We start from the raw sequence: 56,453 nt of genomic DNA on the forward strand, positions 1-56,453 counted from the left end.
ATGATGGCTAAATCGCTTTACGATCGTGGCCTGACCGCCGGCTCCTCCGGCAATATTTCGGCGCGGCTCAGCGACGGACGGCTGCTGGTGACGCCGACGGGCAGCTCCTTCGGTCGCCTCGACCCCGCCCGCCTCTCGCTTTTCAACAGCGAGGGGCGCCTGATCGGCGGGGACAAGCCGACGAAGGAGATGCCGCTGCATGCCGCCTTCTATGAGACACGACCGAAAAAGACAGGCGCCGTCGTCCATCTTCATTCCAGCCATTCGGTGGCGCTCTCGATCCTGCCCGGCGTCGATGCCGACAACATGCTGCCGCCGTTAACGGCCTATTCGATCATGAAGCTCGGCAAGGTGAAGCTATTGCCCTATTTCATGCCCGGAGATCCGGCGATGGGCGATGCCATCCGCGGCCTTGCCGGTAAGCGCAGCGCAGTGATGCTGGCGGCACATGGTCCCGTGGTCTCGGCGAAAGATTTGGAAGCGGCTGTCTATGCGATAGAAGAACTGGAAGAGACGGCAAAGCTTGCTATCTTGACGCGCGGGGCCAATCCCTCGCTGCTGACGGATGCGCAGATCGCCGATCTCGTCCGCATCTATGACGTGGAATGGAACTGAACATGACGCGCTTTTCGGCCAATCTGGGTTTCCTGTGGCAGGAGCTTTCCCTTCCCGATGCCATCCGCGCCGCCAAGGCCGCCGGCTTCGATGCCGTGGAATGCCACTATCCCTATGACACGCCCGCTGAAGCCGTGCGTCAGGCGTTGGAGGAGACCGGTCTTTCCATGCTCGGCCTCAATACTGCCCGCGGCAATGTCACGGCCGGCGACAACGGACTTGCCGCAATTCCGGGCCGTGAGGACGAAGCCCGTAGTCTCATCGATCAGGCGATCGATTATGCAGCCGCCATCGGGGCGGGAAACGTGCATGTGATGGCCGGCAAGGCCGCCGGCGATGACGCGCGGGCCACCTTCATTGCCAATCTGCGCTATGCCTGCGAACGCGCCAGCAAGATGAGAGCGACCATCCTGATCGAGCCGCTCAACTATCGCGATGCACCAGGCTACTTCCTCCAGACTGCCGATCAGGCGCTGGACATCATCGCTGAAGTGGGCGCTGATAATCTCAAACTGATGTTCGACTGCTATCACCTCCAGATCATGCAGGGCGACCTGACGCATAGGCTGCAAGCGCATATGGGAGCAATCGGCCATATCCAGATCGCTGCCGTTCCGGACAGGCGCGAACCGGATCACGGAGAGATCGATTATCGGCACATTCTGCAGGTCCTGAAAACGCTTGGTTATGACAGGCCGATCGGCGCGGAATATCGGCCGGCAACCACGACGGATGCAGGGCTCACCTGGCTGCAGGCATACAAATGAGAGAGCGGCCTCCAGAATGACTAACGGCCTTCAAAGAGATTCATTCGGGAAGTGTCCCGAATACTGATGTCAGCTTGGAGCAGTTCAGCTTTTCCTTGAATCCGTGAGCCGCTCCGTCTGTTTGTTTCTCGCAATTCCGGACGGAAAACCGCTATGCACTTTTCCTGGAATGGCTCTAGTGGGAGGAAAATCCGATATGCATGTTTTGATCCTGGGTGCCGCAGGCATGGTCGGCCGCAAGCTCGTCAACCGCATCGCCGCCGAGCCGAAAATTCTCGGGCAAGTCATCGATCGCCTGACGCTGGTCGATGCCTTCCAGCCGGCAGTGCCGGAAGCGCTTCAATCCGTATCAAAAGCCCTGACGATCGATCTTGCGACAGCTGGTGTTGCGGAAAAGCTCATCGAAGACCGTCCGGATATGATCTTCCATCTCGCCGCCATCGTCTCCGGCGAAGCCGAGGTTGATTTCGACAAAGGATACTCGGTCAATCTCGACGGTACCCGGGCGCTCTTCGAAGCTATCCGCCAGCAAGGCCTGAAATCCGCCTATGTACCGCGCGTTATCTTCGCCTCTTCCATTGCGGTGTTCGGCACCCCCTTCCCCGAGGTTATCGGCGATGAATTCCTGACCGCACCGCTGACGAGCTACGGTACGCAGAAGGCGATCGCGGAGCTCCTGCTTGCGGATTATTCACGCCGGGGCATTTTCGATGGCATCGGAATCCGGCTGCCGACCATCTGCGTTCGGCCCGGCGCTCCGAACAAGGCGGCCTCGGGCTTCTTTTCCAACATCCTGCGCGAGCCGCTGGTCGGCAAAGAGGCTGTCCTGCCCGTCAGCGATACGGTGCGCCACTGGTTTGCAAGCCCGCGAGCGGCGGTCGGTTTCTTCGTGCATGCCGCAACGCTCGATACGGCAAAGATCGGGCCGCGGCGCAATCTCACCATGCCCGGGCTTTCGGCGCTCGTTTCCGATGAGATCGATGCGCTGCGCCGAGTCGGCGGCGACAAGGCGGTTGCGCTTATCCGCCGCGAGCCTGATCCGGTGATCGAGCGCATCGTTTCCGGCTGGGCGACGCAGTTCGATGCCAAGCGGGCGAGTGATCTCGGCTTCAAGGCGGAACAGAGCTTCGACGAGATCCTGCGGGCGCATATTGAAGACGAACTGGACGGGAGGGTCGCATGACGGAGGCGTCATCGAACGCACAAAGTGCAATCGCGCTGGTGACCGGTGGTGGCACCGGCATCGGCCGAGCTATCGCCAAGGCGCTTGGCTCGGCAGGCTTCAGGGTCGTCATCTCAGGGCGTCGGGCTGATGTTCTCGAAAAAGCTGCTCGTGAGCTTTCGGAGGAGACCAGGGCGGAGTTTGTTGCGGTTGCAGCCGATGTCAGCGACCCCACATCGGTCCGCAGCCTCTTTGATGTGATCGCCGACCGCTATGGCCGCCTCGACCTTCTGGTCAACAATGCCGGCATGGGCCTGCCGGCCGTGCCGATGGAGGAACTGAGCTTCGAGCAATGGAATGCGATTGTCGGAGCCAATCTTACCGGCGCGTTCCTCTGCACGCAGCAGGCCTTCCGCCTGATGAAAGCCCAGGTGCCGCAAGGCGGCCGCATCATCAACAACGGTTCGATCTCGGCAACGACGCCGCGGCCGCATTCCGCACCCTATACGGCCACGAAACACGCCATTACAGGCCTGACGAAATCGACGGCGCTCGACGGCCGTCCCTTCGATATCGCCTGCGGCCAGATCGATATCGGCAATGCAGCCACCGACATGACGGCGAGGATGAGCGCCGGCGTGCTGCAGGCAAATGGCGAGACTGCGGCGGAGCCGACGATTTCGGCAGAGCATGTCGCCCGCGCCGTCGTGTACATGGCCACGCTGCCGCTCGACGCCAATGTTCTTTCCATGACCGTCATGGCAACGAAGATGCCGCTTGTCGGCAGAGGATAAAAGAGAACGGCAGCACCGCGAGTGCAATGCTGCCGTTTTTGTGGCTTGGGCTATTCGTTAGATTGCGGGTCGTGCGGAAGGCTTAACCTGCCTTCGCTCGATCAGGCCGGCAACGCTGAAGATCAGGACCTCGATCTCCATGCCGATCTTGTCGCCATCGAGCAACCGGACGACATCGTCTATGCCGGATACGGCCTGGCCATCGATGGCGAGCAGGTAGTCACCCTCCTGCAGTCCGCCCTTTTCGGCCGGGCTATCCTTCTCGACACGACGCAGCCGCACAGCGGTCGAATGCGTGACGCCAGCCTCCAGCGCGATGCGCCGATGCAGCTCGACCGTGTCGGCGGCAATGCCGATATAGGCGCGCCGGACATGGCCGAAACGCAGGATCTCTGACACCACATGCTTGGCCGTGTTCGAGGCGACCGAGAATGCGATGCTCTGCGCGCCCTGGATGACGGCGGTATTGACGCCGATGACTTCACCCGCCGACGAGACCAGCGGACCGCCGGAATTACCTGGGTTGAGGGCGGCATCGGTCTGGATGATGTCTTCCATCAGCCGACCGCTCGCCGCGCGCATGGAGCGGCCAAGCGCCGAGACGATGCCGGCCGTGACGGTCCATTCGAAGCCGAGGGGATTGCCGATGGCGATCGCGATATGACCGCGCTTCAGCGATTTGGAATCGCCAAGTCGTGCCCAGTTGCCCGGCCAGTCATTGGCGCGAATGAGAGCGAGGTCGGTATCCGGATCGCGCCCCAGCACCCTGCCCTCGACGGTCGCGCCTTCCGGGGTCTTGATGCGCACGGCTTTGGCGTCGTCGACGACATGATTGTTGGTGACGACCAAGCCGTCCGGTGAAATGGCGAAGCCGGAGCCATGTCCGGCGCGGCCGCCCAAACGCTCGATCCGGCTGACGGCCGGCCCGACGAAATCGACGGCACTCGATACCGATTGCGAATAGGCATCCAGCAGCCCGGCATCGGATGACGGCTGGATGTCACGATCAATGAAGCCCATGAAAACTCCTCCGACGCGGACGCGTCGCTACGAGGACCGGCAGCAACTGTTGGGAGGCAGGAGGCTGTCAGTTCGACAGATTGAAGTGGTGACTATTCAAATGAGATGTCACCCTATCGAGTTCAAGAGCCGACCGAACGCACTCTTCCAACCTACCTCACAGCGGCCGAAATGAGCTCTTGTCCTGCTGCAACAGCCGCTCCAGTTCCCGCTCCTGCATCTCGATGGCTTGCGTGACGAAGCGCAAGATCACCTGCTTTTCCGCCTTTGAAAACTGTTTGAGCATTTGCGAGCCGGCCTGCGCGATCGGGCCATAGGCTTCGCGTCCTAGCCTGATCGCCTTCTCGGACGGTGCCACCAGCACGCGACGCCGATCGTTGGGATCGGGAACGCGGTGGAGAAGATCGCGCCCCGAAAGACGATCGATCAAGGCCGTAACCGACGGAGGCGCAAGGCCGATAGCCTTGGCGACGGCGTTTGCCGGCTGAGGCGCACGCATGATCACGCTTAGACAGCGCCGCTCGGCGCTATTGAGCCCATGCAGCTTGCCGAAGGTTTCGTCGAAGCTCTCCGTCGCCTCTTGCCAGCGCATGCAGGCAAGGCTGATGGCTTCCACGAGGCGATGCTCATCTTCATTTGACTTTTGTTCGATCATCGAATAATTCATTTATCAAACTATTTGAAGGAAGAACCAATGTGCCCCATTGACGATCCTGCTGCAACCATGAATCGAGCGACAAACCCCGAGGTCACGATCGGCATATGCGGCGCCGGCATCGGCGGGCTTGTGCTTGCGCTCCGCCTCGCAAGGCTGGGCTTTCGTCCGATACTGTTCGAAGCCCGCTCAAGAGAGGCCGCCTTGTCCGAAGGAGAGTTTCTGACGCTCGCTTCCAACGGCATGAACGGGCTGCGCACGGTGGACTGCTACGAAGAAGTATTGCGCCAGGGATTGGAGACCCGCGCCATCGAACTCTGCAACGCGCGCGGTAAAAGGCTCGCACTCATCGACCAGAGCGACCATTTGGCGACATTCGGCACGCCCGCCGTCACTATCAGGCGCGGCGTTCTCACAGGCATCCTGATCGAAAAATGCCATGCCGAAGGCATCATCATGCAATTTGGCCGGCGCGTGACCAAGGTCGACAATCTCCCGCATGCCGTAACGCTCCACTTTTCCGAAGGTGCGGGTCTTGCCGTCGACCTGCTCGTCGCCGCCGATGGACTGCGATCCTTCGTCCGCACGCAAATATTTCCGGATTATCCCCTGCCGCAATTTACCGGCCTGATCGGCACAGGCGGCATCATCGATGCCGACATACCGGATACGGATGGTGTGATGCGCATGACCTTCGGAGAGAAGGCCTTCTTCGGCTACATCAAGACGGCACCCCATCCCGTCTACTGGTTCGATTCCTTCCCCGCCGACACACCCGACGCTGTACGCACACTGGAACCGACAGCACTGGCCGCTCATGTTCGCCAGATGCATGCCGACGATCCCGAACCCAACAGATCGATCCTCCAGGCGGTCGGTCAGATCGAACGCAGCTATCCCATCTTCGACATGCCGCAGCTTCCGGTCTGGTCGAGCGGGCGTGTCGTCTTGCTCGGCGACGCCGCGCATGCCATCGGCCCGCATGCCGGCCAGGGTGCCTCGATGGCCATAGAGGACGCGGTGGTTTTGTCATCTTGCCTGGCAGCGACGCTCGATTACGGCGCTGCCTTTGCCTGTTACGAAACCCTACGGCGCCCACGTATTGCCCGCGTCGTGAAGCTCACCCGGCAAAATGCCTCCAGGAAGCGGAAAAACAGTCGGCTCAGCCTGTTTCTGCGCGATCTGCTTCTGCCCTTGCTTATTCCGTTAAGTGTCAGAGCCGGCCGCAGATTGTTTGCATATCGAGTCGATCTCGATCCGCTCGAGGCAAATCCTTTCACCGGAAGCGCTCACAAGGATGCCGCCTGACATTCGGTCGGCCTGCTGAGGCCAATCTAGGGATCGGAATAGCCGGCGCAATTCCTTATGCCTGCCGGCATGGAGGAGCTATTCGCGCGGCCAAGCCAGCCTGCTCCAATTTGCAATATAGATTACAAATGCGATGAACATTCCCGATCCAATTAGGTCCAGCCGATGGCGGCCGAAAAGGAAGAGGCCGAGAAGCGCCAAGCCGATCGATGAGGCGATCAGGAAGAGCGAGGGAATTATGCTCGTGATGGGCACCCCCGCCTCGCCCTCGGCTTCGACGCCATCGCCGGTCACGTGACCACTGGAGCCCGGTGATCGGTTACCGAGCCTGACCGTCACCTTGCCGCGCCTGGTTCGGACCCTGCCCCGCACCTTCTTTTTCGAGGTCAGAAGCACGAGCGCCATCGATATCAGCATGCTGCCGAAGCCCCAGGAGAAAACCGTGCATGCTGCCATGGCGGTCGCATTTGCATAGGTCCGATAAAGATGAAGTGCCAAAGCTCCCATCGCTATGGTAATGGCAAGAAACAGGGAACCGACAATCAGGAATGTGACCCTGCCGGATAATTGCGTTTCGCCTACCACGTGACCTCCCCATCGACGTCCATCTGCTCAATGCAAATTAGGAGGATGCCGACGATCTTCAAATGCCGGCGCGATATTCGGCCCAGTTCAGCTGCACGCCGGCATGATCTTTACGAAGCAGCGAGCGGCCATAATTAGCTGACGTATCGGGTGATGGAGGTACTCATGAAGATACGAAGATCCCTTTCGGCGATGATCATCATCGGCCTTTCTGCCATTCCTGTCGAAGCTGCGGGGATCGATTGCTCAAAGCCGGGCTCGCCAAGCGATGATATGATCTGTCAGGACAAATCGCTGCTTGCCCGCGATGCGATGGCGAGGGATCTTTATGCCGCCGCCCTGAAACGCGATGATGCGGACAAGATCCGAGAACGGCAGCGCCGCTGGATCACCAAAGTGCAATCCTGCGGCGATGCATCATGCGCCCGGCAGGCCTATGACGACCAGATTGCGTCTCTCTTGAGGACCAAGGGCGGACAAAGCGCTTCGGCGGATTTCCAGTCGAGCAGCGCCGACGGCAACGAGGGTCATCTTGTCATCTTCGGACCGGTCGGTGGTCTCCTCGCAGTTTCGCTCTCCTCGACCTTCGTCGGCCCGGGCGGAGCAGATGCCGGCGACGTCAACGCCGACGGCCTCGATGGCGTCGTACCGCTGGCGAAGGGACACGCTGAACTCTCCAGAGACGCCTGCAAGATCGATCTCGATCGCCTTAACGCCAAGAGCTGGCGTGTGTCGCAGGCTGGCGTGTGCGATTTCGCCGCCGGAGTGACCTTGCAGGGTACCTATCGCAAACAGTGACATGGCCTAAGCCCGGTTGACTGCCAGGCGAGGAATATCTCGCAATATGGCAACGTTAACGTGCACCAGACCGTCATCGATAATCAGGAATTTTTGTGATCCAGCCGCCACCGGCGGCCGGGGTGATTTGAGAAAGACTGAAATCCGGCCATCAGTTGCCGACTGCGTCGGAGGTGCACTTCTTGACGAAACTCGTCTTGGCGGCACCGGCAAGCTTCTTCGCTGCGGCCTGAGTATCGCAGGCGCTTGCGGCATCCTTCTCGCATTTCTTGGTAAAACTCGTCAAAGCGGCGCCTGCGAGCTTCTTGTCGGCGGCTTGGGCCTTGCATGTCGCATCCGCTGCCATCGCACCGCCGGCGATGCAGGTCGAGACAATGGCTATTGCGAACAGTCTGATCATCGATTCCCCCGTGCTATCCCGGCAAAGACCGGGTTAGCGGAGTCTAACGGAATGCCTGCCGGAGTAAAGATATCCGCCACTCATCCACGCAAAAGAAAAAGCCTTCTGTATTATCCCCCAAACGGCACGGACCTGGGCCGACCCCGTCTTGAATCGATCGACAAAAGAATAGAAACTGCCCACATAGGGGCAAGCAATGTCATGCGGTCACCCTCACCTCACGCACTGGCGAAGCGCGACAAGCAGCAACACGAACTGAGTGCTCCACTATCCTCTCATGAAGACTATTTCAGGCACGAATCTCGAACAGGCCAAATCTCACAACCGGCGCGTCGTGATCGAAGCCATTCGCACCAATGGCCCGATGTCGAGGGCCGCCATTGCCCGTATGACGGCGCTAACCACACAGACCGTTTCGAATATCGTGGAGGAACTCGCGCGCTCGCATCTCCTGATTGCGATGGAGGCGCAGAAGATCGCCCGCGGTCAACCGATTACGCCCTATATGATCAATCCGGCTGGCGCCTACTCCATCGGTTTGGAACTCGGGCGCCAGCGTGCGGCCGGCGTGCTCACCGATCTGTCCGGCACGGTCTGCGCCCGCGTCGAGTGCCATGTCGACAGACCGGGACCGACCGAGGCAATGCCGGTCCTTGCAGAGATCGTCAGGGATCTGCAGGAAGCCTTCTCCTTTGACCGCGACCGGCTGCTCGGCGTCGGTATCGCCTTGCCCGGACGCTATGCCGATGGCGGCGTAACCTCGCTCAGTCCGCTCAACCTGCCGGGTTGGCAGGATTTTCCCGTTGCCAGTGAGCTGGAACGCCTGATCGGCCTGCCCGTACTTGTCGAAAACGACGCTACCGCGGCGGCGATCGGCGAGCGGCTCTATGGCGTTGCCCGCGGCCTTGGCAGCTTCGTCTATCTCTTTCTTGCCGGTGATGGCGGCATTGGCGCCGGAATGTTCCTCGACGGTCATCTCTACAAGGGTAGCCGCGCCAATGCCGGCGAAATCGGCCACATCATCGTCGAGCCGCATGGCAGGCTCTGCACTTGCGGCAAGCGCGGCTGCCTCGATCGCTATGTCTCGCCATCCGTCGCTTACGAATGTCTGGGCATCGAGAATGCACAGGAGCTGGACCCCGACGATCTGGATGCGCTGATCGCGGCAAACGGCCATGGCCTGAAGGCATGGCTGGAACAGGCGGTACAGCCGCTGCGCCAGACGATCGACTTTCTCGAGCTGGCCTTCGATCCGCAGACGATCGTGCTTGGCGGCAGTGCGCCAACATCCTTGATGACGGGGCTGGCCGAAAGCGTCGAACCTCTCCACACCCCGGTCAACCCAACCGAAGAGCGCAGCATTCCGCGGTTGATGATCGGCGCCAGCGGCAAGGATACCGCCATTTTAGGTGCGGCCGCTCTGCCTATCTTTTCCGAAACTAACCCGCAGTTCGATGTCCTGCAGAAGCCGTTGACGCATCGTGCCGTTACTCAGCCTTGAAGGGCCAGCATAGCGCCAGCCTTGCATTATTGATTTAACTCAGGCGCGACCCAATGCGGGTCGCGCCTGAAGGCTACGCATCAGGCTGTCACAATTGATGCAGGCCGTATAGCAGCGGCATGGTGCCGGCCAATGCCTTGAAACGTTCCCAGGATTTGGCCGACGGCTTCGTCCAGCCCGTCTCGGCAAGTGCCGAGAGGCGCGGAAAGACCAACCGGTCGAAGATGGCTCGATCGGTCATCGATTCCGACCAGATGCAGGCCTGAATGCCACGAAGCTTTTCCTTCTGGGCGTCCGTCCAACCACCGATGGGGTCGAAGGCGTAGAGTTTCTCCGGATCCGAATGGCCCGCCCAGCTTGCGCCCGGCTCGTCCCAATCCGGGCGCATCGCCATGTCGAGATAATAGACCTGCCCCGGGCAAACGACGATCTCGTATCCGCGACCGGCAAGCTCCGCCGCCACCTCGACGCTACGCCAGCTGCAGAGATAGCTCTTGTCCTTGTCGATCCTGTCGCCATGGGCCGCTTCTTCCCATCCGCCGGTCACGCAACCCTTTGAGGCGAGAAATGCCTGGATGCGCTCCAGGAATTCCGCCTGCAGGAAGGCCGCGCCCGAGCCATGAATATCGTCGGCTCCATGCGTATTGGTGATGACGTTCAATCGCTGGGCATGCGCTTGCGCAACGTCATCACCGGCAATCTCGCGCAAGCGTGCCAGCGCCTCCGGCGAGCCGGACCAGGCGCCGAGGGGAACCTCGTCGGCACCGATATGGATCGTCTTGAACGGGAAAAGCTCGATCAGCTCCGAGAGGATCGTCTCGATCACTTCATAGGTCTTTTCACGCGCCGGGTTGATGCAATTATCTGGGAAACCCTGAACAGAATAATAGCTGCCGGCTTCGCTTGGATCGCGCAGCTCCGGAATCGCCTGAAGCATGGCATAGCAATGGCCGGGTATATCGACCTCCGGCAGAACCTCAATGCCAAGACCCTTGGCGTAGGAGACGATGTCGCGCACAACGGCCTTGGTGTAGTAACCACCGGTGCGGGCCGGGCTGGAGCCGAGAAGCGGCGGTATCGGCAGGCCATGGCCGCGCCACGCGCCGATCTCGGTCAGAGCCGGATAGGCATCGATCTCGACACGCCAGGCTTCATCATCCGACAAATGCCAATGGAAGCGGTTCAGCTTATTCCAGGCAAGCACTGCCATCAGCTTCTTGATTTCAGCCGAACCGTAGAATTGCCGTGCGACATCGAGGTGCAGGCCGCGCCAACTCATCGCGGGCTCGTCGACGATCTCGCCGGTCGCAGGGAAATGGAAAGCCTGCGGGTGCAGGCGCGCGCCGCGCCAGATCTGGCCGATGGTGACGAGACCATAGACGAAGCCGGTCTGCGCGCTCGCTTCGACGGTTATGGTTTCGGGCGAAAAGACGATTTTATAGGCCTCGGCGCCTAAACCCTCGACCTCTCGCAATTCCACTGGTACGGCACCCTCCGCTTCCGAGCGGATCAGTCCTTCGGCGGAAAAGAGGTGCTCGACGAGAGCCGTAAAGCTTTCGGCGGCAGCCTGCGCCTCCGGCGCCTTGGCCTTCAAGGCAAAGCCTGCGGGAAGCGGGCGACGGAAGGAGACGGCGACGCGGTTCGGCCAGGGAATGATCGCCAATGGCACCGGCGGATTGGCCGGCACCGGATAGACCTCCGCGCCGCGCTTCAACGGCGCATTGCTCGACGACGTGCGCGTCGGCTCCGTGCCAAGTGAAACCGTAGTGCCATCGGCAAATGCGAGATAGGCGCTGTTGGCACCATCGTTCCAATGTCGGAACTGCCAGCTCAGCGCGCGAACGGTGATCGTCCACGTCCCGCCACCAGCCAGCACGAAGCCTTCCGGCGGCTGGAATTCGGTAAAGTTGGACAGCCTCTTGGTAACCGTCGCGCTTTCGACGATGCCGGCGGGGTCGACGCGGCCGGGGCCACTGACACAAAGCGTAAAGTCCGAAAGCGGCTCCGATGACAGGTTCTTCAGCCGCAGGACATAGGAAAATTCCTTGCCATCAGCAGGAGGGTTCCAAGTGGTTTCAAGCCGCAGAGCCGGGGATCGCGGTGTGGACATGAGCATTCTCTCTTCCTGAAGGATCGTTCAAAGCTTGAGCATGCCGGCATAGATACCGGGTGCGGAATTGGGGATCTGGATCGCGCCGACCGTCTTCTCGTAGAATTCCGAAGGCCCGACATCGCCGATGACCGTATAGGCATAGCCCATGGCCTTTGCGTCATTGAGGCAGGCAAAGAGAAGCGCGCGACCGATGCCAAGACCGCGCACGCTCTCGTCGACGCCGGTCGGGCCGAAGAAGCCGCGCGCCGTCGCTTCGTGGCAGGCAAAGCCGACAAGCTCGCGATTACGCGTGGCGATGAAGCAGGTCGGCGGCTGGCGGGTCATCGCGACCGTCGTCTCGCTTGCCCAGCCCTCGCTGAAATGTTTAGCCACCCAGCCGGTTATCAGTCGCAGTTCCGGCGGCAACCCGCGGCGGATGGTGACATCAGCCTTCGCCATGCGCTCCGGCGATTGCGTGTCGATCGGCAGGGTCGATAGATTGACCAGGTAATCCAACGGGAATTCCTCCTAATTCGATGCGACCAGCGCACGCATGAAATGGTTGGGGCCGACCTCCTCGACCACCGTCGAGATCGGACGGCTGAGCGCGCGGATCCTCTCCGCCTGCTCCAAGAAGCGGGCACTGCCACCGGTCACGAACCTGCGGCCGCCGTCCGGCACAGCCGAAAGCAGAAGCTGCGTATAGGGATGCTTCGGATCGGCAAGGACGGCATTGGTTTCGCCCCACTCGACCATCTGGCCGGCAAACATCACCACGATCTCCTCCGCAACATGGGCAGCCGTCGCGATATCATGGGTGATGTAGAGCATGGCGAGATCGTTTCCGCGCTTTACACGCGCCAGCAGATCGAGAATGTCCTTGCGGATCGAGACATCAAGCATCGAGGTCGGTTCGTCCGCCACCAACACGCTCGGAGAGACCGCCAGTGCACGGGCGATATTGACGCGCTGACGCTGGCCGCCGGAGAGTTCGTGCGGGAACTTCTGACGCGTCACCGAAGGATCGAGCCCGACGCTCTCGAGCAGCTTCGCTATATCCTCGTCCCGCTCGGCCTTCGGTTTGTCCTGACCGTGCAATTGCAGCGGCCTTGCGATGTGATGATTGATGGTAAAGGCCGGGTTGAGCGAAGAGAACGGATCCTGGAAGACCATCTGGACGTCCTTACGATACATCCGCTCTTCCCTGCCCGAGCCTCTAGTCGTCCGATCCTGCCCACGAAACAGCAGTCTGCCGGCCGTCGGCTTGTCGAGCCGGGCGATGATGCGGGCGCAGGTGGTCTTGCCGCAGCCGGATTCGCCGACCAATGCCAGCGCCTTTCCCGCAAATAGCGAAAAGGAAACGCTATTCAATGCGTGTACCGGGCCGAAATGGCGCTGGATATTATCGAGCCGGATAACGGGTTCTGCAGTTACGGCCTGCATCTGCGGATTCATGCGAAAACTCCGGGAGAATGGGCGCTGGCCGGAAGCTGCGGGATGGCATTCCAGAGCTTGCGCGTGTACTCGTGAACGGGCGACTGGCTGACCTGGGCAACATCGCCGACCTCGACCAATTCGCCTTTCAGCATGACACCGATGCGATGGCAAAGCTGGGCCATGAGATGCAGGTCATGAGTGATGAAGAGCACCGAGAAACCATAGGTCTGCTGCAGATCGAGAACCTGCTCCAGAATCTCACGCTGCACGACGACATCGAGCGCCGTCGTCGGTTCATCCATGATGATGAGTTCAGGACGCAGCGCCAGGCAGATGGCGATGACGATGCGCTGACGCATGCCGCCGGAAAACTGGTGCGGATAATCGCCGACGCGATGCGGGGAGATGCCGACCAGCTTGAACATCTCCTCGGCCCGCGCAAGCGATTCCTGGCGTGAGCAGCCGGTATGGCGATGCAGGACGTCGTGGAACTGCGCCTCTACCCGCATCAGCGGATTGAGCGAATTCATGGCGCTCTGGAACACCATGCCGATGCGCTTCCAGCGGATCTTCTGCAACTCGCCTTCCGGCATCTTCAGCAGGTCCTGTCCGTCGAGCCGGATGCTTCCGCCACTGACCCAGGCCGGCGCCTTCGATAGCCGCGTGATCGCATAGGCGATCGTGCTCTTGCCGCAGCCGGATTCGCCGGCAAGACCGAAGATCTCACCACGGCCGATATTGAAGGAGACATCCTTCACCGCCCGGAAATCGCCCTTGTCGAGCAGATAGTCGATATTGAGATGTTCTATCTCAAGCAGATTGTCGCTCATTGCTCGGCCCTCATCATGCGGTTGCGGGCGCGCGTCAGGCGGAACCAGCGGGTCAAGGCCGGGCCGGAACGCAATTGCGGATTGGCGATTTCGTCGAAGGTGAAATTGATCAGCGCGAGACCAAACCCCGTCAGCGCGATACCGAAGGCCGGCACGCCGATATCCCACCAGGCGCCGACCATGATGGCCGAGGCATTCTGGGCGTTATAAAGCATGGTACCCCAAGTGACCTTTAGCGGATCGCCGAAGCCGAGATATTCAAGCGTGGTCTGGGCGACGATCGCATAGATGATGCTGCCGACCAGGTTGATGCCGATGAGCGGCGTCAGATTCGGCAGGATTTCGACAAAGATGATGCGCCAGGCCGGTTCGCCGATCATCTTGGCCGCAGTAACGAAATCACGGTTGCGCAGCGCCATCGTTTGCGAACGCGTCATACGCGCGCCCCATGGCCAGGACGTTAGCGCAATGATGGTCATGATCGTTATCGGGCCGACAGTACCCGCAAAGGAAGCGAGCAGGATGAGGAGCGGCATGTTCGGGATAACAAGCACGGCATTGGTGGCAAGGTCGAGTGCCGCATCCGTCTTGCCGCCGGTATAGCCGGCGATGAGGCCAATGGCGGTGCCGAGTACGGTAATCGCGATGCCGGTGGCAAAGCCGACGGAAAGCGAGCTTCTGGCGCCCCAGACAAATTGCTTATAGACATCGCGACCCATCTTTGTCGTGCCGAAGACATGTTCGACGGATGGCGGTTGATGAGAGCGCCCCACACGGGCACCGGGCTCGCCCGGCGCGATGATCGGTGCGCAGATCGCCATCAGGCATAGCGCCGCGACGATGATGAAGCCGACAAGCGCCTTCTTCTGGCTGAAGATGGATCGGAACGAGAAGCTCATCGGCCGCCCTCCCTTAATCGCGGATCGACAAGGCCGTAGATGATGTCGACGAGGAAGTTTGCGCCGAGGGTTGCGAGCGTCATCAGCAGCAATTGCCCCTGGATGACGGGGTAGTCGCGCGCCACGCTGGCGGTAAACAGCGTCAGGCCGAGGCCTGGATAGTTGAAGACGATCTCGGTGACGATCGAGCCGCCGAAAACGGCGCCGAGCATCAGCGCGAGGTTGGTGAGCACAGGCAGAAGCGCATTGCGCGCGCCATAGCCGAACATGACGGCGAGATTGCTCAGCCCCTTGGCCCGCCCCATCGTCACGTAATCCTCTCCCAGCACGACGATCATCGACGAGCGCATCGTCGTCTGAAACTCGCCGATGAGGAAAGGCGACAGCGTCAGAACCGGCAGGATTGCGTGCATAAACACGCTGCCCATGAAGGTGAAATTAAAGCCCGGATCGAGATTGGGATCGTAGGCATACCCCACAGGAAACCAGCGCAACGATACGGCAAAGACGAACAAGGTCGTCAGCGCAACGATGACGGGCGGTATCGAGAACAGGATGACGGCAAAGGGCGATACGACCGTATCGAACCGCCCGCCGCGTCTCCAGGCCGCGATGGCGCCGAGCACGACGCCGACGCACAGCGAAAATATGATCGCCGTGACCACCAGGAAGATGGTCCATAGCGTCGCCCGGCTCAGCACCTGGACCACCGTCTGAGGGTAATATTTGACCGAAACGCCAAGATCGAAGGTGGCAAGGCCTTTGAGATAGTCGAGGAACTGCATCATGATCGGCTGATCGATCTCGCCGAAACGGGCCTTGATCGCCTCCACCGCCGCAGGTGTGGCCCGCGGCCCGAGTTGGGCGACCATGGCATCGACGGGACTCCCCGGCATAAGCCGGGGAAGAACGAAGTTCACGACGATCGCGAAGGCCAAGGCCACCGCATAGACGCCAAGGCGCCGGCTTGAAACACGCATGTCTGCTTCCTTCGCTGTGGCCTTATTGGACCGGCTTCAGACGCAGCAGATGCATGAGACGCATGCGGTTGTTGTCGTGGTTTTCCGGGTTCATCACCGGATCCTTGTCCGTGACCCAACCGGTGAAACGCTTGCTCGAATATTGGTACCAGGTCGGGCCGTTGAAGACGGGAACGACCGGGAAGTCATCGGCGATCAGAACCTGAATGTCGTTGAAGATCTTCTTATGATCCTCATCGGAAGACGACTTCAGATATTGATCGAAGAGCGCATCGAGCTTCGGGTTGGAGTAGCGCGCCGCGGCGACGGTGAGCTTGCCGGCATAGGCCGTCGACAGGCTCTGATAATAGCCCTGGAACGGGGTTGCACTGTCGGCACGCGAGTTCATGACGACATCGAAGCTGCCATCGAGAAGCTGCTTGCGCCACTGCTCGTATTCCGGCGTGGCAACCGAGGCGTTGATGCCTGCGGCGCGCAGCCCTTCGACGGCGATCTGCACTGCGTCGATCCAGTCGGTCCAGCCGTTCGGTACGATGACCGCGAAGGTGATCGGCTTGCCGCTCGGCGTGGTGCGGAAACCATCGGCACCCTTCTTGTAGCCGGCGTCGTCGAGGATCTTGTTCGCCTTTTCGGTGTCGAAGCCCATGAAGGCGTCCTTATCGCCTTCCGCTGACTTATTGCGCCAGCTCTCGAAGCGCGGCGGCAGGCCGCTGGCATGCAGGTTGACGACCGGATAGCCGAAGCCGGCAATATCGACCATCGACTTGCGGTCCATCGCCAGGCTGAAGGCATGACGGAAGTTGAGGTCCTTGAAAGCTTCGAGATTGCCGGCGTTCGTGGATTTGAAATTCATCTCGAAGGCAACGGTTTCCGCCGGCGGCTGCCAGTACCCGTTATGCTGCGGGTCGAGGGCGACGAAGGTCTTGTCGATCTGCGGCAGGAACGAGCCGATCCAGTCGACGGTGCCTTCCGGCAGCAGCGCCAGCATCTGGTCATTACCCGAAATCTGCGGCAGACGCAGGCAGTCGACATGCAGCGACGCAGCGTCCCAGTAATTCGGGTTGCGGCACTGCTCGTAGACTTGCGGCGTAAAGCGGCGAACCTCGGTCATCGGGCCGGAACCGACGGGCTTCTCGTTCTTAAAGGCGACCGGATCGGCAACGTCTTTCCAGATATGCTCGGGTACGACGGCGAGATCGGCGAGCGATTCAGGGAATTCGGAATTCACAGCCTTGAGCTTGATCGTCACCTGCGTCGGCGAAGGCGCTTCGACGGAGGCGACCGTCTGACCGACACCGACGGTATCGACGGCCGGGTTCTTCAGCATCAGGTCGATCGTGTACTTGACGTCCGCGGAGGTCAGCCGCTGGCCATCCGACCACTTCACGCCCGGGCGCAGCTCATAGGTGATCGACATCAGATCGTCGGAAAACTTGTAGCTGGTCGCAAGCCGCCAGACCGGCTTGCCGCCATCATTGGCGTTGAAGATGACCAACGGCTCGTAGATGAAATCCATCGTGCTCTGGCGACGACCGGCCAGATCGAACGGATTGAAGTTACTGACCCAGCTGGTCTGCTCCTCGATATGCATCGTCAGTACGGATTCAGCCGCGGAGGCGATACCCGCACTAAATGCCAGGGAAGCGCTGAGCGCCGCCGCTGCCAATGATGTCCGTTGAAATAGATTGCGTAATGACTTTTTCCTCATTCTCATTTCCAGCCCCTCTTGCTGTTTTGGAGTAGTCAATCAAATTGATTTAATCGTGAGTTTTGAGACTCGTCAATCGCTGATTGGAAATCGACAGCCATTGATTTGAAGGTCTGGAGGGTTGCCGCGGATGTCGGCATCCACACCGCCGCTACCGGAAATGCATGGAAATATCGGGAGCTACGGCGCAGTGGCACGTTTGCAGTTGCGATCATACGGAGCCGCAAGCGCGAAAAAGGGTGCGCTGATCCGCAATACCGAAACATGCACCCTGCCGGCTTGTGCATTTAAGAGCAAATATTGGGGAGATTGATTATCTGGACGCGCCATCGCACATGGACGCGGGATTGATTGCGATGCAGCCTGGCCGCAGCGCAATCGAAGCGAAATCAGCGTTTGCTCAGTCGAGCGGCTTGTAGGCGACGACATCCATTTCGACTTTGACATCCACCATCATGGGCGACTGAACGGTCGAGCGGGCTGGCGGATGATCGATAAAATGCTTTTCGAAGACGGCGTTGAAGCTCGAGAAATCGCGAGCATCATCCAGCCACACATTCACTTTCACCACATGCTCGAGCGTGCAATCGGCAAGGGCAAGGACATCCTTGATATTGGCGATGACCTGCTCGGTCTGAGTGACGATATTGCCGGCAACGATTTCACCGTTGATGGTCGGAACCTGGCCCGAGACGTAGACGAAATCGCCTGCCCTGACGGCCTTGGCGAACGGGCGGCGCTGGCCACCGGCCTGATTGTCAGCGACGTCGAAACGGATCAGCTTGTTCTTGCTCATGATATCCTCAGTCTTTCCCTGTTGCTGAAAGCCGCGGTCGCCGTCGTTTCATCGGAACAGGCGCACGCGTTCGACTCTCCTGGTAGCTTCCTTATCCGTCGCAGCGGCGCCACGCCAGATCGTTTTGTCCGTTTGCGAGATGAGTGTGGAGCAATGCTTCTACGACTTCGATCGAAAGCTTAACTTCAAATGCAAGAAAAACGCATTTATTTTCCGCAGATTACGGACGCTTCCTCAACAAAATCTCTTCTCGTCCTTTTGTCGCGCTTGGCATGATTGCCTTCCTGCCCCGGAGCCTGATAAGACAAAGGCATATTTCGTCGTATGATTGGTTCACGTTCAGGAGGAGTCGTCATGGCAGAACTCGCGCAATCGCTTGCGTCTATTCGCATTCCCGATCTTGCCGGAAAAAGGGTGCTGATAACGGGCGCTTCGACCGGCATTGGCGCTGCCGTCGCGCGCGCCTTTGCCGCCCAGGGCATGAAGATCGGTCTGCACTTCAATGCAAGCCGCGAACCGGCGGAAAAACTGGCCGATGAAATCAAGGCTGGCGGCGGCACGGTCCATCTTATTCAAGGTGACGTCTCGCAAGACGGAGAGACCGAACGTGTGGTCAAGGATGCCGTAGACGCTTTGGGGGGCCTCGATGGCCTGATCAACAATGCCGGCGGTATGCTCGGGCGGCTTCCGACCGCCGAAATGACGGATGAGCATTATGAGCGGGTGATGAACCTCAATGCACGCTCCGTGCTTGCGGCGACCCGCGCCGCTCATCCTCACCTAAAAAAACAGGGCGGCTTCGTCATCAACACGACCTCGATCGCCGCGCGCAATGGCGGCGGCAACGGCGCGATCCTCTATGCGGCTTCCAAAGGGTTCGTCTCGACCATTACCCATGGCCACGCCAAGGAATTCGTCAACGACAAGATCCGCGTCAACGCGGTAGCACCCGGCGTCATCGCAACACCGTTCCATGAGCGCTATACCAATGATGAGCAGATGGAACTGCAGCGCAGGACAATCCCCATGGGATTCGTGGGCACGCCGGAAGATTGCGTTGGCGCCTACCTCTTTCTCGCCTCTCCCACTCTTTCTGGCTACATCACCGGCCAGATCATCGAGGTCAATGGCGGCCAGCTCATGCCGTGAGAAGTGGCCAGCGGTCGCTTTGTGTGGCGGGCAATGCTAGTCTTGCCCGGCACGGCGCCTTCGCGTCGAGGAAGATGGAGCGCACGCGGATGGCAAAGACGCCCATTCATGACGGCATTGAAACGTCGGTGGAATTGACCCATCCGGATCGAGTTTATTGGCCCGAGGATAATATTACCAAACACGATCTTCTCGAATATTATGCTCTGGCGTGGCAACGCATGTCGCCATTCGTCATCAACCGCCCCCTTGCCCTGTTGCGCTGCCCGGATGGCATCGATGGACCGCGCTTCTTCCAGAAACACGCATGGAAAGGCATCAATCATCACATCACGGAAATCGCCGATCCCGAAGACAAAGACGCCGCCAAGCTTCTGAAGATCGAGAATTTTGATGGGCTGGCAGCGCTCGTCCAATCCGCAGCCCTGGAGATCCATCCGTGGGGAACCACAATCGATCACTGGGAAAAGCCCGACATGATCATCATGGATCTCGACCCCGGGGAAGATGTCGTCTGGAACAAGGTCGTGGCCGCGGCAAAAGAGATCAGGCAGCGCTTTTCCACGCTGGGGCTAAACTCCTTCGTCAAGACTTCCGGCGGCAAGGGATTGCATGTGGTCGCATCCATCAAGCCGCGGGCGACCTGGCCGCAGGTCAAGGATGCCGCCGAGGCAATCGCCCATGCCATGAGCGCCGATAGTCCGGAGACGTATTTGTCGGTCGCCAGCAAGGCAAAGCGGGCGGGCCATATCTTCATCGATTACCTGCGCAACGGCCGGGGCAATACTGCCGTGGCGGCCTATTCGACACGCGCCAGAAAGGGCGCTGCCGTTTCGATGCCGGTCAGCTGGGAAGAATTGGACGGCAAGATCGGGCCGGCTTCCTTTACCATCAAGAATGCAGCATCGCGCCTCGGCCAATCGAGCGCCGATCCTTGGGCCGATTTCTTCAAAACGGCATCACCGCTCAAAGTCTGACGCTATACTAGAAACGGGACGAGTGCCGGGGTGCTCGCCTTATAGTCAGCGTAGGCCGGGCCGAAGGTCTCGCTCATCCAGCTTTCCTCGATCCGCATACGGCGCAGCACGGCGTAGAGAACCGCGACGATGGCAAGGGCCGCCGCGATGTCACCGCGCGCAATTGCCGAGCCGATAATGGCCAGCATCAGACCGGAATAGATCGGATGCCGGACAAGGGCATAGGGACCGGAGCGTATGAGCGCGTGGTCCTCCTTGAGGGTAATCACGCCGCTCCAGTTTCTGCCGATGTGATAGCGCGCCCAGACGGCGAAGAGCAGACCAATGAAGGTTAGAGCGGCACCGATAGTATAAGAGGTGAGGTCTTGCGGAATGATGCGGTATCGCAACGGGCCGAACCAGGATGGATCGATTGAAAGTAGGAAGGCGCCGATCCAGATCGGCGCGGTATTGCCGAGCCGCGACAGGGGATCCTCCTGCCGCACACTCTTCTTCACGCCGAACGAGGCGAAAAGCCAGATCAGCAGCCAGACGATCCAGCACGCAGGAATGAATTGATAAAGCAGCATCGCTCAGGCCACATCTTTGTCCAGTTCCGGATAGTGCCGGAAAATGCCGTTCTCATTGAAGGGAATGCGGCGATCGGACTGAAGATAGCGAGCAATATTGGGCCGTTTCATGACAGCTCCGTGCAGCGCGGTCAGATGCGGATATCGGCGATCCAGGTGCGCCGTCGCGCGGGGGAAGGCATAACGCAGCCCCTCATAGACCTGAAACAGCGAAAGATCGACATAGGTCAATTCTCCGCCGAAGATATGGCTCGGCCCTTCGGGGTTCTGCTGAAGCACTTTCTCGAAATAGCCGAGGAACTTGGGAATGCGGTTTTCGATGAATTCTGCAGCCCGCGCCTTGGCCTCTTGCTTCTGATCCTCGTAATATTTCGACGTCGCGATGGGGTGGTGCGTGTCGTGTACCTCGGCGACGAGATCGGTGATCGTCAACTGCAGGCCGTTCAACACGTGGCGCTTTCCTTCGTCCCTCGGCGCCAGACCCAGCTTCGGCCCGAGATGCATCAGGATATTCGCCACATGCGGAATAATGAGATCACCGTCCTTCAGAAACGGTGGGGCAAATGGGAGACCGAGTTCAGATTTACCCTCCATGATGGCGAACATGGCGGGCATACCCTGCCCCATGCCTGCAGGAGCACGACAAACATCGACATAGTCTGCACCGGCTTCCTCCAGCGCCAGCCGAACGAATTCGCCGCGCCCCTGAATGCCATCCCAATAGTAGAGTTCATAAGCCATTCGGTTTCATCTCCCCGATATTGAGAGCTATCCGCTGCAATGATCGCCGCAAGACTGCAATTTAGCGTCGACATCGCGAAAGATAAGAGGCAATCGACGATTACAGGGGAAGACATATGCACCGGAAACCTTATGAACTTCATAGCGACGGCCGAATGGATCTCGACCATCGCATCCAGTTCTCACCGATGGCCTAGGAATGTGCGTTGTGCTCGTGGCGTTTACGCGTCGCAGCCGCCTTCTTTGCAGAGGCGGAGCGCTCCGCAGAGGGTCGCCTTGCAGCGGCGCGTCCGCCGATCCTGCCGCCCTTTTCGGACGATTCGTGGCTTTCGGAATGGCCGCGACCGGAACCTGACTTCTTGCCGCCGCCGCTTTCCTTGTTTACAGTCGCCCAGGCACGCCGCTCCGCCTCTGCATGCGAAACGCCGCGGTCTTCATAACCTTCCTCGATATGTTCGGCCTTGCGCTTCTGCTTGTCGGTATAGGCGGATTTATCTCCTCGGGGCATGATCTTTCTCCTTGCTGGGAAGGAAGAGCAACCCGTCGTCAGGAAAAAGGTTCCGAGATTTGGCCGGAAGAATTGCGATTGCCGGATAGCAGATTGCTCGGGAGCATCCAGAAGCGCCGACCATACCGCACAGCAACACGCTGCTTGGCAGAGACAGGGAAAAAGACGCCGACCGAGCGATCGATGATCAGAATGAGGACCAAGGTCGTCAGAAGATACAGCGCAGCGAGCACGAGGAGTGATGTCATCCCATCAGTTCCAATCTAGCGGCAAGCCACAAAGGCCGGTGCGCTGCGACAATCGCCGCGGCCGTCATTTCCACATCATCGATATAGCTGCCACACATTGCTGAACTCCCTTCACAATCTGTAGCATTGATGTGTGACAACTATTTCGCGGATGAGAGCCAAACCACCGAAATTATTGCGAATATTCCGCCAGCTACCATCTCGAAAAGAGAGACGGCCCGATGTTGCCATCGAGCCGCCCTCATCTCCGCCACACTCCTAAAGCTGACGCGTCCTATACCTTCGCGGCTACACCCTTCTTCGATATCTTCTTTGCTGGCTTAGCCAATTTTTCTTCGGCAACAGCCGCCGCGGCGACCGCCGTCTTGCGCTTGGCCTTGGGCTTGATGTCGATCGCGCCGCCGTCTGCTGCCGTTTTCTCAAGCGCGATGCGCTCATTGCTCGCCTGCGCCCAGTGCTCGACGTCGCGACCGGAAGGATGGCCTTCCTCTTCCCATATGGCGTATGCGCGCTTCTTGATCCATTCGTCCCGAGATTTCAACATCTGCTGTTCTCCGTTCGCATCATTGAACAAGGTTTTGATGAATGATGCCCGTTCTTGAAACGCGGGCTTTGACGCCTCCCCCGAGCAGCCAAGACACTATAGCTAGCGTTCTTCGATCTCGACTGTCGAACCGCAGTGGCGCTTCGAACCAAAAACAAAAGTTACCGTGGGGGACGGTAGCGAAGCAGCCGAAGCAATCTAAGTATGATGCTGGTCAGAACAGGGTTCAATTAAAATTATCTAATAAGATGAAGTTTCGCACCGCTATTGATGGCAGCTTGACGATCGCCTGCCCACTCATTGCAGCTTTTGCGGGCAAGGATATACTTGCATCATGATCGACCTCGTGGCTGCCCATTGGGGCCAAATTCTCGCCGTGCTTTCCATCGTGATGGGGGCGGCCGCTGCAATCCATGCAGCCATGACTAAAGAAGATGTCCGCGCCGCGATCGGCTGGGTCGGCGTCATCATCCTGTCGCCCATCATCGGTGCCGTCCTCTATGCAGTCGCCGGCATCAATCGCATCCGCCGGGCCTCCCTCAGCTCGCAGCGCGACGCGCTCTTTCGCAAGGATGCAAATGGCGAGCTCTCCAGCTTCGACGCCGATGGCGGCGAGGTGCGCCGGCGGTTCGGCGATCGTTTCGGTTCTATGAAAACGCTCGGCGACCGCGTCGTTCGCTATATGATGAGCACCGGCAACACCATCGAGATGCTGACGAACGGCGACGTTGCCTATGCCGCGATGAAGGCTGCAATCGACGGCGCCGAGCGCAGCATCCTGATGGAAACCTACATCTTCGATCGCGACCCGATCGGCCTCCGCATCGCCGATTCCCTGATTGCTGCGACCAAACGCGGTGTCAGCGTGCGTGTACTAATCGATGCTGTCGGCGCCCGTTATTCCGTGCCGAGCATTATGGGTTATCTGCGCGAAGGCGGCGTGCAGGTCGACGTCTTCAATGGCAACGTCATCATCGGTCTCCGGTTGCCCTATGCCAACCTGCGTACCCACCGAAAGATCCTCAGCATAGACGGGCGAATTGCCTTTACCGGCGGCATGAATATCCGTCAGGGCTTCACGCGCGAATTCGCGCACGAGCACAGCGCTCGCGACATGCATTTCTGCGTGACGGGACCTGCAGTCGCCGATCTCTTCAATACGGCAGCCGAGGATTGGCGCTTCACCACAGGCGAGGTCCTGAATGGCGAGGAATGGCGGATTGCCGCGCCCTCCAACGAGCCTGGAGCGCCCGTTTTCATGCGGGTCGTTGCCTCCGGCCCGGATCGCAGCGTCGAGACCAATCACAAGATGCTCATCGGCGCGCTGTCGGTGGCGCACAAATCCATCCGAATCATGTCGCCCTATTTCCTGCCGGATCGCGAGTTGATCAGTGCGCTGGTGACGGCGGCCCGGCGTGGCGTCGAGGTCGATATCGTCGTGCCGACAGCCAACAATCTGGTACTCGTCGACCGGGCCATGACGGCGCAATTCGACCAGATGCTGAAGAACTATTGCCGCATCTGGCGCGCCGAAGGCGCCTTCAACCATTCCAAGCTTTTGTCCATCGACGGTATCTGGGCCTATGTCGGCTCATCCAATCTCGATCCGCGCTCCCTGCGGCTCAATTTCGAGGTGGATCTCGAGGTACTCGATCGCGGCTTTGCCAGCACGATCGACGACCATATCGGCGCGATCCTGGAAACGGCACATCCGGTAGATCTCGAAAAGCTCAGGGCGCGGCCATTTGTCGTACGGCTTATCGAAAAGGTGCTCTGGCTTGGCTCACCCTATCTCTGACGACTGCAACGAAAGACTATCTGCCTTTGTCGCAGCCTTTTTACATGACAAGGCCAACAATCGCTTCTTATACTCGGTCTCACGTGCCCGACATGATCTGATCAAGGAACGGTCGACGGATAGATGCGAAAAAAGAAAGAAAGTCTTCGTGCGAGCATTCTGGAAAGCCTGAAGAACCGAAAGAAATCGCGCCCCAAACCGGCCGGCAGCAAGCCGGATCGCCCGGACGGCACGTTGATCGCTTCCTACAATGTCCACAAATGCGTCGGCGCCGACCGCCGCTTCGATCCGGAAAGAACGAGTCGCGTCATTCATGAAATCGATGCCGACATCATCGGCCTGCAGGAAGCCGATACGCGTTTTGGAGAACGCACGGGCATTCTCGATCTGCGCCGGCTCGAACGCGAGACGGGCCTCATCCCGGTGCCGATTTCCGGCGTCACCAAGGCGCATGGCTGGCACGGCAATGTGGTTCTTTTCAAACAGGGCACGGTTCGCGACGTGCACCAGATCAATTTGCCAGGGCTTGAGCCGCGCGGTGCCTTGATCGCCGAATTGGAATTGGCCCGTGGCGGAAGCCTCAGGATCATCGCGGCGCATCTTGGCCTGCTGCATCGCTCGCGCGCGCAGCAGACGCGTCTGATCGTCGACCTCATGAACGACGGCAGCGAGACGCCGACCATCCTGCTGGGCGATCTCAACGAATGGCGCCTTGGCGACCGCTCATCTCTCAATACCATCCAGAATGCGTTCGGACCGCTACCGCCCGCCGTACCGAGCTTTCCCTCGACACTGCCGCTTCTGGCGCTCGACCGCATCATGGCAAACCGCCGCGGCATGATCTCCGCAGTCGAAGTGCATGACTCGCCGCTGGCACGCGTGGCTTCCGATCACCTGCCCATCAAGGCCGTGGTCAGCCTCGAAGTGCTCGACATCGACGCTCGGACGCATTCGCAGACTGCCTAGACGTTATCGACATGCTTCATGTTGATCCCACCGATATATGTGATGACGGGCGGAGGACCATCTTATAGGCTCCCCGCCGAAATGACCGATCCGGGAGACAATCATGCTGAAAACTCTGTTGCTGACCGGCGCCGCCGGCGGTGTTGGCCAGGCAATCCGGCCTCTTCTGTCGCAGATCGCCGAGAACGTCCTTTTGTCAGACCTCGCGCCGATAAGCGACCTGCGCCCGAACGAGCGTTTCGCCACCTGCGATCTCGCCGACCGCAGCGGCGTCGATGCGATAGTGAAAGGCGTTGATGGTATCATCCATCTCGGGGGGATATCGGTGGAAAAGCCCTTCGATCTGATCCTGCAAGGCAATATCCTCGGCCTCTACAATCTCTATGAGGCCGCGCGCGCCGCCGGCAAGCCGCGTATCGTCTTTGCGAGCTCCAATCACACGATCGGCTTCTACCGGCGGGATGAGCGGATCGACAACAAGGTGCCGACCCGGCCTGATTCGCTCTATGGCGTCTCAAAGGTGTTCGGTGAGGCCGTCGCGAGCCTCTACTTCGACAAGTTCGGCCAGGAAACGCTTTCAGTGCGCATCGGCTCGTGCTTTCCCGAGCCGCGCAATACGCGCATGCTCGCCACGTGGTTCAGCATCGGGGACTTCGTTTCGCTTTGCGATTGCGCCTTCAACGCCCCGCGCCTCGGCCATACGATCGTCTACGGCGTCTCGGACAATGACGAACAATGGTGGGACAACAGCAACGCCGCCTTTCTTGGCTGGAAGCCGCGCGATAGCGCGGCTCCTTGGCGCGCCGAAATTCTGTCGAAAACACCCGCCGAGGATCCGAATGATCCCGCAATCGTCTATCAGGGCGGCGGCTTTGCTTCTGCCGCTCACCCAGAGGACTGATCGTCAGACACCGTTGCGAAAGAGCTTCCAGCGTGTCGGCCTGAAGGCGATGCGGTTGCGATCCAATGCATCCGCCTTGTTCGGCGGTAGTTCGATCTCGATAGGATCGTGCTCGGCACCGATGTTGATTTCAAGATGGCGAGTGCCTGCCACGCGCCTGCTGGCAACGAGCAGACCCGCGATCGCGCCGCCATCGCCGTCACGGATTTCGATATCGTGGGGTCGGAAATAGAGATAGGCTTCGCCATCGGGCTCATGTGGCGTGCTGAGTCCCAGCGGTTTGTCATCGAACCAGATCTCGCCGCTGGTGATGCGCACCTTGAGACGATTGGATTGGCCGATGAAGCCATAGACGAAGGGAGAATTCGGCGAATCGTAGATCTCGTCCGGCGTTCCGACCTGTTCGATCGCGCCCTTGTTGAGCACGACTACGCGGTCGGCGAGCTCCAGCGCCTCTTCCTGGTCATGGGTCACGAAGACGGTGGTATGGCCGGTCCGGTCGTGGATTTCCCGCAGCCACTTGCGCAGGTCCTTGCGGACCTGAGCATCGAGAGCGCCGAAGGGCTCGTCCAGAAGCAGCACGTTCGGCTCGACCGCCATGGCGCGCGCCAATGCCACGCGCTGCCGCTGGCCGCCGGAAAGCTGGGCCGGATAGCGCTTCTCCAGGCCGTTCAACTGCACCAGTTCCAACAGCTCCAGGGCACGCCGGCGAATTTCATCACGTGGCGGACGACGCGATGCCGAGCGGACTTTCAGGCCGAAAGAGATATTGTCGATCACCGTCATGTGCCGAAACAGCGCGTAGTGCTGAAACACGAAGCCGATATTGCGCTGCTGCACCGTCTTTCGCGACGCATCCTCTTCGCCGAAGAAGATCTGTCCCTCTGTCGGGGTTTCGAGACCGGCAATCAGGCGCAGCAGCGTCGTCTTGCCGGAGCCCGATGGACCAAGAAGCGCAATCAATTCGCTCGAGCGGATATCCAGCGACACGTCGTGCAATGCGGGAAAGCGACCGAATTCCTTACGCAGGTTTTGAACGCGAACTTCCATCAAGAATTCCTTCAGTGACGCCGGCTGGCTGCGATCTCTTCGCTATAGCGCATTTCCAGCAGCGTCTTCAGTATCAATGTGACAAGGGCGAGCAGGGCCAGGAGCGTGGCAACCGCGAATGCCCCCGAAAAATTATATTCGTTATAAAGAATTTCGACCTGCAGGGGCATGGTATTGGTTTCGCCGCGGATATGACCCGAAACGACCGAAACGGCTCCGAACTCACCCATGGCGCGGGCGTTGCAGAGCAGCACGCCGTAAAGCAGGCCCCATTTGATGTTCGGCAGCGTGACATGCCAGAAGGTCTGCCAGCCATTGGCCCCGAGCGAGAGCGCCGCCTCTTCGTCTGCGCTGCCCTGTTCCTGCATTAGCGGGATCAATTCGCGCGCGACGAAGGGAAAGGTGACGAACATCGTCGCCAGCACCAGCCCAGGAACCGCAAACAGGATCTGGATGCCATGGCTTTGCAGCCAAGGGCCGAGCATGCTGTTCGAATTGAACAACAGCACGAAGACCAGGCCCGATATAACCGGCGACACCGAAAAGGGCAGATCGATCAGCGTCGTCAGTAAGGCCTTGCCCTTGAATTCGAATTTGGCGATCGCCCAGGCGGCTGCAATGCCGCAGACGAGGTTCAGCGGCACGCTGATGCCGGCAACGATCAATGTCAGCCGGATCGCCGCGAAGGTTTCCTCGTCAACCAAGGCTTCGAAGAAGGTCTCCATCCCCTTGCGGAAAGCTTCGACAAAAACGGCGGCGAGAGGCAGAAGCACCATCAGCGTCAGGAACGCAAGCGAGATCAATATGAAAACGATGCGCGCAAGCCGGCTTTCGGTGATGACCGAATGACCGGTTTCGACTGATGCAGAAAGATCATGCACCATAGCCATATCTCCTTCTGCTCCACGACTGGATGAGATTGATGATCAAAAGCATGGTGAAGGAAATGAACAGCATCACCGTCGCGATCGCCGTCGCTGCGGAATAATTATATTCCTCCAGGCGAATGACGATGAGCAGCGGCGCGATTTCCGAAACATAGGGCTTGTTGCCGGCGATGAAAATGACCGATCCGTATTCGCCGGCCGCACGTGCGAATGCCAGCGCAAAGCCCGTCAGAGCGGCAGGTGCAAGGCCCGGCAGCAGCACACGGGTTATCGTCTGGAAACGTGAGGCACCAAGGGTCGCCGCCGCCTCCTCGACTTCGCGGTCGATCTCCTCCATGACCGGCTGTGCCGTGCGCACCACGAACGGCAGACCGACGAAAATCAATGCGATGACGATGCCGACCGGCGTGAAGGCGATCTTGATGCCGAGCGGCGTCAGAAACTGACCGATCCAGCCATTCGGCGCGTATAGCGTCGTCAAGGCAATGCCGGCAACCGCCGTCGGCAAGGCGAACGGCAGATCGACCATCGCATCGAGAATGCGCTTGCCCGGAAAGCGATAGCGCACCAGCACCCAGGCAAGGATGAGCCCGAGCACGGCATTGACGAGCGCGGCGATGAAGGCGCCGCCGAAGCTCATGCGCAGCGCATAGAGCGTGCGCACGTCAAGCGCGAGGGCCCAGAAATTCTGCCAGCCGAGGGCACTGCTTTTCCAGAGAAGCCCCGATAGCGGAATGAGTACTATGAAGATGAGCCAAGCCAAGGTAACGCCGAGCGCCAATCCGAATCCCGGAATGACACTCGGCTGCCGTAACCGCCACCGTTTGCGGGTTATAGAATGCATTCAGTCTTATTGCCCCGGCTTGTAGATCTGATCGAAGACGCCCCCGTCAGCGAAGAATTTCGGCTGAGCTTGAGACCATCCGCCGAAATCGTCAATGGTTGCCAGCTTCAAGGCGGGGAAACGGGCGATATCCTTGGGATCGGCCGCTTCCGGCTTGATCGGCCGGTAATAATGCTTGGCCGCGATTTTCTGACCTTCATCCGAGTACAGATAGTTCAGATAGGCTTCCGCTACCTTGCGCGTGCCCTTGGTGTCGACATTGCCATCGACGACGGCAACCGGCGGATCGGCACGGATCGAGACGGACGGGGTCACGATCTCGAATTGGTCGGGGCCCAGCTCGTCGAGCGAGAGATAGGCTTCGTTTTCCCAGGCGAGCAGGACGTCACCAAGACCGCGCTGGACGAAGGTCGTCGTCGCACCGCGCGCGCCGGTGTCCAGAACTGGAACATGCTTCAGAAGCTGCGCGACATATTCCTGTGCCTTGGCATCGTCGCCGCCATTGGCCTGCTTCGCCCATGCCCATGCCGCCAGGATATTCCAGCGGGCACCGCCCGATGTCTTCGGGTTCGGCGTGATGACTTCGACGCCGTCCTTGACCAGATCCGGCCAGTCCTTGATGCCCTTGGGATTGCCCTTGCGCACGAGGAACACGATGGTTGACGTATAGGGAACCGAATTGTTCGGGAACTTGGTCTTCCAGTCGGCCGGGATCTTGTGCGTCGCTTTGGCGATCGCGTCGATATCGCCTTCGAGGGCGAGCGTCACGACGTCGGCATCGAGACCGTCGATCACCGAGCGAGCCTGCGCGCCGGAACCGCCATGCGAAGCCTTGATGTTGATGGTTTCGCCCGTATCCTTCTTCCACTTGGCAGCAAAGGCCGTGTTGAAGTCCTTATAGAGTTCACGGGTCGGATCGTAGGAAACATTGAGAAGCGTCTTGTCCGCCGCCCAGCTCGGCGCGACGGCCGCGATTGAGAAACTGCCGATCAGAACTGCTGTGGCGAGAAGCCGAGAAAGCTTAATCGTCTGCATGGATGCACCCCCTTCGTTTGTCCTTAAACCCTATCAACTTGGTCGTATAAAGTAACGAAGGCAGTTTCCGTTTTCGGTAACTGCGGAGAACAGCATCCCATAGAATCCGCAAAAGTGAAATCACATTCCTGAATGACGCCAGACGTGCAACGGGTGCGTCGTCAGCCAATGGTGTCGGACATAAAAACGGAATAGAGTTCGTCGGCGCTCTTTGTCTGCCGCATCGCCGTCAGAACGCCTTCCGTGCGCAAACGCCTCGCGATCGCGGCAAGCACGTTCAGATAGTCGCCTCGGCCGCCCTCTCCGAACAACAGCACAAAGGCCCACTCGGTCGGTATGTCGTCGATGGCTTCGAAATCGACTGGATGTGCAAAATGCACCATCAGTCCCCGAGGCCTCGCCATGCCAGCGATGGCGGCATGCGGAACCGCAACGCCATTGCCGATCCCCGTCGTGCCCAATTTTTCGCGCGTCTCCAGCGCCCGCAGGACCACTGCCTCGTCCAGGCCAAAGCAATGGGCTGCCTTCGACGACAGCATCTGCAATGCCCGCCATTTCGTCGGAGCGGAGACGCCGACAAAGACGTGTTCGGGAAGAATGATCGTGGAAAGGTCCATGGTCGCACTCAAGGTCCGGCAATAAATTCTGAATGGCATTCATCGCCACAAGTCCGAGGCCAGATCGCCTCGATCATGGGCTCGAAATCTCCGCCGCCTCAATCAGGCTCGCGCAGCCGGTAGCCAACGCCTGTCTCGGTGGTGATATAGTGCGGCTGATCGGGAATCTCTTCGATTTTCTGCCGAAGCTGACGAACATAAACGCGCAGATACTGCACATCGGCCGCCGGCCCCCAGATCTGCTTCAGCAGGAATTGGTGCGTCAGCACCTTACCGGCATGCTGGGCGAGCACGCGCAGGATGTCGTATTCCTTCGGCGACAGCTTGATCTCCTTGCCATCGACCTTGACGATACGCTTGACGAGATCGATGGAAAGGCCGCCGGTCTGGAAAATCGCCTTCTCGCCCTGCTGCTGCAGGCGATGGCGCAGCGCCACACGGATGCGGGCAGCAAGCTCGTTGACGCCGAAAGGCTTGGTCACATAATCATCGGCACCACTCTCGAGCGCCTTGACGATGCCGGCTTCATCGGTGCGGCTTGACAGGATGACCACCGGGATCTGCACCCCATCCTCGCGCCAACCGAGCAACAGATCCTGGCCTGATTTATCCGGCAGGCCGAGATCGAGCACGATCAGATCGGGCTGGTCTTCATCGATGGACGCCTGGGCTGATGCGGCGCTCTGCGCCTCATTGACGACATAGCCCTGGGCACCGAGGCCCACGCGCAGCAATTTGCGGATAGGCGGCTCGTCATCGACAACGAGAATCTTGACGGCAGTGGTGTTCATTTCAGTTCATCCAGCTTCGGGACATCTGTTGGTTTCGGCAGGCGGATGGTGAAAACTGCCCCCTGCCGATCCGTTCTGTTGCCAGCGGCGATCGTGCCGCCCATCGCCTCGATGAAACCGCGGCAGATGGACAAGCCAAGCCCGGTTCCGGCGCGCACCTGATCGCCCTTGCGTACCCGATAGAAGGTATCAAAGACGCGTTCGAGGTCGGCAGGCGGAATGCCCGGTCCCTCGTCCATCACGCGGAAGACGATATTGTCTATATCGGCCCAGGCCTGCAGGCGGATGGCCGACCCTTCCGGCGCATATTTGGCGGCATTGTCGAGCAGGTTGAACAGCACCTGTTCGAACAAGACCGGATCGACCTTCACCATAGGCAGATCAACGGGCATCCGCACGTCGACGCGATGATGTGCCAGGATTTTTTCCGCCCGCCGCAGCGCACTGCCGACGATATCGCCGCCATAATGCAGAGCATAATTCGGCTCCATTGCACCGGACTCGATCTTGGTCATGTCAAGCAGATTGGCGATGAAGCGGTTGAGGCGTTCGGATTCGTCGATGACGGTCGACAGGAGATCGACGCGATCTTCGTGTGGCAGGGTTTCCAGATAGTCGCGCAAGGTGCCTGCCGCCCCAAGGATGGCAGCAAGCGGCGTCTTCAAATCATGCGAAATCGAGGTCAACAGAGCCGACCGCAGCCGGTCGGCCTCCACCGCCAGCTTCGCGCGGTCGACATCGGCTACCAGCTGCACGCGCTCGATGGCAAGAGCCGCCTGATCCGCCAACGCATCGAGCAACCGCTGCTGCTCCGGCGTCAGAAGCGGGCCATCGCGGCGGTCGCTATCGAGGCCGATGACGCCGACGGCGGTGCGGCCCGTGCGGAGCGGAACGTAGAGGCGCTTGGCGCCCGGTAGCGTGTCGGCGCCGCGGCCGGCGGCATGATTGTGCTCCCAGGCCCAGCGCGCCGCCGCGATATCGGCATCGTCGAGCGTATCGTCAGGCGGATAGCCCGCCTTGACGGCGATCGTGCCATGCTCCGGCAGAAGCAGCACGACCCGCAGTTTCAGCATCGACGCCAGCTGGAAGGCCGTTGCCCACAGCACATCGTCGAGCGTACCCGTGCCGGCAAGCTTCTTGGAAAAGAGATAGAGATCTTCCGTCGTTCGCGCCCGTTGCCGCGCCGCCGCCGCCTGGCGCTGCACCGTCGCCGTCAGGTTACTCGCAATGACCGCGACACCAAGGAAGAAGAAAAAGGCAAGCACGCTTTCGGGATCGCTGATCGTCAGCGTATAGCGCGGCGGCAGAAAGAAGAAATTGAAGGCGAGCGCGCCGAGAATGCAGGAATAAAGCGCCGGTCGCAGGCCCTGCGTCACCGCGCTGGCCAAGACTGCCATCAGAAAGACGAGCGCCAGGTTGCGCACGTCCAGCACCTGATCGAGGATGACGCAGAAGCCGAGCGCGATGGCAACATAGAGCGTTGCCAAAATATAGCCGCGAAGCTGAAAAGGAGGCGATGAGGGCGCCACTTTGACACCACGCCCTGCAGCCTCGCCATCCGCTTCGCTACCGGAAATGACATGGACGCTAATGTCTCCGGCTTTGCGGATGAGATCGTAGGATACGGAACGCCGCGACCAATCGCGCCAGGAACCGATTTTCGGCGAACCGATGACGATGTGGGTCACGTTGTTGCTCGCCGAATGGCGAAGCAGCTCCTCCGCCACCTCCCTGCCCGGAAGGGTAATAGCCTCGCCGCCAAGCTGCTCCGCCAGCCGAAGCGTCGCAGCAATCGTATCGCGCTGCGCCTCGCTCAAACTGATCGACCGGTTGGTCTCGACATAGACGGCTGCCCAGGGAGCCCGCAGGCGTGCGGCCATGCGCGCGGCATAGCGGACAAGCGCGGCCGAGCGTGGGTGGTGATCGATGGAAACGAGCACGCGCTCGCCAGCGGCCCAAGGTCCCTGGATCGCATGCGCCTGCATATGGGTCAGGAGCTGGTCGTCGACGCGCTGGGCGGTGCGTCGCAGCGCCAGCTCCCGCAACGCCGTCAGGTTGCCGGGCGTGAAATAATTGGTCAGCGCCCGCTCGGCCGTCTTCGATACGTAGACCTTGCCGTCGTGCAGCCGCTTGATGAGATCATCAGGGGTCAGATCGATGATCTCGACATCATCGGCCATGTCGATGATCGAATCCGGCACCGTCTCGCGCACGCGGATGCGGGTGATCTGCGAGACGACGTCGTTCAGGCTTTCGACATGCTGGATATTCAACGTCGTGTAGACATCGATCCCACGTTCCAGAAGTTCCTTGACATCCAGGTAGCGTTTGGGATGCCGACTGCCATGGGCATTGGTATGAGCAAGTTCATCGACCAGCACCAGGTCGGGGCGGCGTTTCAGGATGGCATCGAGATCCATCTCCTCGAGCGCCCTGCCCTTATAGTCGACATTGACGCGCGGAACGATCTCGAACCCTTCGAGCAGAGCCTGTGTCTCCCGACGGCCATGGGTCTCGACGACTCCGACGATGACGTCGACGCCATCGGCAATCTTCGCCCTGCCCGACATCAGCATCTCATAGGTCTTGCCGACGCCCGGTGCAGCTCCCAGGAATATCTTCAACCGACCGCGCGTCTCGGCCCGCGCCTTTTCGAGAAGCGCATCGGGAGAAGGTCTGCCCAACATATCGCGGCTGTCGTCTGCCATTCGCTGGTCGTCTTTCCTGATAAGGTTGAGACGGCAGGAACCGTCTCAACCTCTTCAATTTATTGATTCATAGAAGTATCGAGCCCCCGGTTCAATGCCAGCACATTGACCACAGGTTCCCCGAGAACGCCGAGCTCTCGCGGCTCTATGGCTGCCTCGACGAGCGACTTGACCTTGGCCTCATCCATGCCGCGAGCCTTGGCGACACGCGGCACCTGAAAATAGGCATCCTCTGGCGAGATGTGCGGATCGAGACCGCTGCCCGATGTCGTCACCATGTCGATCGGAACCGGCATGTTCGGATTCTGCGCCTGCAAGGTGGCGGCATCACCCTTGATGCGGGTAATCAGGCTTGAATTGGTCGGGCCAAGATTGGAACCGCCGGAATTGGCCGCATTGTAGGGTGCGGAAACGGATTTGGTCGGGTCGTTCGGATCGGTGCCGGTCGTGGCCGATGGACGACCGTGGAAATACTTATCCGCCGTAAAATTCTGGCCGATGAGGCTTGAGCCGATCACCTTGCCGTCCTTCTCCACCAAGCTGCCATTGGCCTGGTGGGGAAAGAGCGTCTGGGCGACACCGGTCATAGCAAGCGGATAGGCAAGGCCGGTCAGGACGGTCGTGGCAACGATCATGACGATCGCTGGTCTGATTTGTTTCAACATGAGAGAAACTCCTTAGGCGAGGCCGATGGCGGTGATCGCCATATCGATGGCCTTGATGCCAATGAAGGGAACGATGATGCCGCCGAGGCCGTAGATCAGCAGGTTGCGGCTAAGCAGCGCGCCGGCGCCGATCGGGCGATAGCGGACACCCTTCAGCGATAGCGGGATCAGCGCGACGATGATGAGTGCGTTGAAGATGATGGCCGAGAGAATGGCGCTTTGCGGCGTTGCCAGCCCCATGACGTTCAGCATCTTCAGCTGCGGATAGAAGGCGATGAACATGGCCGGGATGATGGCGAAATACTTGGCGATGTCGTTAGCGATGGAGAAGGTCGTCAGCGCACCGCGCGTCATCAGCAGCTGTTTGCCGATCTCGACGATCTCGATCAGCTTCGTCGGGTCGCTGTCGAGGTCGACCATATTGCCGGCTTCGCGGGCGGCGACCGTGCCGGTGTTCATGGCAACGCCGACATCGGCCTGGGCGAGTGCCGGCGCATCGTTCGTGCCGTCGCCGCACATGGCGACCAGTTTGCCCTGTGCCTGCTCCTGACGCATCAGTGCCAGCTTCATCTCAGGCGTTGCCTGGGCGAGGAAGTCGTCCACGCCGGCTTCGGCGGCAATGGCGGCAGCCGTCAGCGGATTGTCCCCCGTGATCATCACGGTGCGGATGCCCATGCGGCGCAGCTCCGCAAAACGCTCACGGATGCCACCCTTGACGATATCCTTGAGATGGATGACGCCGAGCAGACGGCCGTCACGAGCAACGGCAAGCGGCGTACCGCCGGCCTTGGCGATCTCGTCGGCGATCACCTGCAACTCACGCAGCGTTTCACTCGTCGTGCGCGATATTACGGCAGTGCCTTCGTGGCTGCCATTGGCAGCACCTTCGACATAGGCGACGACGGCGTCGACCGCACCCTTGCGGATCGAGGAGCCATCGAGATCGACGCCGCTCATGCGGGTCTGGGCGGTAAAGGGAACGAAGGTCGCCTTCAGGCTCGTCATGTCGCGGCCGCGGATTGCATATTTCTCCTTGGCAAGCACCACGATCGAGCGTCCCTCCGGCGTCTCGTCGGCTAGAGAGGCAAGCTGCGCGGCGTCGGCGAGGTCTTGCTCGCTGACACCACGAACGGGACGGAAGGCGGTCGCCTGACGGTTGCCAAGCGTGATCGTACCGGTCTTGTCAAGAAGCAGCGTATCTACGTCGCCGGCGGCTTCGACGGCGCGACCGGACATGGCAAGCACGTTGAAGCGCACCAGACGGTCCATGCCGGCAATGCCGATCGCCGAAAGCAATGCGCCGATCGTGGTCGGGATCAGCGTCACGAAGAGAGCAACGAGCACGACGGTCTGGATCGAACCGCCAGCATAGGCGGCGAAGCTCGGGATGGTGACGGTCGCGAGCACGAAGATCAGGGTCATGCCGGCCAGCAGGATGTTGAGCGCGATTTCGTTCGGCGTCTTCTGCCGTTCGGCACCTTCGACCAGCGCGATCATGCGATCGATGAAGGTCGACCCGGCTGCCGCCGTGATACGGACGCGAATCTCGTCCGACAGGACCTGCGTACCGCCCGTGACAGCCGAGCGGTCGCCGCCCGATTCACGGATGACAGGCGCGGATTCACCGGTAATCGCAGCTTCGTTGACCGAGGCAACGCCTTCGATGACTTCGCCATCAGACGGAATGATGTCGCCGGCTTCGACGAGAACGATATCGCCGACCTTGAGGCTGGTGCCGGGCACCATCTTGTAATCGGTGCGGCTGTTGCCGACGAGCAGTTTCGCCTGGGTTTCGGTGCGCGACTTGCGCAGCGAATCCGCCTGCGCCTTGCCGCGGCCTTCGGCGACGGCTTCGGCGAAATTGGCGAACAGCACCGTGAACCACAGCCAAATATTGATCTGCAGGGAGAAGCCGAGATTGCCGCCGCCGGTAACGAGGTCGCGCAGGAAGAGGACGGTCGTCAACACCGAAACGACGGCGACCACGAACATGACGGGGTTCTTGGCGAGGGTGCGCGGGTTCAGTTTCTTGAACGAAGCGCCGATCGCCGGAACGAGGATGCGAGAATCCAGAATACTCGCTGATTTTAACTGGCTCATAAGAGGCTCCAGCGTGAAGAGGAAAACGTCAGATCGGAACGCCGCCGATCAGCCGATTAAAAATCCGAAGACGACAAGGCCGAGGAACAGGGCAACCATCGCCAGCAAGATGGCGTCGGACGCGCAGGTTATCCCGGCTGGGCCACGCCCCCTGTCGAAGGGGCGTGGATCGATGACTTTTCTAAGCTTTCCCAGAAGCGGTTGGCTCATGACCGTCATTCCTTAGAAGGTCTGGCCTGCAATCATCGACAGATGTTCGACGATCGGACCGAGCGCCAGCGCCGGAAAGAAGGTCAGGCCGCCGACGATCAGGATCGTACCAACAAGCAGGCCGACGAAGAGCGGACCATCCGTCGGGAAGGTGCCGGCCGAGGCAGGAACCGTCTTCTTGCTGATCAGGGAACCGGCAATCGCAAGGGCCGGAACGATGACCAGGAAGCGGCCGATCAGCATGACGATACCGAGCGTAATATTGTACCAGGAAGTATTGCCCGTCAGGCCGCCGAAGGCCGAGCCGTTGTTTGCCGCGGCCGAGCTGTAGGCATAGAGGATTTCCGAGAAGCCATGCGGACCGGCATTGGCGATAGAGGCAACAGCGGAAGGCAATACAACGGAGATCGCCGTGAAGATCAGCATGCCGGCGGGCAGGCAAAGCACGGCAAGCATTGCCATCTTCACTTCCTTGGCCTCGATCTTCTTGCCGAGATATTCCGGTGTGCGCCCAACCATCAGGCCTGCAACGAAGATGGCGATGACGACGAACATCAGGATGCCGTAGAAACCGGCGCCGACGCCGCCGACGATGACTTCGCCGAGCTGCAGATTGATGAGCGGGATCAAGCCGCCGATCGCGGTGAAGCTGTCAAGCATGCCGTTGACCGCGCCGCAGGATGCCGCCGTGGTAATGACGGCGAAGAGCGAGGAGGCAGCAATGCCGAAGCGGACTTCCTTGCCTTCCATATTGCCGCCCTGGAGCCCCAGCGCATGCACAAGCGGATTGCCCGCAGCCTCAGCCCAGTAGGTGACGATCACGCCGGCGATGAACAGTGTGCCCATCGCGGCCAGGATCGCCCAGCCCTGACGCTGGCTGCCGACCATGCGGCCGAAGACGTTGGTCAGCGCCGCGCCGATGGCAAAAATCGACAGCATCTGGATGAGATTGGAGATTGCGTCCGGATTTTCGAAAGGATGCGCCGAGTTGACATTGAAGAAGCCGCCGCCATTCGTGCCGAGCATCTTGATGGCAAGCTGCGAGGCAACGGGGCCGACGGCAATCGTCTGCTGCGCGCCTTCGAGCGTCGTGGCGTTGACATAGGGTCCGAGCGTCTGCGGCACGCCGAGATAAACGTATACCAATGTCAGCACGATGCAGATCGGCAGCAGGACATAGAGCGTCGCGCGGGTCATATCGACCCAGAAATTGCCGATCGCCTTGCCCGAGGCGCGCGCGAAAGCACGGATCAGCGCAATGGCAATCGCAATGCCGGTTGCCGCTGACACGAAATTCTGCACCGTCAGGCCCGCCATCTGCACGAGGTACGACATCGTGCTTTCGCCACCGTAATTCTGCCAATTGGTATTGGTGACGAAGCTCGCTGCCGTGTTGAAGGACAGTTCCGGGCCGACTGCGGTCATGTCGGCGGGATTATATGGCAGACTGCCTTGCAGTCGCTGCAGGGCGTAAAGAACGAGGAAGCCCGCGAGGCTGAACAACAACATGGAGACGGAATAGGTCGTCCAATGCTGCTCTTCGCGCTCATCCGTGCCGGCCAAACGATAAAGCCCCCGTTCCACAGGACGGAGGACGAAGGAGAGGAAGGTGCGCTCGCCGGTAAAGACACGTGTCATGTAACCGCCGAGCGGTTTGACGAGCAGGAGAAGGATCCCGATATAAATGAGGATCTGAAGCCATCCGTTGAAGGTCATGGAGGTAACTTTCCCTATCCAGCGCTGTCAGAAGCGCTCGGGGCGAATGAGAGCATAGACCAGGTAGACGGTGAGAAAAATCGTCACGCCGCCGCCAAGAATGTAATCGAGAAGCATTGCCGTCTCTCCGACTAGAGGCTGTCGCAGGCCTTGGTATAGGCGACGCAGAGGAGGAAGAATAAAACGCCGATCCCGACAAGAAGAATGTCCATCATCGATCGCGAGTCCTTGATTGTTATTGTTGAATGCAGAAATGATGGAGAGCGCCCTTGCTCAGAGCGCCTCTTTTTCCTGCCGACCTGGAAGATCACTTGGGGAGCATCTTCCAGACGCAATATGCGACCGAACCGCATTAAGGTTCGAGACGGCGGAAAAGCGGAAGATATAAAAATCTTATAAATGCCGGTGCGAATGATGACGATCTAAAACTATGTTCATGCGCGAAGCGGATGCCCGCCCGCATTGCCAAACTCGCTCGAAGAACGAGGCATATTCCATGGGCATGCGGCAGCTATTTTATTGAATTTCCTGAATGCCCCCCACAAGACATTTAAGATGCTTCGTCGATCTCCACCACCCTCGATGATTGCATCTTATCATATGAAAAAACTCTAGCATATAAGGATTAGACATAGCCAGATATTAAGACTGCATGGATGGCGCTTGATGCGGCATTCTGACGGTGATTAAGTCCGAGGGCGAGTTTGCCTGCACTCCGACAGTCTTGCTCCCGACCATTCGACCGCAAGCCAAAGAAACGCGAGCAAGTGACGACCAGCATCAGACATATCGCCAAACTTGCGGGAACGTCCGTCTCGTCGGTCTCGCGCGTGCTGAACAATAGCGGCTACGCCTCTCCGGAACTCCGGGAGCGCGTGGAGACAGCCATTCGCACGCTCAATTACACGCCAAGCAAGGGTGCGCGGATGCTTCGCGGCGCGCCGAGCCGCATGATCGGCCTGATGCTGCCTTCCATCGACGTACCCTTCTTTGGCATCCTTGCCCACGCCATCGAGCAGGAATTGTTCCAGCGCGGTTATCAGACCTTGATTTGCAGCACCGCCGAAAACATCGAACACGAAGCGCGCTACATTTCCATGTTGCTGTCGCAACGCGTCGACGGCGTCATCGTTGCGAGCGCCTTCGGCAGCACGGAGCATTTCGAGGCGTTACGCGAGGCCCATATCCCGATCGTCGCCATCGACCGCGAGCTTCCCGGAATAGCCGGCGAGGCCGTCATGGCCGATCACGAGGAAGGCGGACGATTGATGGCCCGTCATCTGATCGAACTCGGTCATCGCGCAATCGGCATTGTCGGCGCCCCTGCCCACAGTCAACCGGTCCAGCTTCGGCTTCGCGGCATCAAGGAGGAAATGGCCGAGCGCGGCATCGCACCCGCTGCCGTCGTCATGGCCGAAGAGCATAGTTTTGCCGCCACCTATCCGCTCGCAAAGCAACTGGTCGCCTCCCGGCCTGAGATGACGGGTATCATCGGCACGACCGACATATCGGCGATTGCTACGATCCATGCCGTTCAGGATCACGGCTTTTCCGTGCCTCGCGACTATTCGGTGATCGGTTTCGACGATCTGCCGGAGGCGGCCTATGTCTTTCCGCGGCTGACGACCATCGCCCAGCCGATCCGCGGCGTCGGCGAGCAGGCAGTCCGACGACTGGAGGCCCTGATCGATGAAGACCAGGTCGATGGCGAGCCGCGAATGGACAGCCTCATCAAAGTGTCTGTCACCTTGATCCGCCGCGACTCCACCGGCCCCGTTCGCACCTAAATGCAAGCAGCACTCAGGGACGGACGATGACCTTGATTTCGCCAGCCAGCGGCGCGCTGCCAACCACGCTTGCAACATCCTCAAGGCCGATCGTCTTCGTAACAAGCGAATCCAGCTCCAGAATCCCGCTTGCCACCATGGCAGTGGCGCGAGCGTGGGTGAATGGATTGAGATAGGCTGGCCTGATCTCGACTTCATTGACGAGCAGATCGAACGGCAGAACGGGCACTTGGAGGCCCGCAGGCGTCACGCCGAACAGCACGAAGGCACCGCCGCGCCGCACCATCCGGACGCCGGTCTGCAGCGTTTCGGGAACGCCGGCACATTCTATGACGACATCGACGCCCCCGCTGGTCGCATCCCGCACAGCAGCAACAGCGTCGGTCGCCGTCGGATCGAGGGCCTGTGTTGCACCCAGGCGCAAAGCTGCTTCCCGCCGTGACAGCTGCCTCGTGATCAGGATGATCTGGTCAGCGCCTGCGAGACGCGCCAGTTGGACCATGAGCAAGCCAATGACACCCCCGCCCAATATGGCGACGCTGTCGCCCGGACGGATCTGTGCCTTGTCGATGGCATGGATGCAGCAGGCCAGCGGCTCGCAAAACACGCCGTGAACGGGATCGAGATCCGGAGGCAGTATGAACGCCTGTCCGCAGGGAACCGCGACATATTCGGCAAAGCCGCCATCCCTCGTCACGCCGATAGCCGTGAGGTTGGCGCAGAGATTCGGCCGCCCGCGCCGACAGGCGGGGCATGTGCCACAAGCGATATTCGGGTCTATGGTGACGAGTTCACCGCCCACGAATGTGGTAACGCCCTCGCCCACCTCCTCGACGAGGCCACAGAACTCGTGGCCCAAGGTCACGGGGATCGCCGTCGGATATTCGCCCTTGTACATGTGCCGGTCTGACCCGCAGATGCCGGCGGCCAGCACCCGCACGACAATCTCTCCCGGACCGGCGCTCGGCTTCTCGACCATATGCATGGCCATATCGCCGATTGCTTCCAAACGGACTGCCCTCATTCGCCTCCTCCAAGCGTAAAATTTGATTCGCTCGCTATCGCGCCGCTCTCATCGGCACCATAGCACTCAATGATGCGCGTTGCCGCTCCACAGCGGTGCGCTAGACACCGGCGAGCTGCATCTCCTTTATATCCTCCAGAAGGGCCGCCATGTCGGGAATGCCATCCGTCGCGGTTGCCCCTCTCAGGCAACGCGCAGCGGCGGCATGTGCAACGGCGCAGATGCGCTCGACGGGCCAGTCCTCATGCAGACCGTAAAGCACAGCGGCGCAGAAAGCATCGCCCGCGCCGACGGTACTGACGATTTCAGCCGGATCGACCGGCCGGGAGCGCGAGACAATTGGCTTCACACCCGGTGCAAACCAGAAGCAGATTTCAGGGGCGTGAATGATTGCACCCTTTGCGACGCCTGCCGCCAGCAACCGTTCGCCGGCTGTCAGAAGTACGGCCTCGTTCAACTCCCCTGCGGTGCCCCGTACGGTCACGCCGGTTGCCCGCCCTGCTTCGATTTCATTGATGACAAGGTAATCGCAATAGGGCAGCGCCGCGCCAACCTTTGCCGCGAATTCCGGATCCTCGCTGGAGACGAAATCGACGCAGGTGATCAGGCCGGCATTGCGCGCGGCTTCCAGCAGGCGCGATGCTCCGGATCGGCCATCCGCATCGAGCATGTCGAGACCAGGCAGAAGCATCAGATAGCCGAGATAAAACAGCCGGTAACCGGCGTTGGCAAAGGTCGCGGGCGAGAGGAGCGCGTCCGTCAGCGCATCATTGGCACCGCCGTGATAGAAGAAAGTGCGGTTCTGCCCTGGCACGTTCATGACATGCGTATGAGCTGTTGCACGGTCGGGAAGCTCCCGCAGACCGCTTGCATCGATACCGGCGCTCTGAAGCCGCATCTTGACGATCCCGCCATCGATATCCGCGCCGATGCAGCCGGCGGCGGCGAGCTTTCCGGGAAAGCGGAGCGAGGCGAGATCGGTGACGACATTGGCGGCCCCGCCGCCAACACCCACGTCCTGATGCTGAATATAAGCAAGATTACCCTGCTCGGGCCAGTAGGACAGCGTATGGACACGGTCGACGATGAAGTTTCCCGCGCAGACGATACCTCCCTTGTCCTTCTTTTCGCCTTCGCGAACCTCCTCCCCGGTCCGCATCAGCCACCTGCCTCATTCCATAGAGGCCTGAGCGGCGGCTCGTCCTCCTCGATCGCGGCGAAGCGCCCGATCGGTTCCAGAAAGTAATTGTCGCTATTGTCGTCATTGACCTGACTGACTTCGCCGACGAAGACCGGACCGCCGCCTTTGCGGCCGTAGAAGCGATGATAGAGCCCGGTGGGGATCGTCACGCTCTGGCCAGGAGAAAGAACCAACGGCTCCCATGCCGCAAGTTTTTTCGGCAAGCCGTCGACGGGGACGGTCACGTCATCCTGCAGCACATTGCCCTCGGCATCGGTCGCAGCGAATTCAATGACGAGATCGCCGCCGGCCCTGTTGATGATGTCTTCCATCTTCGCCTCGTGGCGATGGGTCGGCGTCAGTTGCCCCTCCTCGACGAAAAGCAGCTTTTCGGCATAGGTCCGTTCGCCTTCGACACCGACGATGCCATTGCGCAGGCAGAAGAGCACGAGGCCGCATTCGGCAAAACGGCCCGAGCCGAAATCAGTGACATCCCAGCCCAGCTGGTGACTACGCAGATATCCCGCCGCCTCCGGATTAGCGACAAAGTCCGCCGCGGTCCAATAACCCCACTCCGGCAGCGACCAGCGCCAATGGTCTAGGGTTTTGCTTGCGCGCCGCAGCGCTTCGTTGATTTCGGAGCGCTTCATCGGACGGTTGCTCCTTCGTAATCGACCGGCACGACCATATTTTCACGGCCGGATTTCAGTGCCGCTGTCAGCACTGCGTGATGCGCCTGCGCCTCTTCCGGCGTGGCGCAGGTAAAGCCGTTGGCGTTTCCGCCGGCCAATTCATCCACAAAGGCAGCCCACATTTGCTGGATGGCATCGGCGAAGCCGAATTCGAAGATCTTGCCTGTTATCGCCGGGAAGAGCGAGCCGTATCCCAAATCTTCGGTACTCCAGGCCTGCACGCCGCCGGTATAATCCATCCACTGCCATTGCCGCGGCGCTTTGGTGGTAAAGAAGGCGCTCTTTTTCATGCCGAGGATGCGAATATACCAGGTATTGGCCTCACCCGGTGCAATACGCCAGGTCTTCAAAACCATCGGAAAATCCTGACCGCCCTTACTGACGCGAGTGCTGATCGTCGCATTGTCCCAGGTCGTGCACGGCACCATCCCGCCCTTGCCATCCGGGCGCTCGGTGATCTTCTTGACCAGCTGCGCATGTAGTGTCTGTGGGCGCCAGCCGAGCCGCAGGGGCACATGCAGCACATGCATGCCGAGATCGCCCATGCAGCCATAGTCGCCATTGATATCGGCCATGCGCTTCCAGTTGATTGGCTTTTGCCTGTCGATGTCGGAGGAATGCAGGAAACCGGCCTCGACTTCGAGGATATCACCCATCTCGCCACTTTCAGCGAGCGCGATGACCTTCTGCGCTCCAGGGAAGAAGGGCATTTCCGACGAGCAACGAACCAGAAGCTTCGGGTTCTCGGCAAGCACCGCCATGATCTCGCGGTTCTGTGCCGCATCCATGCCGAACGGCTTTTCGCCCAGTAGATGCTTGCCGGCCTTCAGGATATCGACGTAAAACTGTTTATGCAGCACATGCGGCACGGCGCAATAGACCGCGTCAACATCCGGATTGGCGAGCAGCTCCTTATAGTCGCTAGTGAATTGCCGAACCGACTGCACATTGTCCTTGAACCAGTCGAGCAGCGCCGCATTAGTGTCGCAGACGGCAACAATTTCCGGCCGTGCCCTCGTGTCGGCAAGATGCAGCCAGCGCGCCGCAGCGCTTGCGAATTCACGCCCCATCAGGCCGCAGCCGATGACGCCGAAGCGGAATACCTTCTTCATGTTTCCTCCTCCCAGGATGCGTCAGGCGAGATGCCGCGAGGCATCTTCGACGGAAGCCTCCTCATGGACGATCGCCATCAGGGCGCGCGTCATGCCGGCGGGATTACTGTGCTGGATGACGTTGCGGCCATAGACGATGCCGCGGGCGCCCTGCTCCATCAGCTGTTTCGTACGTGAAAGGATTTCCTGATCCGAGACGCGGCCGCCGCCACGCACCAGTACGGGCAAGCCCTGAGCGATCTCGATGACGCGGTGATATTCCTGCACGTCGTCACAGGGATCGGCCTTGATGATGTCGGCGCCAAGTTCGGCAGCCTGACGTACCAGCGGCAGGATCTTGTCGATCGCCCCATCGACCATGTAGGCGCCCTTGGAATTATCCTGCATGACCAGCGGCTCGACCATTAGCGGCATGCCGTAAATCTCACATTCGCGCTTCAGGCTGTTCACGTTGCGCACGCAGGCGCGATAAACTTCCGGCTGGTCCGGCAGCATCAAAAGATTGACGACCACACAGGCGGCATCGAGTGCGACGGCCTGCTCCACGCCTCGATCGATCATTTCGGAAAACAGCGCCGATGGTAGCGGATTGCCGTAGATATTGGCGATATCGGTCCGCAGCACCAAAGCCGGACGACTTTTGCCGGGAATAGCCTGCAGGATGGGTGCAGTGCCCGGCGGAAGTTGGATGGCATCGGGCGCGGCATCGGCAATGACCTTGATCGCCGTTCGCATATCCTCGATGCCGGCCAGAAAGGTCCGTTCATTGAACATGCCATGGTCTATGGCGACGTCGAAACAATTTCCGGACACGCCGAACAGGCGGTTAAACCGCGCGGATTTCATCTATTTCCTCCCGATGTGGTAACGTTTCCACATCGCCACATTAGAGGACAGATTTGGCGAGTCAAGACGGATGCAGCGTCGTCTTCGACATCCGCTCGACGTCTTCAAGTTTAAAGGATGAGAACAATCAGTTCATGGACATGGCCAGCCGCGCGCGATCCCTCGCGAGGCGGGGCTCTGCGGAAGCCACACAGATCAGTGCAGGTCCGTTCCCTGGATTGCTGAAAGCGTCCAGTCCGAACCCGGCTTGCGCACGAAGGTCCAAAGTTCCGTCGTTTCCGAAGGGTTGCGATCGTCGCCGTCGACGAGTTTTCCGGTCGCACGATCGACCATCGCGTCGATGCTCGAATAGCGCATGGCAAGCGTCGCATATTCGGCATTGCCCTCGCGCCACGCTTCGGCGATATCGCCTTGCAGCAGCCGGACGTCGGAAACGCTGTTGCGCACGCCGCTGGTCGCGTTTTCCCCAAGTTCTTCGGCAAGGTAGGACATCGCCTCCGGCGTGGTCAGCCGGCGCAGCGTGGCATAGTCTTCCTTGCCATAGGCCGACTGGATCTCTGTCAGAAGGTGCTCGAAGCGATCGAGATCGGCCTGCTGCAGCCCGATCTCGTCATTGGCTTGGCGCGCCTTCGGCGCGGCCGCCGCTCCACCGCCGATAGACGGGATGGAGAAGGAAGGGCGCGAGGAAACACCTGCGTTGTTCATCGGATTCACATTGTAGGACGTGCCCGATCCCGGTGCTGCATATTGTGTCCGCTGGCGGTTTGCGAAGAAACGCATGGCAAAACTAATCAGCAATACGATCAGACCGATCTGCAGCAGCATGCCGAGGAAGCCGATGCCGCCGCCGAAACCGTGACCGAGCATCATGCCCAGAAGACCGCCGGCGATCAGGCCACCGATCATCGACCCACCGAAGCCGCCGAAAAGGCCTGGACGCTGCGGCGCGCCGAGCGGCGGCTGCGTCGCCGTTTGCTGCTGCGGCCGCTGCGTCATAGACCGGTCGATCGGGGCAGCCTGCGTAGGCGCCGTTCGCGTTATGGCTGGGGTATCGAAGGTGCGCGTTCCGCGGCTTCCGAAGCCGCTGGATCCAGCTCGGCGTGCATCGGCAGCGTCAAAGGTCGCTAAAGACGACGCGGCGGCAAGGACGACGATGGCTGCGATCTTGGCGAAACGCGGTACTGCACTGAACATTGGCTCTCCTGTCATAGGGCAGAAAGACTAATCCGCCCCTATATGGGGATGCCTGTTCGTGATTGTAAGGCTGCGATTTTAAGTTGGTGCAACTTTCAGATTTCAATCCAGAGCAAGCCGGCCGCGCGAGCATGCGGATGACTGGCCACACCCTTCGAAGACGATCCTAATCTTCATCCGCTCTTTCGATCAAACCGTCATAGACTTCCATCATCGCATTGGTGATGGCCTGGCCAAGTGCGTTACCGGCCGCGCGGACATCATCCTCCGTGCCGTCCCGTGCGGCTCTTGCCAATTCAAAGCCCTCATCGCTGATGATCTGCTTTGCGACCTCGATGGCCCAAAGCCCGAAATCACCGCGATTGTCTATCTTGATCTCGTGTTCCATTGTCCGTTCCATTGATCACAGCCAAGCCTCTATAGACCTGCCGGACAAAAGGCCAGTTTCAATGATTCCGTTACCGCTCGCATCCGTATGGTGAAGGGGTGCCGGAGCTCTGATCCGGTTCTTTCCGCAGATTCGCAGGCGTCTGCGGATAGCGCTGACCGCTCTCCTATCGGCCGGCCTAACCGAGGCCCTGCCTGGAAAATCGCTTGCGGAAAGCGTTCGAAATGGCCTCGATGCGTCGGAACCTGTGGAAATACGGGCATTCTAGGCCTTTCCGGCGCGGACTCCAGGTGACAATAGACATCGGCAATGGAAATGATTCCACCGTCATCAATGCGGGGGAAGCCTCATGACCACCACCAATGAAATTGCAGACAAGATTGCTGCAGACCACAAGCTTACCAAAGTCCAGAGCAAGGCGATTGTCGAAGCCGTCTTTGCGGCCATTACCGGAGCCGCAACATCCGGGGCCGAAACCTCGATCCCGGGCTTTGGCAAGTTCAAAGTCAAGGATACGCCGGCACGCGAAGCACGCAATCCGGGAACGGGCGCAACCATCAAGGTTGCCGCATCGAAGAAGCTCGCCTTCACGCCGGCCAAGGCGCTGAAGGATGCGCTCAACAAGTAATCCGTATCGTTAGGATACCACAGTTCAACGGCCGGCTCTATTTGCTAGAGCCGGCCGGTTGCGTTTTCAAACGAAGGCGCCCGCGCTTGCTGATCGCATCGAAGGGCTGGTCAACGCGTATCGAGATAGGTCCTCAGCGCCTCAGCCTCATCCGTCTGGATGGCAGAGACGCCGGCATCGACAAGCCTGCCCCAAATCGCAGCGGGATCCTGCAGGGCGGCAGTATCCGTGAAGCCCGCGCAGGAAACGGAATCAAGGGTATTGACCCACAGGCGCATACCCGTATCCACAAAAAGCGCCTTGCGCGCCGCGAGCTGCTCAAGACTGTCGAAGTAGATTTCACAGAGCAGCGGCTTGAGCTGACGCAGAAGATCAAGCTGGCTCTCGGCATCCACAGAACCGAGGCGTGTTTTCGCCATGAGGAGTACCATCTCCGGCGACACGTTGCTCTGGATCCAGGCGAGATCGTCCGAGGTTTTCAGATCGCTCCAGAAGTCGACCTGCCGATCGACGCCCATCGCCCGGGCGCAGGCGATCACGCCGGGGATCATGTCTCTGCGCTTGACATCGAGATGCAGGAAAATGCGACCGCGCGTGAGATCGAAGACATCCTTCAGGCTCGGCAGCTTTTCATCGGTCATCCGGTTCGTCCCGCCGCCATCACGATCGCGCAGGTTCAGGTTCGACAATTGCTGCAGCGTCAACTCCTCCGCCTCTCGGGCGAGGCCAGCCGTTCGCTCCAGCGTATCGTCATGCAGAAGAAAGAACTCGCCATCGCTGCTGCATCGCACATCGATCTCGACCACATCGTAGCCGGCTGAAATCGCCCGCTCGATCGCAAGCAGGCTGTTTTCCGGCGCGGCGCGCCAGATCCCGCGATGAACGACGATCGCACAATCGCGCGAGGGGTCGGCGATATAGTCGGCATAGTCCATGACAGGCCCTTATCTCGCGGAAATACGCGCAAATCGCCCAGAATCGCACGTCTTCAACGAGGCGTATCATGGGATTTTGACAGATCTGCAAAGCGCGATGCCGATCGAGGGGCAACCCTTTGCGATCGTTGCTGCCGGCGGATCGGGAGCGGTGCATTGAGAGCCTGAGATGTAGAGATTGTGATCCGTCTCAGATCATTGATTGTTGGCAGCCAGTCTCTGACTGCCGCCGCCTATTTGGAGCGCCATGTTTTAAGCGCGATGCCATCGATCGCGACCTGTAGATCATGGCAACCGGAGCCGGTTGCGCAGCCAGCTCCCGACAATTGACGATCGATAAGAACCCGATTGCCAAGCCCGCCCGTGATATCAGGCAGCGTGCGGACGAAACATTGCGTTCGCGGCACTCTCCAGACGAAGCTTCAGTTCGTAAGCCACAGCGCAGATTGCCAAAGTGGCAACGGAAATCGGGATAAACGACACGGCGGACAAGAGCCCCATACGATCCAACCCATAGGCGATCAGCAGCATAACGGTCTGGTGGAGAGCGTAGTAGGTGAGAACCGCCCTGTTGAGATAGCGGATCACGACGTTTTCCGATCGGCACCAAATCTTCGCATAGCCGAGAACGGCGACGATCGCGCACCACTGGAACGTACCACCAAGCACTCTCCCTACAGCCAGCCGCCACATTTCTGGATTACCGGATGGCAGGCTGGGAAACAGGCATACCAAAGCCACCGCGCAAGCGACCGTCAGAATCAATGCCGGCCTCCGCATGTTGACAATAGCATCCCAGCAATCGTCACGCGTTGCCATCACAGCTCCCATCAGGAACGCGGCCATATAAACGGCATGACTGTACCAATCGGTCAAAAACTCCAGTGATGGGGGGAAAATTGGTCTCAAGACGAGCCGCAATAAGATAAATAGCAAGGCGGGCGCTATCAGTACCCATTTGCCCGTAAGCCAAGGGACAAGCCGATCTCCCATATAGGGCAACAACGACGGCCACACCGCCACCGCGAGCGTAATGATCACGGTATAACTCCACAGATACAGCAGATACCAAAGATGCTGCATGCCGGCGAGGAGCGTCTGCTCACCGCTCGGCAAGGAAACCGGAGTCAAGGTCAGGTAATTCCAGAAGACCTCCAAGAGGCTGATATGCACTCCCATCTCAGCGTTCAAAAACACATATATCTGTGGTGGTATCAGAAATACCATGCCCGCCAGAAAAGGCAGCAATAATTGTCTTGTCCGCGCGCTCCTCAATGCGCCCGGAGGACGCTTCACAAGCAGCATGCCCGTCACGGCGCCGGAGATGAAAAACAGCAACGTCATTCGCCACGGATGCGTCAACAAATGGATTATATCGAAGGCGGGAGAACTGTCCGGCGCCTTCAGCATGAAATTTCTCGAATTATAAATCAGGCTGACGTGGTAGACGATCAGCAGCAAAAATGCTGCCACCCTGACAAAATCCAGATCATGCCGACGTGTTGGTTTCTCCATATTTTCGCATTTTAGATTTCAACCATTAATTGATTATGTAGTGAACCAGTCAAAATTTCGCGTTGGGAGGGGCAAGCCTCCCTGAAGCCCGGCCGAGCAGGCCAGAGCGCCTTGGGGCGAACGCCCATATCGACAAACGGCACCTCTCCGAAGCACGGCGCCTCTCCGCCAAAAAGCATGCGCAGAGGCCGATGACGACGCTTGACACCCAGCTCGCGAGCTTTTATTGATACGTATAACTAATACGTATAAGCAAAGTGACTGATGACAAACGGGCGAGCAACGCAAAAGGATGTCGCAAGGGCTGCGGGGGTCTCGCAGGCTACCGTTTCCATGGTGCTGAGCGGCGGCGGAGCATCCATCCCGGCGGAGACATGGGAGCGTATTACCAAGGCGGCAAAGGACCTTGGCTACGTGCCAAACCGTTTTGCGCAAGCGCTCAAGACGAGCCGCACGATGACCATCGCCTGCATCGTGCCTGACATCACCAATCCGTTCTATCCGTCTTTGATCCGCGGTATTCAGTCGGTCGCTGACGGCCAGAACTACGATGTGATCACGGTCAACACCGACGGGACGCCCGAGCGGGAACGTCATTTTCTCGATTGGGCCCGACAGGGCCGTGTCGATGGCGTGGTCGGCGTCTTCTTCACGCTGAAGGCCAAGGATTTCAATCCATTGGTCGAAGCCGGCGTTCCCATAGTAAGAATTGAATCATCCAAGAAACGCGGCGGCGAAATCCCGATCGACGACATCTATGTCGACAGCAGGGCGGCGGCGCAGACGGTGACGGAATATCTGCTGGGGCTCGGTCATAAGCGCATCGCACTCGTCGCCGGGCGCGGCGGTCCGCAGGCCCACCGTATCGAGGGTTATCGTAAGGCGCTCACAGAGTTCGGCCACCCCGACCATGTTGTCATCGATGACGAATTTTCCGAGATGGGCGGCGTGCGCGCGGCCGAGAGCATCCTCGGCGGCGATTTCAGACCGACCGCCATCTTCGCCGCGAACGACCTGATGGCGATCGGGGTGATGCAGTCGCTGCGCGAGCGCGGCATCCGCATTCCCGAGGATATCGCCGTCGTCGGTTTCGACGATATTTCCGCCGCCAAGCTCGTCACCCCGACCTTGACGACGGTCGCGCAGTTTCAATGGAAAATGGGAGAACGTGCCGCGCAGACGCTGATGGATCGCCTGCGCGGAGAAAAGACCGGTGCTGGAACCGCCGTTGAAATGCCCTTCGATCTCATCGTCAGGGGTTCGACGAACAACGAATAAAACCAAATCGGGAGGAGAAAACCGATGCACAGACGTACAGTTTTGAAAGCCGGCTTCGGCCTAGCTGCCCTGCCACTCATGTCCCGCTTCACCTTCGCGGCGGATCAGAAGCCGGTATCCTTCTGGTACGAATCCGCTTCGCCGGAGAACCAGGATAACCTCAAGAACATTCTGATCGACCCGTTCAATGCGGCACATCCCGAAGACCTCCTGAGCATCGACTTCCGCGGCTCGGATCTCGACAAGCAGCTGCGCGTCGCGATGCTGGCCGGCACGGGCCCCGATGTTGTCTTCACGGCCGGCCCGAGCTATGTCGCGGCAATGGCACAGGCCGGTCAGCTTATGCCGCTTGACGACTACGCCAAGAAATATGGCTGGAACGAGCGTCTGCTGCCGCTCTTCCTCGATCTCGGCCGCTACAAAGGCAAGCTCTATGCGCTCGCGAAGACATACGAAACGCTCGGCCTCTTCTACAACAAGACCTTGTTCGACCAGAACAAATGGAAGGTGCCAACGACGATATCAGATTTCGAGGCGCTTGCCGACGAGATGAAGGCCAGGGGCCTCACCCCGTTCGGTGCCGGCAATGCCGACTGGCGTCCGGCCAACGAGCATTATGTCTCGATCGCCATCAATTCGATTGCCGGACCCGAGAATGTCTACAAGGCGCTGACAGGCGCCATTCCGTGGACCGATCCCGCCTTTGTCCACTCGATCGACAAGCTCGCGGAGTGGTGGGACAAGGGATATTTCGGCGACAACTACTTCTCGCTGACACTGGAACAGGCCTTCGCGCAGATCGCCAGCGGTCAGGCCGGAATGGCACCGACGGGCACGTGGAATTTCACCAACGTCCAGACCTATTTCCCGCAGAACAACGCGGAGCCCGGCTTTGCCGGTTTCCCGAGCGAGAAGGGCGATCCGATCTTCGCACTCGGCATCGGCTCGACGCTGTCGATCAACGCCAAGTCAGGCAATGCCGATGGCGCCGCTGCCGTTCTCGATTATATGTTCACGGACGACTACTACAGCAAGATGAACTCGGTCTGGCAGGGTGAATGGAACCTGCCGCTGGCCGATCTCTCCAAGGTCAAACTCTCCGATAAAGTCCTGCCTCTTTACGAGGACGCCATGAAGCAGTTGGCAGGCGCAGTTGCCGCCGGCAAATACGGCTACACGACCTGGACCTTCCTGCCGCCGGCCACAGACACATACCTGGTCAGCGGCATGGAAGAGGTCTGGCTCAAGAAAACGAAATCGGCCGACTTCCTGAAGAAGCTTGACGAGACCTTCAAGCAGGAACGTGACGCCGGCAAAGCGCCGGCGGTCCCGCCCCGCGCCTGACAAGCCGCCGCAGGACGGCGTTGAAAGCGCCGTCCTCGCCCGGAGGATATTATGCACCGACTCTATCTCGTTCCGACGATGATCATTAATATCATCATCGTCCTCGTCCCTGCTTTGCTGACGGTGGCACTCGCCTTCTGCAACTGGGACGGCATTTCCCCACCCACCTTCGCGGGCCTCGACAATTTCCGCGCGCTTGCCGGCGACCGCGTCTTCTGGCTGGCGCTCGGCAACAACATCATCTGGACCATCGTCTTCCTGACGGTGCCAATCCTCATGGGGCTGCTTGCCGCCTCGATGCTGCTGATCGTGCGCCGCGGCAGCAATTTCTTTCAGGTCGTCTATTTCCTGCCCGTCGTCATCGCGACCGCGATCACGGCCCGCATCTGGCAGGGTATGATCTATAGCCCCGTGACCGGTGTCTTCGGCCTCCTCAAAAAATACGGGCTGCCGATCCCCAATCCGCTTACCCAGCCGCCGATCGCGCTGTTCGGCGTCGCGACCGTCGACCTCTGGCACTGGTGGGGCTTTCTCTGCGTCATTTTCTTCGCCGCACTCCGCCAGGTGCCGCAGGAGCAGATCGAGGCGGCCCGCATCGAGGGCGCGACCTATTTCCAGATGATGCGCTATGTGCTGCTTCCCGGCATCCGGCCGACGATCACGCTGATGATGATCATGACCGTCATCTGGTCGTTCCTCGCCTTCGATTTCGTCTACATCCTCACCCAGGGCGGCCCCGCCTTCTCCAGCGAACTGCTTTCGACACTCGCCTATCGCAAGGCCTTTTATGATCTGAACGTCGGACAAGCGGCCGCCGCAGCCCTCGTCATCAGTCTGTTCGGGCTGATCGGCACCTTCTTCTACGTACGCATCCAGACCAGGGAGGGCGAGCAATGAGGCTCGTGGAAAGCCGCCTGACCCTCTGGGTCTGTTATATCCTTCTCGGCATATTCGCCTTCATTGCCCTCTTCCCGATCGCGCTTCTGGTGCTGAACTCGCTGAAGCCGGCGGCTCAGATCGTGCAGAATCCGCTCGGCCTGCCGCAGCCGATCCGTTGGCAGAATTTTGCCAATGCCTGGAACCACGCGAAATTCTCAAAGACTTTCGTCAATTCGCTGATCGTCTCCGGCACGACGATCGCGCTCGTCTGCACCACATCGTCGCTGACGGCCTATGTCATCGCGCGCCGCAAGATCAAAAGCTGGAAGATCTTCACCTTCTATCTGCTGGCGACCACGACCGCACCGATCCAGCTCTATATCTTCCCGCTCTATTTCGGCTTCGCCAAGCTCGGGCTCATCAACAACATCTTCGGCGTGGCGCTGATCTACACCGCGCTCTACAGCCCCTTTGCCGTGATGCTGCTCAGAACCTATTTCCTGGCGGTTCCAAAGGAGCTTGAGGAAGCAGCGATCGTCGACGGCGCTACGCATTGGCAGGTCTTCTGGCGGGTGATGCTGCCGATCGTCTCGCCGGGCATCCTTACCGTGGCGCTGATTATCGGATTGAATTCCTGGAACGAGTTCCTGATCGCCACGACCTTCCTGCAAAAACAGGAGAACATGACAGCCGTCATCGCCTTCTTCCTGCTATCCGGCCAGTACAGCTCCGATTGGGGGGAGATCATGGCCGCAGCGCTCATCATCGTCGTGCCTGTCGTCGCGCTTTTCGTCTTCATGCAGAAGCGCTTCATCGAAGGCATGGCTGGCGGCTCCGTCAAAGGCTGAACGAATTTATCGATAAATGGAGTAAGCAATGCAGCTTCCGAACGACTATCTCGAACGCGTCTATGCTGGTGTCCTGGGCAAGCTCATCGGCGTCTATCTTGGCCGTCCCTTCGAAGGATGGACCTACCAGAAGATCATGGAAGAACTGGGCCCTATCGAATATTACGTGCATGAACGCCTGAACCAGCCGCTCGTCGTCACCGACGACGATGTCGCCGGCACCTTCACCTTCATCCGCGCGCTGGAAGATTACGGCATCAAGCCGAACCTCTCCGCCGAAGAAATCGGCAAGGCCTGGCTCAATTACATCGTCGAGGAACGCGCGATCCTCTGGTGGGGCGGCAACGGCAACTCCACCGAACACACCGCCTGGCTCAATCTCAAGAAGGGTGTGCCGGCCCCGCAGTCCGGTTCGATCGCCACCAATGGCCAGGGCGTTGCCGAGCAGATCGGCGCCCAGATCTTCATCGATGGATGGGCAATGGTCGCCCCCGGTCAGCCGGAACTCGCGGCCAAGCTTGCGGAACAGGCCGGCAAGGTCAGCCATGATGGCGAATCAGTTTACGCCGCCATGCTCTGGGCAGCGATGGAAGCCGAGGCTTTCGTCACTTCCGACATCGACCACCTGATCGATACCGGGCTGAAGCAGATCCCGAGCGACAGCCAGATCGCCCGGCTGATTGCCGACATTAGGGCCTGGCACAAGGCACATCCCGATTGGCGCGACACACGCCAGAAGATCCAGGATAATTACGGATACGACAAATATCCCGGCAACTGCCATATCATGCCCAATCACGCACTGATGATCATGACGGTGCTCTATGCGCCGCACGATTTCCAGAAGGCGCAGATGATCGTCAATACATCGGGTTGGGATACCGATTGTAACGCCGGCAATGTCGGCTGCCTGCTCGGCATAATGAACGGCCTCGACGGGCTGGCCGAAGGGCCGGACTTCCGCGGCCCCATCGCCGACCGCATGCTGATCTCGTCTGCCGACGGCGGCAACTCCATCAACGATGCCGTGCGTCAGGCCTACTTCCTGACCAATCTCGGTCGCCATCTTGCCGGGCAACAGTCGCTCGAGGCTCCGAAGAACGGCGCGCAGTTTCATTTCTCGCTTCCGGGTAGTCAGCAAGGCTTCCGGCCACTGACAGGTCTCGGCGCGGCAAGCGGCGTGCGTGTCGGCAATACCGAATTCGAAAGCGGCCGTGCGCTGACAATCGATTACGAAGCCCTCGGACCGGCGCAAAGCGCCGTCGTGACGACGCCGACCTTCTCGCCGCGCGAAATGCTTGACATGCGCACCTACGATTTGATGGCGACGCCGCTCGTCTATTCCGGCCAGACGGTAAAGGCCCGCGCCAAGGCCGACGCGCAGAACCGCGGCACAATCGAAGCGCGTTTGCGCATCCGGATTTATGATGGG

General features: G+C 59.7%; 57 protein-coding genes (2 of these 57 cut by a window edge). 19 read left to right on the top strand and 38 right to left on the bottom strand.

Translation table 11 applies throughout. The features are described 5' to 3' along the window. The 4 genes from otnC to I8E17_RS24415 form a co-directional block, all read left to right on the top strand. Positions 1–615, top strand: partial view of a 3-oxo-tetronate 4-phosphate decarboxylase gene (gene otnC / locus I8E17_RS24400; protein WP_069609939.1) — the 3' portion only. The gene continues 36 nt to the left of window position 1, outside the view; only the last 615 of its 651 coding nucleotides appear in the window; the start codon falls outside the window, past its left edge; it ends in the stop codon at positions 613–615. Positions 616–617: 2 nt separating this feature from the next. Further along, complete coding sequence (locus I8E17_RS24405) at positions 618–1,382, top strand: TIM barrel protein (protein ID WP_069609940.1); 765 nt, start codon at positions 618–620, stop codon at positions 1,380–1,382. Positions 1,383–1,578: 196 nt separating this feature from the next. Next, a complete protein-coding gene (gene denD / locus I8E17_RS24410; protein ID WP_069609941.1) occupies positions 1,579–2,565 on the top strand; it encodes a D-erythronate dehydrogenase in 987 nt (328 codons plus the stop codon). Further along, positions 2,562–3,338 carry an SDR family oxidoreductase gene (locus I8E17_RS24415; protein ID WP_069609942.1) on the top strand — a complete coding sequence of 259 codons (777 nt, stop codon included), beginning with the start codon at positions 2,562–2,564 and terminating at the stop codon, positions 3,336–3,338. The genes denD and I8E17_RS24415 overlap by 4 nt, the downstream gene beginning before the upstream one ends. Positions 3,339–3,395: 57 nt before the next feature. Here I8E17_RS24415 and I8E17_RS24420 read toward each other — a convergent pair whose 3' ends face one another. Further along, the gene (locus I8E17_RS24420) at positions 3,396–4,358 is read right to left on the bottom strand and encodes a trypsin-like peptidase domain-containing protein (RefSeq protein WP_069609943.1); all 963 of its coding nucleotides are present in this window, start codon (positions 4,356–4,358) and stop codon (positions 3,396–3,398) included. 157 nt (positions 4,359–4,515) lie between these two features. Further along, complete coding sequence (locus I8E17_RS24425) at positions 4,516–5,013, bottom strand: MarR family transcriptional regulator (RefSeq protein ID WP_069610422.1); 498 nt, start codon at positions 5,011–5,013, stop codon at positions 4,516–4,518. Between the two features lie 39 nt (positions 5,014–5,052). Between I8E17_RS24425 and I8E17_RS24430 the strand changes: the two genes are divergently transcribed. Beyond that, positions 5,053–6,321: an FAD-dependent monooxygenase gene (locus tag I8E17_RS24430; protein WP_069609944.1), complete on the top strand. Its 1,269-nt coding sequence runs from the start codon at positions 5,053–5,055 to the stop codon at positions 6,319–6,321. Between the two features lie 78 nt (positions 6,322–6,399). Here the strand turns inward: I8E17_RS24430 and I8E17_RS24435 are convergent, their stop codons facing one another. Continuing rightward, positions 6,400–6,906 (bottom strand): hypothetical protein, encoded by a 507-nt coding sequence (locus I8E17_RS24435; RefSeq protein ID WP_069609945.1) that lies wholly within the window; start codon positions 6,904–6,906, stop codon positions 6,400–6,402. A 165-nt stretch (positions 6,907–7,071) separates the two neighbouring features. Here I8E17_RS24435 and I8E17_RS24440 point away from each other — a divergent pair, with 165 nt between their 5' ends. Then, on the top strand, positions 7,072–7,704 hold the full coding sequence (locus I8E17_RS24440) for a hypothetical protein (protein ID WP_069609946.1): 633 nt from the start codon (positions 7,072–7,074) through the stop codon (positions 7,702–7,704). A 151-nt stretch (positions 7,705–7,855) separates the two neighbouring features. Here the strand turns inward: I8E17_RS24440 and I8E17_RS24445 are convergent, their stop codons facing one another. Next, positions 7,856–8,104, bottom strand: a complete 249-nt coding sequence (locus I8E17_RS24445) for a hypothetical protein (RefSeq protein WP_069609947.1) — start codon at positions 8,102–8,104, stop codon at positions 7,856–7,858. Positions 8,105–8,381: 277 nt separating this feature from the next. Here I8E17_RS24445 and I8E17_RS24450 point away from each other — a divergent pair, with 277 nt between their 5' ends. Further along, complete coding sequence (locus tag I8E17_RS24450; RefSeq protein ID WP_069609948.1) at positions 8,382–9,605, top strand: ROK family transcriptional regulator; 1,224 nt, start codon at positions 8,382–8,384, stop codon at positions 9,603–9,605. 88 nt (positions 9,606–9,693) lie between these two features. Here I8E17_RS24450 and I8E17_RS24455 read toward each other — a convergent pair whose 3' ends face one another. The 8 genes from I8E17_RS24455 to I8E17_RS24490 all read right to left on the bottom strand — a co-directional run bounded on the left by I8E17_RS24455 (position 9,694) and on the right by I8E17_RS24490 (position 18,347). Continuing rightward, positions 9,694–11,721, bottom strand: coding sequence for a beta-N-acetylhexosaminidase (locus tag I8E17_RS24455; RefSeq protein WP_176727947.1), 2,028 nt, complete (start codon positions 11,719–11,721; stop codon positions 9,694–9,696). Between the two features lie 21 nt (positions 11,722–11,742). Then, positions 11,743–12,213: a GNAT family N-acetyltransferase gene (locus I8E17_RS24460; protein WP_069609949.1), complete on the bottom strand. Its 471-nt coding sequence runs from the start codon at positions 12,211–12,213 to the stop codon at positions 11,743–11,745. A 12-nt stretch (positions 12,214–12,225) separates the two neighbouring features. After that, positions 12,226–13,152 (bottom strand): ABC transporter ATP-binding protein, encoded by a 927-nt coding sequence (locus tag I8E17_RS24465; protein ID WP_069609950.1) that lies wholly within the window; start codon positions 13,150–13,152, stop codon positions 12,226–12,228. Continuing rightward, positions 13,149–13,964 (bottom strand): ABC transporter ATP-binding protein, encoded by an 816-nt coding sequence (locus I8E17_RS24470; protein ID WP_069609951.1) that lies wholly within the window; start codon positions 13,962–13,964, stop codon positions 13,149–13,151. Before I8E17_RS24470 ends, I8E17_RS24465 begins: the two co-directional genes overlap by 4 nt. Further along, positions 13,961–14,863 (bottom strand): ABC transporter permease, encoded by a 903-nt coding sequence (locus tag I8E17_RS24475; RefSeq protein WP_069609952.1) that lies wholly within the window; start codon positions 14,861–14,863, stop codon positions 13,961–13,963. The genes I8E17_RS24470 and I8E17_RS24475 overlap by 4 nt, the downstream gene beginning before the upstream one ends. Then, entirely contained in the window at positions 14,860–15,843 is a 984-nt protein-coding gene (locus I8E17_RS24480) for an ABC transporter permease (protein ID WP_069609953.1), read from the bottom strand. Before I8E17_RS24480 ends, I8E17_RS24475 begins: the two co-directional genes overlap by 4 nt. A gap of 22 nt (positions 15,844–15,865) precedes the next feature. After that, positions 15,866–17,557 (bottom strand): ABC transporter substrate-binding protein, encoded by a 1,692-nt coding sequence (locus tag I8E17_RS24485; RefSeq protein WP_113367011.1) that lies wholly within the window; start codon positions 17,555–17,557, stop codon positions 15,866–15,868. A gap of 394 nt (positions 17,558–17,951) precedes the next feature. Beyond that, entirely contained in the window at positions 17,952–18,347 is a 396-nt protein-coding gene (locus I8E17_RS24490; protein ID WP_069609955.1) for a RidA family protein, read from the bottom strand. 354 nt (positions 18,348–18,701) lie between these two features. Between I8E17_RS24490 and I8E17_RS24495 the strand changes: the two genes are divergently transcribed. Further along, the gene (locus I8E17_RS24495) at positions 18,702–19,496 is read left to right on the top strand and encodes an SDR family oxidoreductase (protein WP_069609956.1); all 795 of its coding nucleotides are present in this window, start codon (positions 18,702–18,704) and stop codon (positions 19,494–19,496) included. A gap of 89 nt (positions 19,497–19,585) precedes the next feature. Next, the gene (ligD, locus tag I8E17_RS24500) at positions 19,586–20,473 is read left to right on the top strand and encodes a non-homologous end-joining DNA ligase (protein WP_069609957.1); all 888 of its coding nucleotides are present in this window, start codon (positions 19,586–19,588) and stop codon (positions 20,471–20,473) included. 2 nt (positions 20,474–20,475) lie between these two features. Here ligD and I8E17_RS24505 read toward each other — a convergent pair whose 3' ends face one another. The 5 genes from I8E17_RS24505 to I8E17_RS24525 form a co-directional block, all read right to left on the bottom strand. Next, positions 20,476–21,042 carry an isoprenylcysteine carboxylmethyltransferase family protein gene (locus I8E17_RS24505; RefSeq protein ID WP_069609958.1) on the bottom strand — a complete coding sequence of 189 codons (567 nt, stop codon included), beginning with the start codon at positions 21,040–21,042 and terminating at the stop codon, positions 20,476–20,478. A gap of 3 nt (positions 21,043–21,045) precedes the next feature. Then, positions 21,046–21,783: a glutathione S-transferase gene (locus I8E17_RS24510; protein WP_069609959.1), complete on the bottom strand. Its 738-nt coding sequence runs from the start codon at positions 21,781–21,783 to the stop codon at positions 21,046–21,048. A 193-nt stretch (positions 21,784–21,976) separates the two neighbouring features. After that, positions 21,977–22,291: a plasmid stabilization protein gene (locus I8E17_RS24515; RefSeq protein WP_069609960.1), complete on the bottom strand. Its 315-nt coding sequence runs from the start codon at positions 22,289–22,291 to the stop codon at positions 21,977–21,979. A gap of 38 nt (positions 22,292–22,329) precedes the next feature. Continuing rightward, a complete protein-coding gene (locus I8E17_RS24520) occupies positions 22,330–22,539 on the bottom strand; it encodes a hypothetical protein (protein WP_069609961.1) in 210 nt (69 codons plus the stop codon). 274 nt (positions 22,540–22,813) lie between these two features. After that, the gene (locus I8E17_RS24525; protein WP_069609962.1) at positions 22,814–23,083 is read right to left on the bottom strand and encodes a DUF2934 domain-containing protein; all 270 of its coding nucleotides are present in this window, start codon (positions 23,081–23,083) and stop codon (positions 22,814–22,816) included. 334 nt (positions 23,084–23,417) lie between these two features. Between I8E17_RS24525 and I8E17_RS24530 the strand changes: the two genes are divergently transcribed. The 3 genes from I8E17_RS24530 (at position 23,418) to I8E17_RS24540 (ending at position 26,748) form a co-directional block, all read left to right on the top strand. After that, positions 23,418–24,881, top strand: coding sequence for a phosphatidylserine/phosphatidylglycerophosphate/cardiolipin synthase family protein (locus tag I8E17_RS24530; RefSeq protein ID WP_069609963.1), 1,464 nt, complete (start codon positions 23,418–23,420; stop codon positions 24,879–24,881). A 123-nt stretch (positions 24,882–25,004) separates the two neighbouring features. After that, a complete protein-coding gene (locus I8E17_RS24535) occupies positions 25,005–25,847 on the top strand; it encodes an endonuclease/exonuclease/phosphatase family protein (RefSeq protein ID WP_069609964.1) in 843 nt (280 codons plus the stop codon). 103 nt (positions 25,848–25,950) lie between these two features. After that, the gene (locus I8E17_RS24540) at positions 25,951–26,748 is read left to right on the top strand and encodes an NAD(P)-dependent oxidoreductase (protein WP_069609965.1); all 798 of its coding nucleotides are present in this window, start codon (positions 25,951–25,953) and stop codon (positions 26,746–26,748) included. A gap of 3 nt (positions 26,749–26,751) precedes the next feature. On the opposite strand, the gene I8E17_RS24545 is transcribed toward I8E17_RS24540, so the two are convergent. From I8E17_RS24545 to kdpF, 12 genes are all read right to left on the bottom strand, one after another. After that, positions 26,752–27,798 carry a sulfate/molybdate ABC transporter ATP-binding protein gene (locus I8E17_RS24545; RefSeq protein WP_069609966.1) on the bottom strand — a complete coding sequence of 349 codons (1,047 nt, stop codon included), beginning with the start codon at positions 27,796–27,798 and terminating at the stop codon, positions 26,752–26,754. 11 nt (positions 27,799–27,809) lie between these two features. After that, positions 27,810–28,682, bottom strand: a complete 873-nt coding sequence (gene cysW, locus I8E17_RS24550) for a sulfate ABC transporter permease subunit CysW (protein ID WP_113367012.1) — start codon at positions 28,680–28,682, stop codon at positions 27,810–27,812. Next, on the bottom strand, positions 28,672–29,529 hold the full coding sequence (gene cysT / locus I8E17_RS24555) for a sulfate ABC transporter permease subunit CysT (RefSeq protein WP_069609968.1): 858 nt from the start codon (positions 29,527–29,529) through the stop codon (positions 28,672–28,674). The genes cysW and cysT overlap by 11 nt, the downstream gene beginning before the upstream one ends. 6 nt (positions 29,530–29,535) lie before the next feature. Next, positions 29,536–30,564 carry a sulfate ABC transporter substrate-binding protein gene (locus I8E17_RS24560; protein ID WP_112721906.1) on the bottom strand — a complete coding sequence of 343 codons (1,029 nt, stop codon included), beginning with the start codon at positions 30,562–30,564 and terminating at the stop codon, positions 29,536–29,538. Between the two features lie 161 nt (positions 30,565–30,725). Continuing rightward, entirely contained in the window at positions 30,726–31,181 is a 456-nt protein-coding gene (locus I8E17_RS24565; protein ID WP_113367013.1) for a PTS sugar transporter subunit IIA, read from the bottom strand. A 98-nt stretch (positions 31,182–31,279) separates the two neighbouring features. Next, positions 31,280–31,972, bottom strand: coding sequence for a response regulator transcription factor (locus I8E17_RS24570; RefSeq protein ID WP_069609971.1), 693 nt, complete (start codon positions 31,970–31,972; stop codon positions 31,280–31,282). Further along, the gene (locus I8E17_RS24575; protein WP_113367014.1) at positions 31,969–34,680 is read right to left on the bottom strand and encodes a sensor histidine kinase KdpD; all 2,712 of its coding nucleotides are present in this window, start codon (positions 34,678–34,680) and stop codon (positions 31,969–31,971) included. Before I8E17_RS24575 ends, I8E17_RS24570 begins: the two co-directional genes overlap by 4 nt. Positions 34,681–34,739: 59 nt before the next feature. After that, on the bottom strand, positions 34,740–35,345 hold the full coding sequence (locus I8E17_RS24580; protein WP_069609973.1) for a K(+)-transporting ATPase subunit C: 606 nt from the start codon (positions 35,343–35,345) through the stop codon (positions 34,740–34,742). 12 nt (positions 35,346–35,357) lie between these two features. Next, positions 35,358–37,445, bottom strand: a complete 2,088-nt coding sequence (gene kdpB, locus I8E17_RS24585) for a potassium-transporting ATPase subunit KdpB (protein WP_113367015.1) — start codon at positions 37,443–37,445, stop codon at positions 35,358–35,360. A 48-nt stretch (positions 37,446–37,493) separates the two neighbouring features. Beyond that, positions 37,494–37,655, bottom strand: coding sequence for a hypothetical protein (locus I8E17_RS24590; protein WP_159444778.1), 162 nt, complete (start codon positions 37,653–37,655; stop codon positions 37,494–37,496). Between the two features lie 12 nt (positions 37,656–37,667). Next, the gene (gene kdpA / locus I8E17_RS24595) at positions 37,668–39,371 is read right to left on the bottom strand and encodes a potassium-transporting ATPase subunit KdpA (protein WP_069609975.1); all 1,704 of its coding nucleotides are present in this window, start codon (positions 39,369–39,371) and stop codon (positions 37,668–37,670) included. A gap of 27 nt (positions 39,372–39,398) precedes the next feature. After that, positions 39,399–39,488 carry a K(+)-transporting ATPase subunit F gene (gene kdpF, locus I8E17_RS24600; protein ID WP_041678183.1) on the bottom strand — a complete coding sequence of 30 codons (90 nt, stop codon included), beginning with the start codon at positions 39,486–39,488 and terminating at the stop codon, positions 39,399–39,401. Positions 39,489–40,138: 650 nt separating this feature from the next. Here kdpF and I8E17_RS24605 point away from each other — a divergent pair. After that, complete coding sequence (locus I8E17_RS24605) at positions 40,139–41,158, top strand: LacI family DNA-binding transcriptional regulator (protein WP_069609977.1); 1,020 nt, start codon at positions 40,139–40,141, stop codon at positions 41,156–41,158. A 13-nt stretch (positions 41,159–41,171) separates the two neighbouring features. On the opposite strand, the gene I8E17_RS24610 is transcribed toward I8E17_RS24605, so the two are convergent. The 7 genes from I8E17_RS24610 to I8E17_RS24640 form a co-directional block, all read right to left on the bottom strand. Then, positions 41,172–42,182, bottom strand: coding sequence for a zinc-dependent alcohol dehydrogenase family protein (locus I8E17_RS24610; protein WP_069609978.1), 1,011 nt, complete (start codon positions 42,180–42,182; stop codon positions 41,172–41,174). 100 nt (positions 42,183–42,282) lie between these two features. Beyond that, positions 42,283–43,341: a carbohydrate kinase family protein gene (locus I8E17_RS24615; protein WP_069609979.1), complete on the bottom strand. Its 1,059-nt coding sequence runs from the start codon at positions 43,339–43,341 to the stop codon at positions 42,283–42,285. Further along, entirely contained in the window at positions 43,341–44,012 is a 672-nt protein-coding gene (locus I8E17_RS24620; RefSeq protein WP_069609980.1) for a D-lyxose/D-mannose family sugar isomerase, read from the bottom strand. The genes I8E17_RS24615 and I8E17_RS24620 overlap by 1 nt, the downstream gene beginning before the upstream one ends. Then, complete coding sequence (locus tag I8E17_RS24625; RefSeq protein WP_069609981.1) at positions 44,009–45,166, bottom strand: Gfo/Idh/MocA family oxidoreductase; 1,158 nt, start codon at positions 45,164–45,166, stop codon at positions 44,009–44,011. The genes I8E17_RS24620 and I8E17_RS24625 overlap by 4 nt, the downstream gene beginning before the upstream one ends. A gap of 21 nt (positions 45,167–45,187) precedes the next feature. After that, a complete protein-coding gene (locus I8E17_RS24630) occupies positions 45,188–46,012 on the bottom strand; it encodes an aldolase (protein WP_069609982.1) in 825 nt (274 codons plus the stop codon). Positions 46,013–46,207: 195 nt separating this feature from the next. Beyond that, on the bottom strand, positions 46,208–47,206 hold the full coding sequence (locus I8E17_RS24635; protein WP_069609983.1) for a Tim44 domain-containing protein: 999 nt from the start codon (positions 47,204–47,206) through the stop codon (positions 46,208–46,210). Positions 47,207–47,372: 166 nt separating this feature from the next. Then, positions 47,373–47,594, bottom strand: coding sequence for a hypothetical protein (locus I8E17_RS24640; protein ID WP_069609984.1), 222 nt, complete (start codon positions 47,592–47,594; stop codon positions 47,373–47,375). A 349-nt stretch (positions 47,595–47,943) separates the two neighbouring features. Between I8E17_RS24640 and I8E17_RS24645 the strand changes: the two genes are divergently transcribed. Continuing rightward, positions 47,944–48,222, top strand: coding sequence for an HU family DNA-binding protein (locus I8E17_RS24645; RefSeq protein WP_069609985.1), 279 nt, complete (start codon positions 47,944–47,946; stop codon positions 48,220–48,222). A gap of 110 nt (positions 48,223–48,332) precedes the next feature. Here I8E17_RS24645 and I8E17_RS24650 read toward each other — a convergent pair whose 3' ends face one another. Both I8E17_RS24650 and I8E17_RS24655 read right to left on the bottom strand, forming a co-directional pair. Then, the gene (locus tag I8E17_RS24650; RefSeq protein WP_113367016.1) at positions 48,333–49,157 is read right to left on the bottom strand and encodes a glycerophosphodiester phosphodiesterase family protein; all 825 of its coding nucleotides are present in this window, start codon (positions 49,155–49,157) and stop codon (positions 48,333–48,335) included. A 369-nt stretch (positions 49,158–49,526) separates the two neighbouring features. Further along, positions 49,527–50,672, bottom strand: coding sequence for an acyltransferase family protein (locus I8E17_RS24655; RefSeq protein WP_083258006.1), 1,146 nt, complete (start codon positions 50,670–50,672; stop codon positions 49,527–49,529). 264 nt (positions 50,673–50,936) lie between these two features. On the opposite strand from I8E17_RS24655, the gene I8E17_RS24660 reads away from it, so the two are divergent. The 5 genes in view from I8E17_RS24660 to I8E17_RS24680 are tightly spaced (at most 51 nt apart) and all read left to right on the top strand, a layout consistent with a single transcriptional unit that may run on beyond the window. Beyond that, positions 50,937–51,950, top strand: a complete 1,014-nt coding sequence (locus I8E17_RS24660; RefSeq protein WP_069609987.1) for a LacI family DNA-binding transcriptional regulator — start codon at positions 50,937–50,939, stop codon at positions 51,948–51,950. Between the two features lie 24 nt (positions 51,951–51,974). After that, a complete protein-coding gene (locus tag I8E17_RS24665) occupies positions 51,975–53,294 on the top strand; it encodes an extracellular solute-binding protein (RefSeq protein ID WP_069609988.1) in 1,320 nt (439 codons plus the stop codon). Between the two features lie 51 nt (positions 53,295–53,345). After that, a complete protein-coding gene (locus I8E17_RS24670; RefSeq protein WP_083258007.1) occupies positions 53,346–54,191 on the top strand; it encodes a sugar ABC transporter permease in 846 nt (281 codons plus the stop codon). Then, the gene (locus tag I8E17_RS24675) at positions 54,188–55,021 is read left to right on the top strand and encodes a carbohydrate ABC transporter permease (protein WP_069609990.1); all 834 of its coding nucleotides are present in this window, start codon (positions 54,188–54,190) and stop codon (positions 55,019–55,021) included. Before I8E17_RS24670 ends, I8E17_RS24675 begins: the two co-directional genes overlap by 4 nt. 28 nt (positions 55,022–55,049) lie before the next feature. Beyond that, on the top strand, positions 55,050–56,453 hold the 5' portion of the coding sequence (locus tag I8E17_RS24680; protein ID WP_069609991.1) for an ADP-ribosylglycohydrolase family protein. The gene runs 705 nt beyond the window's last position; the window shows 1,404 of its 2,109 coding nt (coding positions 1–1,404); the start codon lies at positions 55,050–55,052; its stop codon lies beyond the right edge, outside the window.

It is taken from the genome of Rhizobium sp. AB2/73, from assembly GCF_020871915.1.
In the GTDB taxonomy this organism is placed as follows: Bacteria; Pseudomonadota; Alphaproteobacteria; order Rhizobiales; family Rhizobiaceae; genus Rhizobium; species Rhizobium dioscoreae.

Coding starts and splice junctions, on each gene's coding strand:
- I8E17_RS24505 (WP_069609958.1), bottom strand. CDS start 21,042: ATGCTGCTTTATCAATTCATTCCTGCGTGCTGGATCGTCTGGCTGCTG.
- I8E17_RS24475 (WP_069609952.1), bottom strand. CDS start 14,863: ATGAGCTTCTCGTTCCGATCCATCTTCAGCCAGAAGAAGGCGCTTGTC.
- I8E17_RS24675 (WP_069609990.1), top strand. CDS start 54,188: ATGAGGCTCGTGGAAAGCCGCCTGACCCTCTGGGTCTGTTATATCCTT.
- I8E17_RS24540 (WP_069609965.1), top strand. CDS start 25,951: ATGCTGAAAACTCTGTTGCTGACCGGCGCCGCCGGCGGTGTTGGCCAG.
- I8E17_RS24520 (WP_069609961.1), bottom strand. CDS start 22,539: ATGACATCACTCCTCGTGCTCGCTGCGCTGTATCTTCTGACGACCTTG.
- I8E17_RS24535 (WP_069609964.1), top strand. CDS start 25,005: ATGCGAAAAAAGAAAGAAAGTCTTCGTGCGAGCATTCTGGAAAGCCTG.
- I8E17_RS24560 (WP_112721906.1), bottom strand. CDS start 30,564: ATGCAGACGATTAAGCTTTCTCGGCTTCTCGCCACAGCAGTTCTGATC.
- I8E17_RS24575 (WP_113367014.1), bottom strand. CDS start 34,680: ATGGCAGACGACAGCCGCGATATGTTGGGCAGACCTTCTCCCGATGCG.
- kdpB (WP_113367015.1), bottom strand. CDS start 37,445: ATGAGCCAGTTAAAATCAGCGAGTATTCTGGATTCTCGCATCCTCGTT.
- I8E17_RS24440 (WP_069609946.1), top strand. CDS start 7,072: ATGAAGATACGAAGATCCCTTTCGGCGATGATCATCATCGGCCTTTCT.
- I8E17_RS24580 (WP_069609973.1), bottom strand. CDS start 35,345: ATGTTGAAACAAATCAGACCAGCGATCGTCATGATCGTTGCCACGACC.
- I8E17_RS24620 (WP_069609980.1), bottom strand. CDS start 44,012: ATGAAGCGCTCCGAAATCAACGAAGCGCTGCGGCGCGCAAGCAAAACC.
- I8E17_RS24480 (WP_069609953.1), bottom strand. CDS start 15,843: ATGCGTGTTTCAAGCCGGCGCCTTGGCGTCTATGCGGTGGCCTTGGCC.
- I8E17_RS24525 (WP_069609962.1), bottom strand. CDS start 23,083: ATGTTGAAATCTCGGGACGAATGGATCAAGAAGCGCGCATACGCCATA.
- cysW (WP_113367012.1), bottom strand. CDS start 28,682: ATGGTGCATGATCTTTCTGCATCAGTCGAAACCGGTCATTCGGTCATC.
- cysT (WP_069609968.1), bottom strand. CDS start 29,529: ATGCATTCTATAACCCGCAAACGGTGGCGGTTACGGCAGCCGAGTGTC.
- I8E17_RS24660 (WP_069609987.1), top strand. CDS start 50,937: ATGACAAACGGGCGAGCAACGCAAAAGGATGTCGCAAGGGCTGCGGGG.
- I8E17_RS24630 (WP_069609982.1), bottom strand. CDS start 46,012: ATGAAATCCGCGCGGTTTAACCGCCTGTTCGGCGTGTCCGGAAATTGT.
- I8E17_RS24625 (WP_069609981.1), bottom strand. CDS start 45,166: ATGAAGAAGGTATTCCGCTTCGGCGTCATCGGCTGCGGCCTGATGGGG.
- I8E17_RS24490 (WP_069609955.1), bottom strand. CDS start 18,347: ATGAGCAAGAACAAGCTGATCCGTTTCGACGTCGCTGACAATCAGGCC.
- I8E17_RS24405 (WP_069609940.1), top strand. CDS start 618: ATGACGCGCTTTTCGGCCAATCTGGGTTTCCTGTGGCAGGAGCTTTCC.
- I8E17_RS24610 (WP_069609978.1), bottom strand. CDS start 42,182: ATGAGGGCAGTCCGTTTGGAAGCAATCGGCGATATGGCCATGCATATG.
- I8E17_RS24655 (WP_083258006.1), bottom strand. CDS start 50,672: ATGGAGAAACCAACACGTCGGCATGATCTGGATTTTGTCAGGGTGGCA.
- I8E17_RS24645 (WP_069609985.1), top strand. CDS start 47,944: ATGACCACCACCAATGAAATTGCAGACAAGATTGCTGCAGACCACAAG.
- I8E17_RS24430 (WP_069609944.1), top strand. CDS start 5,053: ATGTGCCCCATTGACGATCCTGCTGCAACCATGAATCGAGCGACAAAC.
- kdpF (WP_041678183.1), bottom strand. CDS start 39,488: ATGCTTCTCGATTACATTCTTGGCGGCGGCGTGACGATTTTTCTCACC.
- I8E17_RS24635 (WP_069609983.1), bottom strand. CDS start 47,206: ATGTTCAGTGCAGTACCGCGTTTCGCCAAGATCGCAGCCATCGTCGTC.
- I8E17_RS24530 (WP_069609963.1), top strand. CDS start 23,418: ATGATCGACCTCGTGGCTGCCCATTGGGGCCAAATTCTCGCCGTGCTT.
- I8E17_RS24470 (WP_069609951.1), bottom strand. CDS start 13,964: ATGAGCGACAATCTGCTTGAGATAGAACATCTCAATATCGACTATCTG.
- I8E17_RS24485 (WP_113367011.1), bottom strand. CDS start 17,557: ATGAGAATGAGGAAAAAGTCATTACGCAATCTATTTCAACGGACATCA.
- I8E17_RS24590 (WP_159444778.1), bottom strand. CDS start 37,655: ATGAGCCAACCGCTTCTGGGAAAGCTTAGAAAAGTCATCGATCCACGC.
- I8E17_RS24615 (WP_069609979.1), bottom strand. CDS start 43,341: ATGCGGACCGGGGAGGAGGTTCGCGAAGGCGAAAAGAAGGACAAGGGA.
- I8E17_RS24650 (WP_113367016.1), bottom strand. CDS start 49,157: ATGGACTATGCCGACTATATCGCCGACCCCTCGCGCGATTGTGCGATC.
- I8E17_RS24455 (WP_176727947.1), bottom strand. CDS start 11,721: ATGCTCATGTCCACACCGCGATCCCCGGCTCTGCGGCTTGAAACCACT.
- I8E17_RS24640 (WP_069609984.1), bottom strand. CDS start 47,594: ATGGAACACGAGATCAAGATAGACAATCGCGGTGATTTCGGGCTTTGG.
- I8E17_RS24495 (WP_069609956.1), top strand. CDS start 18,702: ATGGCAGAACTCGCGCAATCGCTTGCGTCTATTCGCATTCCCGATCTT.
- I8E17_RS24515 (WP_069609960.1), bottom strand. CDS start 22,291: ATGCCCCGAGGAGATAAATCCGCCTATACCGACAAGCAGAAGCGCAAG.
- I8E17_RS24425 (WP_069610422.1), bottom strand. CDS start 5,013: ATGATCGAACAAAAGTCAAATGAAGATGAGCATCGCCTCGTGGAAGCC.
- I8E17_RS24510 (WP_069609959.1), bottom strand. CDS start 21,783: ATGGCTTATGAACTCTACTATTGGGATGGCATTCAGGGGCGCGGCGAA.
- I8E17_RS24565 (WP_113367013.1), bottom strand. CDS start 31,181: ATGGACCTTTCCACGATCATTCTTCCCGAACACGTCTTTGTCGGCGTC.
- I8E17_RS24670 (WP_083258007.1), top strand. CDS start 53,346: ATGCACCGACTCTATCTCGTTCCGACGATGATCATTAATATCATCATC.
- I8E17_RS24665 (WP_069609988.1), top strand. CDS start 51,975: ATGCACAGACGTACAGTTTTGAAAGCCGGCTTCGGCCTAGCTGCCCTG.
- I8E17_RS24545 (WP_069609966.1), bottom strand. CDS start 27,798: ATGGAAGTTCGCGTTCAAAACCTGCGTAAGGAATTCGGTCGCTTTCCC.
- kdpA (WP_069609975.1), bottom strand. CDS start 39,371: ATGACCTTCAACGGATGGCTTCAGATCCTCATTTATATCGGGATCCTT.
- denD (WP_069609941.1), top strand. CDS start 1,579: ATGCATGTTTTGATCCTGGGTGCCGCAGGCATGGTCGGCCGCAAGCTC.
- I8E17_RS24420 (WP_069609943.1), bottom strand. CDS start 4,358: ATGGGCTTCATTGATCGTGACATCCAGCCGTCATCCGATGCCGGGCTG.
- I8E17_RS24445 (WP_069609947.1), bottom strand. CDS start 8,104: ATGATCAGACTGTTCGCAATAGCCATTGTCTCGACCTGCATCGCCGGC.
- I8E17_RS24465 (WP_069609950.1), bottom strand. CDS start 13,152: ATGAATCCGCAGATGCAGGCCGTAACTGCAGAACCCGTTATCCGGCTC.
- I8E17_RS24415 (WP_069609942.1), top strand. CDS start 2,562: ATGACGGAGGCGTCATCGAACGCACAAAGTGCAATCGCGCTGGTGACC.
- I8E17_RS24570 (WP_069609971.1), bottom strand. CDS start 31,972: ATGAACACCACTGCCGTCAAGATTCTCGTTGTCGATGACGAGCCGCCT.
- I8E17_RS24450 (WP_069609948.1), top strand. CDS start 8,382: ATGAAGACTATTTCAGGCACGAATCTCGAACAGGCCAAATCTCACAAC.
- ligD (WP_069609957.1), top strand. CDS start 19,586: ATGGCAAAGACGCCCATTCATGACGGCATTGAAACGTCGGTGGAATTG.